Origin of the sequence: Sporomusa sp. (genome assembly GCF_035561155.1) — a bacterium.
GTDB lineage: Bacteria > Bacillota > Negativicutes > Sporomusales > Sporomusaceae > Sporomusa.
On sequence record NZ_DATMYD010000166.1, the window covers coordinates 1 to 49,774 of the forward strand.

Genomic DNA, 49,774 nt, shown 5'->3' on the forward strand with positions numbered 1-49,774 from the left:
TTTACGGAACCGTTAAGAGTTAGAATGTAGGTCTTAAGCGAGCAATAGACCCTCTTTCTTGCTTAAATAAAGACATTGTGATGATTTATCTCTCTCGAATGGACTGGAACAGTCCAAATCACTCTTTTTTTAAGCAGACTCTTAGGATAAACATCAATATTACCTACAGTCAGGCGCAACGTACCAATAAGCGTTGATTCCTGTGTGGCATATAATATAATACTAAACTCATCCATTTCGTCATAAATCTGTTGACTTACATGATGTGCTGAACTTATCGATTTACCCATCTCTTCTACATATACACCATAACGAAGGCGATAAACCATGTCTTTTTCCCATTGATTTCTGGCAATTGATATTTGGATTGAATCTTGTCTATTCATTTCTTATCCTCCTCATTTTTGAAATATGTGCTCTTTTCAATTTATTCAGACATGAACATCACCCCCGTTCAGTCCTTTTCTCACAAAGAGCGCCAGGTTCCTACAAACTATTCCAAAATAAGTCAAATAATGGTTTATTTTTATAAATCATCACTACATAAAAAAAGAGTCCTTTACGGACTCTTAAAAAGAAAACATTTAATTATTTATTAACCTGCTGCCGGGGCTGGTTTGGGTATATTCTCCAGTGTTTTAAACCGTACAAAAAAGGTTGTCCCTTCGGAATTGGATTTTACATCAATTTTCGCATTGTGTCTGCTGGCAATACTGTAGCAAATTGCCAAACCTAATCCTGTTCCGTTTTCTTTGGTCGTCAAAAAAGGTTTGCCCAAATTTTCTAAAATTTCTTCCGATATGCCTTTCCCTTCATCATATACTGCAAGTACTATCTCGGCACCCTCGCAATAGGAGCTAATTTTAATCCTTTTCCCAGGTTCAATTGCCCTCGAGACCATTGCGGACAAGGTTGAGTATTAACTGCCTAATCTCTTTTTCATCAAATGTAGCGAGAACAGCTGCTTCTAAGAAATTCATACCAATCACCTTCTAGTGATTTAAATGCAGATCAACGACTACCTATTAAGTATAATCTTTATACATATTTTTCCTTAATTTAAGAATTAACAGCGGCGCTGAGCTATAAGCCAGCGCCGCTGTTATCATTTTACGCTATATCTGATATTCGGGTAGGCTCCTGTTTTTTTGTTCCTTGACGAAGCCTACGAATTCTCTTGGTAATCTTCACGACTACAACATAGAGGACTGGAATCATGAATATCCCCATTGTTGTCGCCATAACCATACCGCCTACTACTGCTGTACCCATGGCATTCCTAGCACCGGCGCCAGCACCGGTGGCAATAACCAATGGTACACAACCAATAATGAAGGCTAGCGAGGTCATGATAATAGCTCTGAGCCGCAGCTTGGCAGCCTCAACAGCTGCATGAACCGGGTCCATACCTCGCTCTACCCTGACCTTGGCAAATTCTACGATCAGAATGGCATTCTTGGCTGCCAAACCAATGAGCATAACCAAACCGATTTGCATATACACACTATTTTCTAGATTACGGGCATATTGGAACAGAAAAGCGCCAAACACACCGGTAGGCACGCACAGTAGTACGGCAAAAGGTATACTCCAGCTCTCGTACAACGCCGCCAAACACAAAAATACAAACAGCAAGGCAAGACCAAACACCATTGGTGCTTTACCACCTGAGATTTTTTCCTCCCGGCTTTGATCAATCCACTCATAGCCAAAACCAGTAGGAAGTGTTTGCGCAGCTACCTCTTCTAAAGCAGCCAAAGCCTGGCCTGAGCTATAGCCCGGGGCTGGACTGCCATTTATTTGAATAGCCCGGGCCCCGTTAAAGCGTTTTATTGTTGGCGGCCCATTAACTGGTTCAGGCTTAACCAGTGTATTGAGCGGCACCATAGTTCCGCTCGAACTACGCAAGAAAAAGAAACGGGTCGCATCAACATCATTACGGAACTGCGGTTCTGCCTGCATAACGACCTTATAGGTACGACCGAACTGGTTAAAGTCATTGACCTGCATTCCACCGAGAAAAGTCTGCAAAGCATTAAACACATCATTAACGGGAATTCCTAATTTCTCAGCTTTCTCCCGGTCCACGTCAAAGCGGTACCCTGGGGTATCGCTCCTGAAGGTAGTATAAATCATACCAATCTCAGGACGCTTACGAGCAGCGCTGATAAATTGCTTAGATACGCCATCCATCTCTTCGATCGACTTGCCACCCTTATCTTGCAGCATCATCGTAAAGCCGCCGACCATACCAAGTCCAGGCAAAGAAGGCGGATTAAGCGAAATTACTGTGGCCTCAGGTAGATGACTACTGTTTCTCATAACGTTCATGATTTGTGCACCCACCTGCAGCGCAGGAGTTTCCCGTTCTGACCACGGCGTTAACCCAGTAAATACGACTGCCGCGTTAGGTTTGTTGCCGCCCCCGCCCAACAGGTCAAAGCCAGTTACGACAAAGGTATTTGCTACACCAGGCTGGCTTCGAATCTCGTCTGCCAATTTATTAGCCACAGCACGGGTACGATTCATGCTGGCGGCTTCAGGCAGATTAATTGCAGTGATATAGTAGCCCTGATCTTCAGCAGGCACAAAGGATGATGGTACAACCCGGTACAAAGCACCGGCCAGAATAATGACAACAGCTAAAAGTGCCACAGCTAAGGGGGCTTTCCTAATGAGTTTACCAACCCTGCCGCCATAGCCTTCCACTGTTTTTTCAAACCAGATATTGAACTTATCAAAGAATCTGCCAAGCCAGCCGCCATGAGCATCAGGATCATACGGCTTAAGCAGTAAACGGCAGAGCGCCGGAGTGAGCGACAGAGCCACAATGGCTGAAAGGCCAACCGACACAGCGACAGTCAAAGCAAATTGCTTATACAGAACCCCCATTGTTCCGCCAAAAAAGGCTACAGGCAGGAACACGGAAGCCAAAACAAAGGCAATGGCAATAACTGGGCCTGATACCTCGCTCATAGCTTTTTTGGTAGCGTCCAGTGGACTGAGACGCCCATATCGCATATGGTGCTCTACTGCCTCAATTACAACAATAGCATCGTCAACTACAAGGCCAATGGCCAATACCATGGCAAAGAGCGTTAGGGTATTGATTGAAAAACCCAGGATTAAAAACGCCCCGAATGTCCCGATAAGCGATACCGGAATCGCCAACATGGGGATAAGGGTCGCGCGCCAGCTCTGTAAGAAGATAAATACAACCAACGTAACCAACGCTAAGGCCTCAGCAAAGGTTTTAGCCACCTCGCTCATAGACTCTCGCACAAATTGGGTATTATCAACAATGGTTCGATACTCTAAATCAGGAGGAAAGCGTTTAGCAGCATCCGCAATTACTTTTTGGGCTGCTGTAATTGTCTCCAATGCATTGGCATCACTACTTAGCTGAATGGCAAAACCAACTGCCTGATGACCATTCATATCTGTACTAAATGAGTAATCCCGACTGCCAAGCTCAACCTTGGCCACATCTTTCACGCGGACAAATGAGCCATCAGATTGAGCACGAATAATGATTTTTTCAAATTCAGCCGGCTCCGCCAAGCGACCTTTTACTCTGGCGGAATACTGAAATTCCTGTTCACTTGTCGAAGGCTGTTGGCCGATTGTTCCGGCCGGAGCTTGAATGTTTTGCTTACTAATAGCGCTAGAAATATCGGTGGACGTAATGCCTAGCTGCGCCATTTTATCAGGCTGCAACCAGATTCGCATACCGTAGTCGGAACCAAATTCCCGAATGCTGCCGATTCCTTTAACGCGCTTTAACTCCTCAACAAGATAAATACTACCATAATTTTTCAGAAAAGCGTTGTCATAGGTTCCCTTAGGCGACCATAATGCAAAAATCAGAGCCATATCTTGGGCTGACTTAAGGGTAGTCACGCCTGACTGTTGTACTTCCTGGGGTAATGACGGGTTAGCCTGGGCCACCCTGTTTTGAGATTGCACAGATGCCAGGTCAGCATCTTTACCTAACTCAAACTGAATATTTAATGAATATGCACCCGAATCGGAGCTAGTGGACTGCATGGATACCATGTTTTCCACACCGTTGATCTGCTGTTCAATAACTTGGGCGATAGACTGCTCAACAACATCGGCATTGGCCCCGCGGTAATTAGTGCTTACACTAATTTGTGGCGGTGTAATCTGTGGATATTGAGCAATCGGCAGGTTGAAAGCTGCGATTAAGCCGCCCACTGTGATTAGGATCGATAGTACGATTGCAAAAATAGGCCTATCAATAAAAAACTTAGCCACCGGAACACCTCCTATTGCTTAGCTTGGGTTTGTAAATCATTAAGTCCGATCATTACTACTTTTAAGGACGTTCCTGGCTGAAGCTTAAGTGAGCCCTCAACGACAATGCGGTCATTGGCGCTAAGACCTTCTTCTACCATCCACAGGCTGCCAATTCTAGCTCCCAATTTTACCGGCCTTGTTTCAGCTTTATCACCCTCTGCCACAACTGTAACAAAGGTTTTATCCAATAGCTGCTGTACAGCTCTCTGCGGAATTAAGAGTGCACCCTTACGCATCTCGCCTTGGGCAACTACCCGGGCAAACATGCCGGGGACAAGCAGCTTTTGGGGATTATTAAAAGTAGCCTTCAGAGTAAGCGTGCCAGTATTTTGAGCCAGTCCCCTGTCAACTTGTTCTACGCGACCTGTCAGCGGATACTCAGAGCCATCGCTTAAAGTAATTTTGAGATTGTCTCCCCAGTCAGCAGGTGTTGAGCCAAGTTTGCTGAACTTTAAGTACTCGGTTTCGCTCATGTTAAATTGTACAAACACAGGATCAACCGAAGATATTGTAGCTAATACTGTCGAGCCGGCCTGAACAAAGCCGCCAATACTCAACTCATTTACGTCAATACGACCGCTAAACGGCGCTACAATCAGTGTATCGGCCAGATCATTCTCAGCTTGCTGCACCCTGGCCCGGTTTACGTCGACCGCTGCAGCATTTTGCTGTTCTACTGCCAGTTGTGTATCGACATTCTGTTGGGCAATAGCCTGTTGGCTGGCAAGCTGCTTATATCGGATACTGTCCAAGCGCGAGTTGCTTAACACAGCTTCTGACTGCGCCAGCTGCGCCTTGGCGGTCAAGAGCGCCGCCTCATACTGGCGCCGGTCAATTTGAAATAAGGGCTGCCCCTCAGTGACAGCAGCACCGCCTGTCACCATTTTGGCAACAATATTACCAGCTACTTTTGCCCGGATCTGAACCTCATTTTTTGCTTGGACCTGCCCAACAAAGTCATGGGTAACCGGGGTATCTTTCTGAATGACCTGCATTGCTTTAACCTCTACCGTTTGCGGCCCCTGCTGCATGGCCGGCTTACTTCCGCAGCCGGCGGCCAATACCGCAAGAGCTGCAGCGATTACAACAAAATAACTTATTCTCCTCATTTGATTACTCCTTTTAAATAAATTTCCAGAGATTGAGCCACATAAAATTCGGCCAAATCCTCTCGATCAGGCAACAAATCTTGACAAAGATGCTTAGATATAAACGATAAATTTAATATCCTGATCAGCGAAATTGCCGCAAAATCGGGGTCAATATCTGACCGGAATTCGCCATTTGATATGGCTTCTCTGATACAGTCGCGCAAAAATAGCTGCAACTGGGAAGCCGCCTTTTTGACAATAGTATCAAAGCATTTTGTTGGTTTGATAACTTCGCTATAGAGCAGACGATCGATATGAGGATTGGTTTTATGTACGAAAACCAGGGTGTCGGCAAGGCGTCTAATTTTCATTATTGGAGAAATCTCTTCCTTGCTAATGATTGCAAGAGCATCTCCCAAAACCGCCAGTTGGCTTTCCAATACAAAAGCATATAGCTTCTCTTTGCCACCAAAATAGTAAGAAATAAGCGCAACGTTTACACCGGCAGCTTCGGCAAGCTCTTTTACCGAAACAGCGTCAATTCCTTTTGTAGCGAATAAAGGAATTGACGCTTCGATTATCTTATTAACCGTTGGTTTTTCTGTGGCTACTTCGATCTTCAATCTATCCCCCCCTGTAATCAGCTAGCCATAAGTTAAATCTACATTTTAAACGCTCATTTAATTATATTGCATCCTGCCTTTATTTGTCTACCCACAAAAATCCAAAAAAACCGCCTATAGCTATTTCAGCTATAGAGCGGTTGTACTCGGATTTATGACACCACATTATATACTTGCTGAACTACTGCCTCTGGCGTAATGCTGCTCATGCAATCATTTGTCCCAGATTGGCATTTCGTTTTGTGACAAAAAGAGCAGTCACGCTTGTTAACCACTATGGCATTTTGTTTGCCAGGGGGCGCATACGTCTCAGGATTTGTTGGGCCAAATATGGCAACTGTTGGCGTTTCCAAGGCAGCTGCCATGTAGAGTGGTCCGGTGTCACCTGCCACCACGACAGCAGCCTTGGCAATAATGCCCGCCATCTCCAAAAGAGTCGTTTTTCCTATGGAATTGATTACTGGTACACCCGCTTTTTCTTCTATTTCGCGCCCCAGCGGCACTTCGGCTTTTCCGCCGCACAGGATGATTGTAAAGTCTTTAGCCAAAAGCTCTGCCGTTCTCGCAAAGAGCTCAGGCGGCCAATTTTTCGTTGGCCATGTTGTTCCCGGCACTAAGATTGCTATCTGTTCTTTAGGGGTGATGCCTGCACTTGTTACATAGTTAGCAGCAAATTGCTCAGCTTCCGCCGGTATAACAAGCGTCATTTTCTGATAACCAGGAGTAATACCAAGAGCCTTTAGCACGCCAAGATATCTTTCTGTAATATGCTGTCCAAGCGGTGTAGCCGTCTCGGTCATAAACAGCGGATTTAACTCTCTGGCATCACTCATGCCGATACGCCTGTCGGTTTTCACTTCTCTTACTATCATCCCTGTAAGGAAAAGTCCATGAATATCGAGTGCTGCATAAAACGTTCTTGACCCTAAGATAGCCTGTAAGCTGCGCCACAAGGCAAAGGCTTGCTTAAACTCATAAGAGCGCAGGTGTTTTTCGAAGCGTTCACGGGACCAGACTATAATTTCATCGACAAAAGGGTTATATTTTATGAGATCAGCACAAACTTCTCCGACAAGCCAGGTAACCTTGCAATCAGGCCAGGCGGCCTTAAGAGCCCCGGCCACAGGCGAACAATGAATGACATCGCCGATAGAGCTGAGCCTTATAATTAGTATTTCTTTATTCAGAAAACCACCCGCCTTTGGCTATTAGGAATGTAAAGATTTATTGCAGCTTGAGCTTAGCAAGAGCTTCGGCTAACGCGTTATTAATTGGTTTATCCTCTTGTTGCTCTTTTAGATAACGCGACACATCTTTCTTTGAAATTTTTGTTTCGCCCTCTTTCTTTTTACGCTCAGTAAAGGAAGCAAGTTTTTCCCTATACCCGCAGCCACAAACAAAGGCGCGTGCATCGCCCTCACCGCGCATCTCAAGCTTCTTGTGACAATTGGGGCATCTGGCATTAGTTACCTGAGCAACGTTTTTCCGGTAGCCGCATTCCCGGTCTTGACAAACAAGCGACTTCCCTTTCTTACCGTTAACCTCAAGCAGATACTTACCGCATTCAGGGCAGCGGGTACGAGTAACATTATCGTGTTTAAACTGTTCCTGACTGTTTTTTATTTCTCTAATAATTACTTGAGTATACTCTTTTATTTCGGCAATAAATGCCTGTTTTTTTAGCTGTCCTTTGGCAATGGCACTAAGCTTTTGTTCCCATTCTGCCGTTAATGCTGGTGATTTCAGATCAGAAGGCGCTAGCTCTAACAGTTGCTTACCTTTAGAGGTGATAAAGATATCTTTACCCTTTTTTTCAATAACAAAACTACTAAAGAGCTTTTCAATAATATCAGCCCTGGTAGCTACTGTACCCAAACCGCCTGTTTGACCGATGATTTGTTTCAGCGCCTGACTCTCGCCTGACATATATTTTGCCGGGTTTTCCATTGCTGATAATAGACTTGCTTCATTAAAGGGAGCAGGCGGTTTGGTCTCACCTTTAGTCAACGCTACAGCCGTAATCAGTAAAACGTCGCCTTTATTCAAGATGGGCAGCGTCTGTGTAGCGGCGATGTCGTCACCCGATTCTTCGTCATCGAGATTATTGTTATATAGCTCTTTCCAGCCAAGGGCACGCACTGTTTTGCCTTTTGCGCCAAAGACCTCATTACCAATTTGGGCTTTTACTGTCGTCTCTTCATATTCGAAAGGAGGGTAGAGCACCGCCAAGAATCGCCTAACGACTAAATCGTAAATCTTTTTTTCCTTGTCAGTCAACGAATTAAGAACAACCGGCTGTTCAGTAGGAATTATGGCATGGTGATCAGACACTTTGCCGTTGTCAACAAAATGGCTGCCCGCCTTTATCGGAGCTTTTAATATTTTAAGAATTTGCTTAGAGTAAAGGCCTGTATCACAAGCTTTCACCCTATCTTTCAGTGTCTCAACAATATCTGTGGAAATGTACCGCGAATCGGTGCGCGGATATGTCAGTGCTTTATGAGTTTCATACAGTTTTTGCATAATTGACAGTGTTTCTTTAGCCGAAAATCCAAAAATTTTATTGGCATCGCGCTGCAATTCCGTTAGATCATACAAGGCTGGGGAAAAAGATTTCTTGCTCACCTTATGGACATCAATCACTTCAGCCTTTTTCCCTGTTATCGCTGCAATGATTTTGTCACAGACCTCTTTTTCAAACGTCTTACTCTCTTTGGTTTTACTCTCCTGCCAGGTCAACCTCAAGCGCTCGGCAGTTGCCGTAATACCATAATAGGTACGAGGCTGAAAGTTTTTTATCTCAGCCTCCCTGGAGGCAATAATGGCCAATGTTGGGGTTTGAACACGCCCACAGGATAGCTGGGCATTATACTTGGTGGTTAATGCCCTGGTAGCGTTAATGCCAACAAGCCAGTCAGATTCAGAACGGGCCACAGCAGACGCGTACAGGTTCTCGTACTCTCTTCCAGGTTTTAGACTGCTGAAACCGTCCCTGATGGCTTTGTCAGTCACTGAGGAAATCCAGAGACGTTTAACCGGTTTATTGATATGGGCCTTCTCTAGTATCCATCTGGCTACAAGTTCGCCTTCGCGCCCGGCGTCAGTAGCAATAACGACCTCGCTGACATCCTTTCGGCTCAGTTGTTCTTTAACAGCACTAAACTGTTTGCCTGTTTGCTTAATAACAACAAGCTTGAGCTCTTTTGGCAGCATCGGCAAGTCTTCGAGTCGCCATGCTTTATATTTTTCGTCATAGGCTTCAGGGTCGGCCAGTGTTACCAGGTGTCCCAGAGCCCAGGTAACGATGTATTTTTGCCCTTCGAGATAACCATTGCCTTTGATATTGCAATTGAGTACCCTGGCTAAGTCCCGCCCGACAGACGGTTTTTCGGCTAGTACTAAAATTTTACTCATAATGAACCTCACTAAAAAATAATATAGCTACTATTATACCCGCTATCTGGTAGTTTTTAAAGATAAAGAAAACACGGCTTGTACCGAGCCTCTGGCGAAAGCGGAAACCGATGTTGCCCTTATCAAGGCGGAAAGTTATGCTTTCTAACAGGATAATAGAAAAACTGCCAGGGGAGATCTCCCTCTGGCAGTTTTGTATAACTTACCGGCTCATGGCCTGCTCTAAATCAGCGATAATATCAGCCGGATCCTCAATGCCTACCGACAGGCGAATAAGGCTGGGGGTAATACCCATACGCAGTTTCCGCTCTGCTGGCACCGAGCCGTGTGACATGACATCAGGCAGGTTCACCATCGACTCGACGCCGCCGAGACTATCGGCTAACATACAAAATTTGAGCTTGCCCAAAATACTGCGCGCCAAGTCGCCGTCACCAACGTCAAATGAAACGACATTACCTGTACCCCGGGCCTGACTTTTGTGCAATTCATAGCCTGGATGGTCTTCAAATCCGAGATAATATACTTTTTGAACCTCAGGCCGGGTACGCAACCACGCGGCTAACACACCGGCATTATGTGACTGCCTGTCCATTCGCAATCCCAAGGTCTTTAAACCACGGAGCAGCAGCCATGAATCAAATGGCCCCAGTACACCGCCGGTAGAGTTTTGCACAAAGTGAAGTTCTTCTGCCAATTTACTGTCTTTTACCACCACAACACCTGCCAGTACATCACTATGCCCACCAATAAACTTCGTGGCGCTATGCACAACGATATCGACCCCAAGGTCAAGCGGACGTTGCAGGTAAGGTGACATAAAGGTATTGTCAGCAATAGTCAGTAGGCCGCGTTCCTGGGCCAAAGCAGCTACTCCTCTCATATCTGTCACCATCAGGGTAGGATTGGAGGGTGTCTCTATAACCAAGGCTTTAGTAGACGGAGTGATAGCTGCCGCAATTTCAGCAATACTGCCAAAGTCAACATAAGTGACAGTAAGCCCAAATCGACTAAAAATCTTATCAAGTACCCGTGAAGTACCGCCATACAAGTTCCTGCTGGCTATAATATGATCACCGGTTTTGAATAAATTAAAAACCGCCGTAGTTGCCGCCATACCTGAACCAAAAGCAAAACCGCGGCAGCCGCCTTCCAAGAGAGCCATTTGTTTTTCCAACGCGTGCCTGGTAGGATTATTTCCCCGGGAATATTGATAGCCGCCTTCCTGACCGACAGTATGCTGCCTGAAGGTTGAAGCCTGGTATATAGGTGTACTGGCCGCCCCGGTAGTACTGTCTCCTTCATCCCCGTGAATAAGTAATGTATCAATATGCATACTACTGTCCTCCCTATTCTCTAATGCTTTATTCCTAAATATGCTTTTTGCACCAGAGGGTCATCAATCAAGTCCTTGCCAGACCCTGACAGGATGACTTGGCCTGTTTCAAGGACAAAAGCGTCATCAGCCATCTCAAGTGCCTCAAACGCGTTTTGCTCTGCCAGCAGTATCGTGGTTCCCTGGGCACGAATACCACGGATGACCTCGAACATATTGGCTACCATAAGCGGCGCCAATCCAAGCGACGGTTCATCTAAGAGCAACAACCGGGGCCGGGACATCAGTCCTCTGGCAATAGCCACCATCTGCTGTTCACCGCCGCTTAATGTGCCGGCATACTGTTTGAGCCGCTCCTTCATAATAGGGAAGAGTTGGTACATCTTCTCCAGATCAGCCTGTATGCCGTCTTTGTCCTTTCTGAGAAAAGCTCCCATCAAAAGATTCTCTTTGACAGTAAGATTGGCATATAGACGGCGTCTCTCCGGCACAAGGCACACACCCTGCCCCACAACCTCATACGCTTTACTGGATAAGGGACGGCCTTCGTAGACTAATTTGCCGCTGGCTGGCTCAAGTAGTCCTGCCAAGGTCATCATCAGCGTAGATTTACCGGCACCGTTTGCGCCGATAACAGCTACAATCCGGCCAGCAGCTACAGAAAGGCTTACATCACGGAGAGCATGGATTTGACCATATTTCACATTAAGAGCGCTAACTTCTAACACGTTTATACCCCTCCCCAAGATAAGCCCTAAGCACATCGGGATTACTTTGAATGTCCTGTGCTGTTCCCTCTGCCAGTTTCAAGCCAAAATTGAGGACAAAGATGGTATCACAGAGTTCCATAACCACATCCATATGGTGTTCGATAAGTAGAATTGTCAGGTTATATCGCTGATGAATGCGGCGGATTAGTTTGGCTAAATCGAGCGACTCCTCAGGGTTCATGCCTGCTGCCGGTTCGTCTAACAATAACAGCTTAGGCTTCAAAGCCAGCGCCCGCGCAATCTCCAGTTTACGCTGCAGCCCGTAAGGCAGGCTGTCAGCCCTAACGTTTGCCTTATCAGCAAGACCTACCTCTGTCAGATATTCTAATGCCTGATCACGAATTTCCTGCTCGCGTTTTAAAATACTGGGCAGCCTTAGCAAAGCTGCAGCAAATGAATAATCCACATGCTTATCAACGGCGATACAAACATTGTCTAGCACAGATAGGTTACGAAACAGGCGAATGTTTTGAAAAGTACGCGCAACCCCCTGAGCCACAATGCCATCTGGGCCCATACCGACAAGCTCCTGCCCCTCAAATAGGATACTGCCGCTGGTAGGCGCATACACGCCGGTAATCAGATTGAACATGGTTGTTTTACCGGCACCATTAGGCCCGATAAGTCCCATGATTTGTCCTTGTTTAGTGGCAAAGCTAACATCCCGGCAGGCCATTATCCCGCCAAATGCCTTAGTTACTCCCTTTAACTCCAAAAGATTCATTAGGACACCTCTTTTCTAAACAAGCGGCGAAGACTGTTCAGCGAGATCTCTTTATAACCAAACAGGCCCTGTGGTCTAAACACCATAATCGCTACCAACAGGAAGCCATAGGCTACGAGCCGCCACATGCTTGCCACCCTGAGCGCTTCCGGGATAGCGACAAACAGTACTGCCGCTACGACAGGTCCGGTAATGCTGCCCATACCGCCGGCAACAACACTTGCTGTCAATTGGGTCGATAAATAAGAGGTAAACATGCCTGGCTGAATGAAGGACACGTAATGAGCAAACAACCCCCCGGCCAAACCTGAGGTCATAGCGCTAAATATCAGTGAGCGCATCCGTACCTGGAACAGATTTATCCCCATCATTTCGGCAGCAACAAAGTCTTCCCTCACAGCAATAGCAGCCCGTCCATACCGTGAGTAGACAAAATTCCGCGCTACCCAGATAACAAGAATAGTAGCAACCACAACAACTGTTAACGTTGTCTCATTAGCAATGCCTGGCAGTCCACGCGCCCCTTGGGTAATCTCAAGGTTTTCCAGAAGCACTCTTATGGCTTCGCCAAATCCCAGAGTGGCAATAGCAAAGTAATCACTGCGCAGCTTAGCCCGCAGCGTAGGATAACCAATGATAGTGCCAACCACTGCAGCCATGGCCGTACCGGCCACCAGCGCCAGATAATAGTTCACATCATAAAAATAAGTCAGGATGCTTGCCGTGTACGCGCCAACAGCAAAAAAAGCGGCATGACCCAATGAAAACAAGCCGGTAAAGCCAGTAAAAATAGCCAGACCAACGGTAGCTATGACATAAATTAAACTAAAAGTTATGACTCCACTAATATATTCTGCCATAGTCTGTTATACCTTTTCCTCAAGAAATTTTCCAAAAAGGCCAGTCGGTAGCACCAATAGCAGAATGACCAGCAGCGAAAAACTGAAGACATCGCGAACAACAGACGACACATACGCCGATACAAAGGTTTCCAAGACCCCAAGGAGCAGTCCGCCGACTACCGCCCCGGGCAAGCTGCCCAACCCGCCGATAACAGCGGCGATATAGGCTTTATTGGTAATCCAGCCCATAGTGGGATAGACCATATATTTCATACCCAAAAACATGCCTGAAATACCCGCCAGCGCTCCAGCCAAAAGAAATACCCAGCCAATGGTTCTATTAATATTGACACCATTTAACTGGCTAACCTGCATGTCATACGACGCTGCCCTGATAGCAATGCCTGTTCTGCTATTTTGTAAAAAGTAGTGCAAAGCATATATAGCCGCAAAAGAAAATACGATGGCAAATACGTCCAGCATCCCGATAGATACCCCGCCAAAACTGATATTCTGCTGCGTAAGGACTTCGGGAAATGCATAGAATCTTGAACCAATAGTCGCATAAACAAAGTTTTCCAAAAAGATAGAGGTCCCCATAGCACTTATCATGAAATAAAGCGAAGGCGCGTTACGCTTGCGTAGCGTACTATAGGCTAACCGTTCATTCAATAAACATAAAAATGCCGCGCCGGCAATTGAACCAAGAATAGCCACATATACCGGCACACCCATTTGCATTAAGAGATAATAGCCGATATAGGCCCCAAGCATAATGATCGAACCATACGCAAAGTTGCTGAAGTTTAGAATGCTGAATACCAGGGAGTAGCCAACTGCCATGAGTGCATATATACCGCCGATAGCGAGGCCTGTAACCAGTGTTTGAATTAACATTATGCGCCATCTCCTTAAGTATTTAAGGACGGCGGAGGATGTGAAATCCCGCGCCGTCCTACACGCAAAGTTACTGGGTGACAAATTTGGACTTAAAGATGAATTTGCCGTCCTTTACTTCCTGAATGATTGCCGGTTTATTTAACGGATCATGAGTATTCGGATCAATTGTCAGCTTACCGCTAAGCACTGGGAGGTCTTTTGTTTTCTCCAATTGTTCAGCTATTTTTGCCGGATCAGTGCTATTGGTTTTGTTCATTGCATCAATCAAGGCATATAAAGCATCAATCGCCATGACAGGATTTGGCATAATCGGGTCAGACTTATATTTTGCCTGGTACTCTTTAATAAAGTTTTGGATATCGGGGTCGTCCATGCTGGCCAGGTTCACGAAGTAGGAACCTTCTACCGCCGAGCCGCCCAAGGTAATTAAGTCAGGACTGCCCCAACCATCACCACCAACAAACTTAGTTTTAATACCAAGGTCAGCAGCCTGTTTCATAACTAGCGCCGCCTCTTTCTGCATAGTAGGAATAAAGATGACTTCAGGGTTTGTTCCTTTGATTTTACCTAGAATAGCACGATAATCAAGTTCTCCTGAACGGAAAGCCTCGTTTGCAACAATTTTGCCGCCTTGCTTCTCAAATTCAGCAGTAAAATATTTACCTAGCCATGCCGAATAATCAGAGCCTACATCATAAACGATCGCTGCTGTCTTAGCTTTCAGTTCTTTGGCAGCGAACTGGGCTGCCACTGTTCCCTGGAAGGGGTCAATAAAACAAGTACGGAAAGCATATTTGCGGACTTTATTTGTCTTGTCGTCAACGGTCACTTTAGGGTTGGTTGCAGAGGTAGCAATGAAAGGAACTTTAGCTGGTTCGACAACCGAGCTCATGGCAATAGCTACACCGCTTTGTCCGGGTCCGATAATTCCCACTACTTTATCGCTGATTAATCTTTTGGTTACATTTACGCCTTCGGTGGCATCTGCCCGGGTATCATAAGCCACCAATTGCAGTTTTTTGCCTAATACGCCGCCTTTGGCATTAATTTTTTCAATTTCCATCTCCAAGGCGTTTTTCTCAGCTTGTCCCCACGTAGAGTTATCGCCGGTTAAAGCTACGGCATTACCGATCTTGATAACATTGGCGTCACCTGATGATCCACAACCAGCTACAACTGTTGCAAAAATCGCCAATATAACTAGGGCTAACCATCTCATTCTCATATAAATTCCTCCTCCTTTTACTAATGCCACTATTTACCGATCTATAGTGATTTTGTCCTCCTTTCTCCGAATTTGTTCTTTAATAAAGCCTATTTAGAAAATAAATCTAAATAGGCTCATTTTTGACAGATTTACAGTATTACACTTTATTTTTTAAATTTTACATAAATTTCTCATCATTGTCAACTATTAGTAGACTTTTGAGCAAAAAGTCTCTGATTTTTTTAGATTTCTAATCTTTTTACTGGTGTACCTCCCTCAATATGTTTCTCCATGATCTCCTCTACATCATCTGGTGATACGGATCCGTACCAGACATTATCGGGATAGACCACCACAACAGGCCCCTTTTCACAAATACCAAAACATCCGGTATTGGTTACAAATACTTCGCCGCCTAATTCCCTTTCTTCGATTTCCTCCATAAACTTCATAACAATCTCTACCCCGTTTTTCGTATGGCAGTGACCTTTTTGCTGGCCATTAGGCCGGGAACTGGTACATACAAAGATATGAGCTTTTGGTTTATTCATGATGATCCCCCTTTTAATAAAAAAATAAGGCGCTTTCCTTTTTTCAATGGAAAGCGACCTCTGCGTCACAATTTAAATATGTTATTATTTCAATTATAGGTAAAGTTATCCTCACTGTCAAGAGGATGCTTTTTCTTCCCTGTCCCGCTGCCCCTTAAATAAACTGACAAGCCACTCTTCGGCACTGACAAACAGCTTGGTTCTAGCCAGTGAAAATACCGTCAAAGCCAGCCAGATAAAGCTAAAGGCCACAAGATGCACGCCTGTAAACGGCTCATGATATAATAATACGCCTAATGCCAATGCAATCGTGGGCGACATATATTGGATAAAACCCAGGAGGCTGAGCGGAAGGCGATTAGCACCGCTGGCAAACAAAAGCAGCGGGGTAGCCGTGACTGCGCCAGCCCCCATTAAGAGACCCGCAGTAAGTAATGAAGTAAGGCTAAAAGCGCCCACCCCATTTCCTGCTAAATAAAGCAAATATAGTAGAGCGACAGGTGCTACAATCAGCGTCTCCAGTGTGGTGGCCGTTATAGCACCGATACCCAGTATTTTTTTGCACATGCCATAGAATGCAAAAGAGATAGCCAGCGATATCGACACCCAGGGAATTGTTCCAAAGCTTACTGCTAAAAAAGCAACACCGATAGCAGCAAGCGCAAACGAGACACTCTGCCACACTGACAATCTTTCCTTTAGAACAACAATGCCTAAGAGGACGCAAACCAGCGGATTGATATAGTAGCCGAGACTTGTTTCAACAACCCGGTTTTCATTGACTGCCCATATATATATCAACCAGTTGCCGCTGATAAGTAATGAGGCGATTAGCAGGCCTAAGCGTTTTTTAGGATTACGAGCTATATCCAGCGTTTCAGTTGTAAATTGCCGCCAACTTCTCGTTGCCAGCAAAATGACAAACATAAATAAACACGACCATATAATGCGATGCGCCAGTATCTCATAGGCCGGAACATGAGCCAACTGCTTCCAGTAAACCGGCAATACGCCCCATAGCAAGTAGGCCCCAATTGCCGACAATACACCTACGACCTGTTCATTGCGTTGATTTAGCTTTTCTTTCAATTACTCCCCCGCCTTTTGATCCGTCAAGTCCATAAGCTTCCGGGCACCAACAGAGTACTCAAAAAGCCTTATATGACTACCTACTCTGATCATTGCTAACTACCGGTCTTCGCCGCCAAAATACAAACGGGTCATGCTCGATATCCTGAACCCGTTTTCCCATAATGCTAAATGCCCATTGGATGGATGGTCCTAACGTAAAAGCAACAATTATTGTTCCTATTCCAATAGGCCCGCCAAGATAATAACCAATGGCAGCAACACTTGACTCTAGTATTGTTCTTACCTTCCATACCGGCCAGTCTGTTTTTTGAATAGCCCCAACCATTAAACTATCACGCGGGCCAGTGCCAAACGCAGCCGACAGATAAAAATAACTGGCCCAGCCAATTAACCACACACCGGCAAGCAACATCGCCAGTTGAGCCAGCCATTGTTGCGGCACAGGAAGCCAACCGCTAGCCATGATGATATCAATGAACAAACCGATAAAGTACATGTTCGCAACACTACCCCAGCCCGGTTTGACTCCCAAAAACCAGCTAAAAAGTATAACAAGGATTCCGGTCATCTGGGAAACTTCGCCCATGGTAACCGGAAGATAGTTAGTCAACCCCAGATGGAGAACATCCCAAGGTGCTGTTCCCAGATTGCTTTTCACTGTCAGGACAATGCCCAACGCAAATAAAAACAAACCCCATAATAAAAAGATGATTCTTTTTATCAGCTCAGCCACCTCCTCTGATCTTTAGCCAAATATCTATATCCGTTAATCATATCACAAATTCAAAATACTTCACAAGCGTAATATCCCGTATATTAGAGTAATTATTTTCTGCCATTAGATTCTAAAAAAAACACAATAACTTCTATAAAAAAACAATAACACATGAAAGAAATTTCAGATTATGATTAAGATAGTATTGTAAACATTTTGTAAACAGGAGGCCGATTATGAAACCATTTATGGATGAAAACTTTTTGTTGACCAATAAAACGGCAGAAACTCTTTATCATAATTACGCCAAAGACATGCCGATTTTTGACTATCACTGCCATTTAAGCCCTAAAGAAATTGCTGAAAACAAAAAATATAAAAACATTACCGAGGTCTGGCTGGGGGGCGATCATTACAAATGGCGGGCCCTGCGTGCTAATGGTGTGGACGAGCGTTACATAACAGGTGATGCCCCTGATAAGGACAAGTTTATGAAATGGTCTGAAACTATGCCTCAGTGCCTTGGCAATCCTCTATTTCACTGGACACATCTTGAGCTAAAGGCCTATTTTGGCATTGATACGGTGCTCTGCCCGGCAACCGCTGAAGAAATCTGGGAAAAGTGCAATACCCTGCTGCAGCAAGATGAGTTCAGGGCTCGCGGTCTGATAGAGCGGTCTAATGTTAAGGTTATTTGTACGACTGATGACCCGGTAGATTCGTTGGAACACCATATTGCTCTGGCTAAAGATGCATCGTTTACGGTAAAAGTCCTGCCTACCTTCCGCCCTGATAAAAGCTTCAATATTGAAAAAGCCGGTTTTGCTGAATGGATTGTCAAATTAGGTCAGGTGACTGGCATCGAAATCAAAAATCTAGAGGCACTAAAAACGGCGCTAGAGCAGCGTGTGGAATTCTTCCACCAAGTGGGATGCCGGGTCTCGGACCATGCGTTAGATCCCATACTATTTGCAGCCGGAACTGAAGAACAGGCTGATGAAATCTTAAAAAAAGCGCTCAATGGTCAAGGTCTTTCTGTCAATGAGATCGCTTTATACAAAACCACTATTCTGCTGTTCCTGGGCAGACACTATGCCCGTCTGAACTGGACCATGCAGCTACATATGGGTACAATCAGAAACAACAACTCCCGCATGCTAAAACTCCTAGGTCCTGATACCGGGTTTGATGCGATTGGCGACTTTACCATAGCTGAAGCGTTAGCCAAATTCCTTGACGCGCTGGAAAGCACAGCTGAGCTGCCGAAAACTATTCTCTATTGCTTAAATCCCCGCGATAACGACGTATTAGCCACGATTACCGGCTGTTTCCAAGGCGGCGGTATCCCCGGCAAGATGCAATTTGGTTCAGGCTGGTGGTTTAACGACCAGAAAGACGGCATGATCCGGCAAATGGTAACCTTGGCTAACATAGGGCTCTTAAGCCGGTTTGTTGGCATGTTGACTGATTCGCGCAGCTTCCTCTCTTATACCCGGCACGAATACTTCCGCAGGATTCTTTGCAACCTTATCGGCGAATGGGTTGAAGCAGGCGAATTCCCTAATGACACTGAACTACTTGGCTCCATCGTACAAAATATCTGCTTTAATAACGCCAAAAACTACTTTGGTATTGAAATATAAATCTGCCAATCCCCTCCTTTGAATAAAAAAAGGACTGAACTCACCCCCTTGAGTTCAGTCCTTTTTGCTATTAACAGTTACAGTTGAACACTTATTTCAAAGTTCCGTTATCTATTCATTCCCTTATTAATTGCGGCGACATTTAGATCATACAGCTCAGGCTTTTTCTTACCAACAACTTCATCCATGGCTTTTGTAACACTATCCATGTTAACGAGCGATAGTGACGGCAGCAAAGCCCCCAGGCATACCATGTTAGCCAGACTGGAGTTGCCAATTTCATTTGCCAGCTCTGTAGCTTCAATAGCAATAATATTGATATCGTCCCGTTTTTGGGTTAAAGCCACAATAGAGCTGTTTACCACCAGGGTTCCGCCTGGTTTAATCCGCCCCAGGAATCGGTCATAAGACGGCTGATTCAACACAATCCCGGCATCGGCCTGGCTGATTACCGGTGAGTTAATTTCTTCATCAGAGACAAGAACAGAGCAGTTGGCTGTTCCGCCGCGCATTTCCGGGCCATATGACGGAATCCAGCAGACTTCACGTCCGCCTAACATGCCCGAATACGCCAAAACCTTGCCGATAAACATGACTCCCTGGCCACCAAAGCCAGCTAAGAGCACTTTATCCATCATAGCGCTTTAACCTCCTCCGGTACTTTTAGCTCACCCATTTCATAGATAGGCAGCATATTTTCCTGGAGCCATGTAAGGCTGTCAACCGGTGACAAGCCCCAGTTGGTCGGACAAGTAGATAGTATGCTGACAAACGCAAAACCTAATCCCAGCTGCTGTACCTGGAAAGCACGCTTAAGCGCTTTCTTGGCTTGAATAATGTTTTTGGGAGAGTCTACCGAAACGGCGGCTACATACACTGCGCCATTCAAAGTAGCAATCGTCTTAGGAAGGTCAATGGGCGCACCGACCAAGCTCGCATCACGGCCATAAGGACTTGTTGTCGTTACCTGACCGGCTAGAGTAGTAGGCGCCATTTGTCCGCCTGTCATGCCGAAAACAGCGTTGTTGACCATGATCGAGGTAATCTTCTCACCTCTGGCTGCCACATGAATGGCATGGGCAGTGCCAATGGCAGCAATGTCACCATCACCCTGATAAGTAAACACAAGCTTATCAGGCAGTGCTCGTTTAATGCCTGTGCCTACTGCCTGCGCCCGCCCGTGGGCAGCGCCGACAAAATCACAACTAAAAAAATCAAGCGAAAATCCGGCACAGCCTACCGGCGCTACGCCAATGGTTTTTTCAATAATATCAAGTTCTTCCATGACTTCGCCGATTAGACGGTGAATGATGCCATGGGTACAGCCTGGGCAATAATGAAACGGCAAATCAGTCAAACCTTTAGTTTTACCAAATATCTTCTCCATAGCTACACCTCCCGATCCACGGGGATATTAAATTCCTGGATAAGGGCAGACAGTATTTCATCCTCATGCGGCAGCATACCGCCTAAACGCCGGTGCAGGCTGACAGGGACGCTGCACTCAAGCGCCAGTTTGACATCTTCAATCATTTGCCCGGTATTTAGCTCGACGGTAAGTACGCCTTTAACATTCTTTTTATAAGGTACAAATGCTTTTTCCGGGAACGGCCAAAGAGTAATTGGCCGGATAAGTCCTAGCTTGATGCCTTTTTTACGCGCGTTTAACACTACTGTTTTGGCGATTCTGGCGCAAGTACCGTACGCAGCAATCAGATAGTCAGCATCCTCGGTATAGAATTCTTCCCAGCGCTGCTCTTGTTCTTTGATAGCTTGATACTTTGCTTCCCAATATAGATTATTTGTCTCCCCAATTTCATTGGTCAGAGAGTAGCTGGCAATCTTGCGCTTGGCCCGGCCCAAGCAGCCGTCAGTCACCCAGTCTTTATCCGGCAGTTCGGCGTCTGGCCGGTTTTTAATCTCAATAGGTTCCATCATTTGACCCAAAAATCCATCAGCCAGGATTAGTACAGGATTTCTGTACTTGTCAGCAAGGTCAAATGCTTCCATTGTATAATCATACATTTCCTGGCCTTTGGACGGGGCCAGCACAATCAGGCGATAGTCGCCATGGCCGCCGCCCTTGGTACATTGGAAGTAGTCGGACTGGCTGGGTCCAAGACCGCCAAGTCCGGGGCCTGTCCTGTTAATGTTTACTACAACGACAGGCAACTCGGCTGCCGCAAGATAAGACAAGCCCTCCTGCTTTAGACTATAACCGGGGCTGGAGGAAGCGGTCATAACTCGGGCACCGGTACAAGCCGCGCCGTAGCACATGTTAATTGAGGCAATCTCATCCTCGCCTTGCAGCAGGGTTCCCCCGGCTTTGGGCAAATGCTTAGACAAATATTCTACAACCTCGGTTGAGGGTGTAATCGGGTAGCCAAAAAACAGCTTACAGCCGGCATGTATGGCCGCTTCGGCAATGGCCTCATTCCCTTTAATTAATTTTTTATCCACTGAATTCGCTCCTTTCCTTAGGACTCTTTGTACACCTCTAGCGCAATGTCAGGACACACCAAGCCGCAAAGGGCACAGCCCACACAGTTTTCTTCCGCAGCAACAATAATAGTGTAGTATCCCTTGGAATTGGCTTTATCACCTATCGCCAGCACCTTTCGGGGACAAACTGCCATGCATAGACCACAGCTTTTGCACTTCTCGCTAAATACCTGTACTTTAGCCAATGTATTCACCCCCCGCACCCCTGTTGTTCTTCTCAAAAAATCATACGTTCTGCCGATGTTACAGAACGTTAATAAATCACCACGATAATTATCTCTAGAGTAAATTCGACGCGAGAAAATATTGTCCTGCAAAACTTAGTCGAAAAAGTATCCTGTAATCAGGACAAAAAAAGAGCCTCCGCATGCGCTGAAGGCTCACAGCAATATTAGCCAATCACCCTGCTGGCGGTGGCCAGTAGTTGCTCATGGAGCTCTTTATCCTGTTCAACGATTGTTTTAATTTTGGCTTGAGTAGCAGTCACGAAGATTTCATCTTTAATGCTACCTAAATTAATTTTCACATTATACAGTGCACCGTGGAGTCCGGCGTGAGCCATGAGCCCAGCCACAGCAGCGTCACTGGCAGCGTTGGCATTGCCTATTATCAGTACCCGCCCCGAGATTGCCAAAACCTTTAAGCAGCATTCGGCCACATCGAGCGGCAAGTTTGCAGCATGCTGCATAGCTTTTTGGATGGCTTCACTTCTCGCAGCTTTTTCCTCATCTGTTGCTTTTGGCAGTTTGTAGGCTGCCATTACTTTGTTAAATGCCTCAGTATCCGCATCGACGCAACGGGCAAGCAGGCTTGTTAGCTTGTCCGCTTCATCGAGCATGGCCTCTATCTCGCTTTGAACTTCGGCATATTTACTATTGCCTGTTGTCAACCGGCACACCATGGCACTCAACGCCCCACCAAGCGAACCGGCCAAAGCCGCAATACTGCCGCCGCCTGGCGCGGGTGAGTTTGAACCCAGTTCTTCAAGAAAATCGGTAATCTTCATTTGAATCAACATTTTATCTGCCCCTTCTCTATCTGAGGTTTTCCTCCAATACCTGCTTACGGTCAAAGCCTTCCAGTCGCAGGTAAAACTCGGCAGTGTCAACAAGCGCCTGTAGGGGAACCATGCCGACAATTTCACTGCCGATTACATTAACACCATAACGGGCAGCTTCGGATTTAACGGTCTCAAATACCCGGTGCAACGGTGTTCCATTATAGTCTACCATATTAATGGTAACTTGTGCCATATTCCGGTCCTCAATCATCACACCCATCGCACGACAATATTTGTAGCCGCCCTTGACCTCACGAATGCTATTAGCAATCTTCTTGGCGATATTCACATCACTTGTGCTAAGGTTAATGTTATAGGCGATTAGGAATTGACGCGCGCCAACTACAGTCGCACCAGCAGTGGGGTGCATCTGAGCTAAACCATAGTCAGGCTGCCTTTCCGGACTGCTGATGGCTGTCTTCAGTCCTTCATATTCACCTTTGCGAACATCCGGCAATTTAACTCTAGCCGGCGTTTTAGCGGCTGCTTCGTATAAGTAAACCGGAATATTAAGTTTTCCTGCAATCTCTTGGCCTAGTTCATTGGCAAGCTGCACACACTCTTCCATAGTAACCTCGCTTACCGGAATGAACGGAATAACGTCAGTAGCGCCAACCCGCGGATGTTCACCCTGATGCTGTTCCATATCAATTAATTCAGACGCTTTGGCACAGGCGTTGAAAGCTGCAAGTTTGGCAGCCTGCGGTTCGCCGACAAAAGTAACTACAGTGCGGTTGTGGCTGGCATCCGAGTTAACATTAAGCAGGGTAACGCCTGCGACCTTCTTTACTTCCTCAGTAATGGCGGCAATAACCTCAGGGCGGCGGCCCTCACTAAAATTAGGTACACATTCAACAAGTTTACTCATTTCAATTTCTCCCTTAGTACTCTATTATTTTATAAGTTGGTTGACATTTATTTCTGATTAGGTTATTTTGCAAATTGGTTGATGAACCATACAATATTTGGGATGCCGACAATATCGACAAGCACGGCCCCGCATAACGGCACGATGATGAATGCTTTAGGCGAAACTATTCCATACCGCCGGCATACGGCATCCATATTGGCCACAGCATTGGCTGCAACCCCTAAATTATGACCAATCATGCCTGCGCACATAACAGCAGCATCATAGTTACGCCCTAAAAGCCTAAACAGCGGGAAGATACAAAAAGCAATAACAAAAACTGTCTGGATAACAAGGATGATAATGAGCGGTAACGCTAAGTTGTACAATTCCCATATCCTAAGTGACATCATGGCCATGGTCAGGAATAATCCCAGGCTGATATCGCCGATTAAGTCAATCGATTTTTGGCTCAGTTTTATCATTGGCCTTACATCATTAATATTACGGAATAGGATAGCCATAAACATACCGCCAACGTAGCTTGGCAGATCAAAACCAGTGATTGCTTTAATTTTTGCAGCAACTAATCCCCCGATTGTCATCATAACAAGTATGAGGGCAAACATGCCCATTACTTTGCCACTGGTTATAGAATCTTCGCTTTTTTCCGCATCAAGAGAGGCTTGCAGTGCGGTTAGTTCCTTATCTTCATCAGTAACAATGGCCACCTTGTTGCGGTCAATCAACCATTTTGCCAAAGGACCGCCGATAAAACCGGAAACTATTATACCATAGGTGGCCGAGGCAATTCCTACAACGGTGGCTCCCTGTACACCAAGTTTTTCAGCCATCGGTCCGAAGGCTGCCGCATTGCCCGGACCGCCCTCGAGCGATACCGCACCGGCCATAACCCCTAGCACTGGGTGAATTCCTGTCGCCATGGCTGCAGCGACACCAATTACATTTTGCAGGATGGCAATCAGCCAGCAAGCCACTGCCAGATAGATTACAAACAATTTGCCGCCCCGCATTAACATTCCCAGACTGGCACCAAGACCAATGGATGTGAAAAAGACAAGCTGCGCCGGTGTCTGGAGCATGTTATCAACCTTAAAAGTTACGATGTTAGCCTCTTTGAGTCCCCATGCCAGCATGGAAAAAGCCACCCCGCCAATAACGGCCGCCGGAATACAGTATTTTTCCAGCACAGGGAAGACCCGTCGCGCCCAATTGCCTAAGATCAAAAGTACTGCGGCTGTTGTTACCGTCGCCAGAAAGTCGAACTTGAGTGAAAGAATATTGTTTACTGTTTCAAAACTCATGGCAAAACCTCCTTATAATTATTTCAAATAATTATAATTGCAATATTTATGCCAACCCCAAAAGGGCAGTATTTTGACTATTCTGGCGCTATCCTTTTGTCGATATTACTGCATTTTTTGCATTACTGCATAATTTGCAGTAATTTGTAAAAACGCCTGCAGCATAAACTGCAAGCGCTTTGTGTCAGTTACTCCCCTTCTTCATATTCTTTTATCTTATACCAAAGTTTTCGTTCGCTGATTTTTAATCTCCTGGCAGCCTCCTGTTTGTCACCGTTCAAATACTTTAACGTCTTCGTAATCACCTTTTTTTCAATATCTTTCAAGTTCTCGCCGATATAAATCGGGATGAGCATTCCCTGCCCATTACAAGTACTACGCCGGGCGCGAACTACTTCTTCCGGTAAATCAGCTACTGTTAATTGCGGGCCTTCGGCAAAAACAATGGCCCGCTCAACAATATTTTCAAGTTCCCGTACATTGCCCCTGCATTCATAATCACATAGACAGTTTAGAGCCTCAGTATCTATCCCGGTTATATTTCGCCCCATCTTCTGGTTATATTTATCAATAAAGTGTTGCGCCAATACGGGCATATCCTCAACGCGTGCGCGTAATGAAGGTATGTTAATAATAATGACATTCAGGCGAAAAAACAGATCTTCCCGAAAGCGCCCGGCAGCCACTTCCTTGCGCAAATCGCGGTTGGTGGCACAAATGATCCTGACATCAATTTTTTTCCGCACACCTGATCCAACAGGGGTAATTTCCTTTTCTTGCACTACACGCAGCAGTTTGGATTGCAACCGCAGGTCCATCTCGCCGATTTCATCTAAAAATAGAGTACCCTTATGAGCCAGCTCAAGTATCCCTTTTTTGCGGTGTACCGCACCGGTAAAGGCTCCTTTTTCATACCCAAACAGTTCGCTTTCTAACAGTTCACCCGGTATTGCCGCACAATTAATGACCTCAAAAGGCTCGTTTTTGCGGCACCCGCCATAATGAATGGCCTTAGCCACAAGTTCTTTGCCTGTACCACTTTCACCGGTAATAAGCACAGTAGAGTCGATGTTCTTGATTTTATCAATTTGTTGAAATACACTCCGCATTGCTGCCGAAACGCCAATCATGCCTGTCACTTCATAAACTTTGGTTAATTTGTCGTTAAGGTAGTGTACTTTGGATTTTAAACAGATGTATTCCGTGACTTTAAGAAGCAGCATTCGCAGTTCATCAATGTTAATGGGTTTTGTTATGTAATAAAAGGCTCCGGCCCTCATAGCGTCAACCGATGATTGTATACTGCCATATGCCGTCATGATGATTACCGCCATACGGTCATTTAACTGTTTGATCTTTTTGAGAACCTCGATCCCATCACTCGGTCCTAATCTTAAATCAAGTAATACCAACTCTATTTCACCATTCGCAATAAGCTCAATGGCATCTGCTTCGGTATTAGCGGTATACACTTCATAATCGTCTTCTAAGGCAAACTGAAGTGAAGTACAAATAGCTGGTTCATCTTCGATAATGAGTAGTTTATACATGTAGGTTCTCCTCTGAGCTAAACTTCAAGATTACTTTAGTTCCAATTCCTTCATGGCTATCAATTATGATGTCCACCCCATTTTGACTTGCTAGCTGATAGCTGACAAACAGACCTAATCCTGTTCCGCCTGTCTTAGTGGTGAAAAATGGTTCGAAAATGAATTTCAGGTTATCCCTAGCAACCCCTCTGCCATTGTCTGAAATAATCATACACGGCTGACCGTCTTTTAGCTCAGTAACAATAACAAGAGTGGGCTTGTCAATACCCTCTAGTGCTTCGAGGGCATTAAGCAAAATATTGATCATCACCTGTTTCATTTGGTGGATGTCGACAACTACAACTAGTTCTTCTCGAACAATGATCTGTAAATCGATTCCCTTCTTTGCGATGTTGTCGGCAAAAAGCACCATACTATTATCAAGCAGTCGTTTGAGCGGGACACATTCTCGTTCCACTTTTCTTGGATTGGCATAATTGAGCAAGTCATTGACAATCCCGTTAAGGCGTTCAATCTCCTGAGGAACAAACTGGCTTATTTTCTCCCGGAACAAAGGTTTATCGTACTTTGCCGGCAGCAACTCGACAAAAGTCTTAATTGAAGTCAGTGGTGTACGAATCTCATGAGCTATACAGGCAACAAGCTTGCCTAATGCCTCAAGTTTGTCTTTACGTTGCAGTTCCTCATTAATCTTTTCAATTTCTTTGGTTCTCTTTTTGACTTCCCGCTGCAGGTAAAGGTTAACCAGAATGAAACCTACGGCTAAAACAACAAGAAAAACTACAAGTCCTAAAGCAATATCAAAATTGCGTTTATAGTACTGGATTGGATAATCTATTGGTTCCCCAAACCATTTGGCGTATATTTTGTCATAGGTGCCATTCTTTTTAATCTCTTTTAAGCCTTTATTAAAAACAGTAAGGATAGCGTCGCCACTCTTTACTGCCACGCAATAGCCTTCCGAATCTATAGCACCGCCCACAATTTTTATATATTCATTTTTTTTAGTCCGCTGAAGGATATATTGACCTGTCAGACTGTTGCCAAAGGCAGCGTCCACTTTCCCACTGAGCAAGAGGGCTATAGCCTCTTCCTGATTTGTGGTAAGAACCAACTCTACAGGCTGATTTTTGAGCCGGTGATACCCTATCGCATCTTTCTGTACGGCAACTTTGCGGCCTGCCAGATCATTGATCGAAGCAATGGCCTGCATGTCTTTTAATACAAATATGGCCAACGAATTTATCATGTACGCTTCCGAGAAGTCATATAACTTTTCCCGTTCGGTGTTATATTTCATCCCCCCCACAGCGTGAACCTCGCCACGATCGAGTGCTTTAAGCGCCTCAGCCCATGGCATAGGCCGGAATTGAATCTCGTAACCGGTGCTTAAAGCAACTGCCTTTAATATATCAACATTAAACCCCCGGTAAACTTTTTCGTCATCAATAACATCAACAAATTCATATGGGGGAAAATTCTCGTCGCCAGCTACTACCAAAACCCGGTTTTCTAAATGATCTTCTGCAGCCACGGGTTGAACTCCCCAAAACAAGAAGCAGCCCAGCATTAAGGCTATTAACCATAATCTGTAAATCATAGTCCCTCCTGCCAATAAAGAAAGATACCGACTGTATTTTCGACACCCATGTCGTCAAATCCTGTCCTTTCCAGCTTCGCTAGCCAGGCTGATTTCATTGATGCAAAAAGAAGATGCACCTCTGTCACCGCATGACTAGATAGTGCATCTTCTTTTGTTAATTAGTTTGCCGCTCGCTAAGCATTGCCATAATTTTTTCCGGGGTAACGGGCAATATTGTAAGATTAGCATCAAGAGCATGGTTGATTGCATTTACCGTGGCTGCAGTGATCGGAATCGTCGCAATTTCACCTACACTTTTGGCCCCATATGGACCATAATCTTCGCCCTCTTCAACTAAGATGACTCTGACAGGCGGCATATCCGGTGCATTAACAAGATGATACTTGCTAAAACTGCTGCCGCGTGCAACACCAGACTTATTGTCGTAAGCAAGATCTTCAGTGATTGCCATCCCTAATCCCATTTGAACACCACCCTGGATCTGTCCTTCAACAAAACCCCGGTTAATCGCCTGACCGATATCATGCACTGCCACAACATCCAACACTTTGACAAAACCCGTGTATGTGTCTACAGCCACTTCTACGAAATTTACAGCATATGAGCCGGGATTGGCCGGCGATTGATAGGTGATGGTACGAATAAGTTCGACCTGATTTTTTTGTTGAATCGTGGCCGCCATTTGACCATAGCTCATTTTTTTGCCAGGCTCACGGTTATCCCAAACAAGACCATCTTCGAGTAATACTTCCTCCACACTGCACTGAAGAACCTTAGCCGCTTCTCTTATAAACATGCTGCGCAGCTCCTCGGCAGCTTGCATAGCGTTTGCGCCACAAACGTGAATTACCCGGCTAGCCTGACAGCCTATATCATACGGGCTGACATCGGTATCAGCCTCAGGAGCCTCAATCAGGTCGAGCGGAATATCCAGAACCTCAGCTACAATCTGCTTCATGGCAGTTACCGTGCCATTACCTAGATCATGCAATCCGCCGTTGAGCATAATACTGCCGTCTTCCAGCATTCTAATCGTCATTGTACCAAATTCCTGGTACGCGCCGTAGTAACCGTTTACATGGGTGGCACAGGCCATTCCAACCCCTGTTTGCCATCGCCCCGTACGCTTGGGCTGATTCCATTTTGCACTCCAGCCAAAAGCCTCTGCACCTTTAAGCACGCAATCAATAATCCTGGCATTTCCCAGGTTAGGCCCGCCGGTCGGGTCAGCATCGTAGGGATGGACTAAGTTTTTTAGACGAAATTCGACTGGATCAATTTTTAAACGTCTCGCTGCGTTATCTAGATTGATTTCTGCAATTGTTTGGACTTGCGGCGACCCGTAGCCCCGCGCTGCGCCTGCTATGGCAGTATTGGTATGAACAGCTATGGCGCGATAATGCTGATCGGGAATGCGGTATAGCCTGAACAACTTTTTGGCCATAGCATAGCAAATGACGCGGCCATTTGAGGCATAAGCCCCTGTATCTACAATATGTTTCATATCCCGTGCCATGATCTTGCCCTCTGGGCTTACTACCGTTTTTACATAACCAATAGTCTTTGTTCTGGTCCGGGTTGCAACAATACTTGCTGAGCGGTCAAATTCTATTTTTACCGGCCTGTTTAACTCTTTGGCAAAATAGGCGCAGTACGTTTCAAGTATTATCTCTTGTTTGCCGCCAAAAGACCCGCCGATGGGAGTTTTTATAATCCTAACCTTATGATACGGCAGTCCTAATACCTTGGCCACAATGAGGCGCACAGAATATACAATCTGACATGGACTGTATACTGTCAATCTTCCCCTATGATCCGGTACAGCGATACATACATGGTTTTCCATCGCCGCATGGTGAATCTTGGGCGTCTCCACCCGGTCTTCAACGACTAACCCTTCACCTTTTGCCAAAACTGCTTCGGCATCGCCGCAGCTAGCTTCCATTGTAAAAAACGGATTGCCACTGTCATGAATAGCCACGTGTCCGCTGAGCGCCGCTTCCGGATCAATCACCACCGGCAGAATATCATACTCTGCCTTGATCAGGCCGGCCGCGGTCTTAGCGGCTTCCTTACTCTCTGCTACCACCGCCGCTACGGTATCACCAATATAGCGTACTACCTCAGGAAAAAGCTCTTGATCTTCGATAGCATTCTGCCCGGCAAACCACATTTGAGAGTTAAATTTTGTTTTTGTCGCATTGTCACGCGTATATATTTTTACAACGCCAGGCACAACCATGGCCTCAGAAATGTCAATGTTTTTAATTCGACCGTGCGGAACTTCGCTAAATACCAGTTGGGCGTAAAGCATCCCATCCAAAACCATATCTCCGGTATACTTGATGCGCCCGCTTGCTTTAGCCGCTCCATCCTCGATGGGAATTGACCTGCCGACATATTTAAAATCACGCGCAGGTTTAGCGTCCATCTCGTTCCCTCCTGACAATATAAGAATTTAATTATTTTCGCAAGCATCAAACAACAGTCCGGTCAAGTCATAGGCCAAGCCTTTTACCGCTGCTTTTTTATAGGGATGTGAAGCCCGGCCTGTTATGGCCTCATCCACAGTCTCAGCTAACAGCAGCGCCAAATCAGAGGCGAAGCATTTATCAACTATTCGCTGATTAAAAAATTCCTGAACTTTGGCCGGGCATACCGGCCCTTTACCTAGTGCTCCGAGAGCTGCCTTACCAACAATAATCATCCTTTTCTTACTATCATAGCTAACTATGGCAGCCAAACTGATCTTCGCAATAGTCACCTGCGACCGGCTGCCTATTTTCACAAAACCACTGTTCGCTAAAACTGGAGTTGTAATAACAATTTCCGTTATTAATTCCTTATCTTGAAGCCCGTTCAAGGCTTCTTCCAGTGTTAAAATCCGGGTGCCTTTCGATCCGGCTGTACATATGCTGGCATTAAAGGCGGCAAGTACAGGCAGGCTGTCACCGGCAGGTGAGGCGCTTGCAATATTGCCACCAATGGTCGCCCGGTTTCGTATTTGCACCGAACCCACCTGCCTTGCCGCCTGCGCCAAGGCAGTAACTTTAGCCTTAATAACAGGGCTGGCCGCGATGGCGCTAAAGGTTGTTCCGCCGCCAATCCTAACCTCTGAACCAGTATCTTTGATATATTTTAAATCCGCAACCTGCGAAAGGTCTATTACCAGCTCGGCATCTTTCCCGACGCCTTTATTGATAAAGTCGGTGCCCCCGCTGATAAATACCGTTTTAGCGCTGGTGTGCATTAATTTCCGTAAAACATCATCCAACCTCGAGAAACCTGTAATCTCATAGCCGATCATTTGACTTGGCCTCCATTCAACGCGTCGGCAGCAGTTCTTACTGCTTTAAGAATATTTACATATCCTGTACAGCGGCAGAGATTACCGGCAAGAGCCTCTTTAATCTCGGTTTCTGATGGATTGGAATTCTTTAAGAGTAATGCCTTAGCGCTCATAACCATACCTGGTGTACAATAACCGCACTGGACCGCCCCCACCTCAACAAATGCCTGTTGCACAGTATCCAGTTCTCCGTTTTGAGCGAGTCCTTCAATTGTCAAGATCTCTGTATTCCTGGCCTGATATGCAAGCACCATGCAGGAATTAACAGCCTCCCCATCCATGATGACGGTACAGGCACCACATTCGCCTTCACCACACCCTTCTTTGGCACCGGTCAGTTTCAGCCTAAGCCGGAGCAAGTCAACCAGCCTCTCCTGAGGATCTACATCCAATAAAACATGTCGCTTCCCATTTACAGTAAGGTCGATTAGCATTTGATCACCTTCTTATTTTAACGCTGTTATTGTTTCGCCAAATAGTTCAATTTTGCTAAAAACGGCCCGACAATCAAATGTCTCTCGCTGATTGCCGGGCCATTTTCGCGCCGTCTAGGTTTAAACGCTAACGCCGCTTCCAGCAGGATTATCCTTAGCTTCTTCCTCATCGCGGAGATGAGCCGGAACATCAATCTTTTCGGCTGTCTCCGGATAATAAGTTACGTCATATTTTTTATGGTTAAATAGTATGGCGAAAATCGAGTAGCCTTGGGCGATGGCATAAAACAGGATCGGTATACCAGCCACAGTAGCAATCATTTTTGTTGCATCAATACCTGAAATTTTGCCACCTGATCCAACGGTCAGGGTAATGAGCGCCATGCCCCCCATAAGCACACCCCAAACAATTTTCATGTAAGAGGGAGGTTCTGGGTCATCCTTGGTGTTACCAGTAGTGTTCATAGCAGCTACGGTAGTCGTCATCGAGTCAGCCATGGTGCTGAACGAAGTAATGATGGTGCCTAACATGACCCAGCTAAGCACAGTCGAAAGGGGTAAGTTTTGCAAATAGGCAAAGAGTGAGGCTTCAAGACCGCCCTGCGGCGAAGAAATAATTGTCCAGAGGCCTTTTGTCTGCCACTCAAAGAACACCGCTGAGCCTCCGAAAATCCAGAACCATACCATACCGAAAATTGAAGTCGCAACAAGATTACATAGGATAAATTCGCGGATAGTCCGGCCATATGCCACCCGAGCAAAGAACATGCCGCTCATCGGAGCATAAGCCAGCCAGATTGCCCAGTAATAAACAGTCCACCATCTTGGCCAGTCAGACTGGTCAACAGGGCTAAGGAACAGAGATTTTGTGAAAAAGTTTTGCAGGTAGTCTCCCAGTGAAGCTGTTCCCAACTTCAAAATGAACGCAGTCGGCCCAAAGATAAGCACAAACAGCAGCAAGCAAATAAAGATATTCGTATTGATTTTCGCCATAATGCTAATGCCGCGTTTGATGCCGCTAATACTCAGAGCGACGGCGGCAATTGTCGCTATTATAATAACAATAGCCCAAATATGCGGCCCGGTATTAATGCCAGCCAGGATGTGAAGGCCACTGCCGATTTGCATGGCAAGAACGCCCATAACGGCGGCCACACCGCCAACGATGGCAAACAGGCAAAGGTTGTCTAGCACAGTACCGACAAAACCAAAGGAACGTTTTTTGAAAATAGGATACAGAGTTGCGCCTTGGGTATAGGGGAGTTTGAGGTTATAATGAACCAAGCCAACGGCAAGACCAGCCAATGTGTACATGGCGTACGGTGTCAGAGTCCAGTGAAGCGTGGCAGTCGACAAGGAGAATATCGCCGCCTTTTCGCTGTAAGGCTCAATACCGAGAACTTTAGGCGGCGTACAAAAGTGATAAAGCGGCTCGGCAATACCCCAGAATAAAATGCCGATCGCAATGCCGCACTTCAATGTCAGCACAAACCAGCTCCAGGTTGTATATTCCGGTTTGGCATCCGGTCCGCCTAATCTCACATCGCCATAGCGAGAGAACATTAGATAAAAGCAGAACAGAACGGCGCACATGCCAAACAGGTCAAACAGCCAGCCAAGGTTTTGAATCGCGCTTTCTACTAAAGCGTTTTCCGCATTGTAAAATTGCTGTGGAATAGTAATCGCGGCAATAACACAAGCTGCGATAATTGCCGTCATCGGACCGAAGATTTCCCATCGAATTTTCTTTTTCCCAGAAATCACCAATTTTACCTCCTCATTTGATCTAGAAACATCATAGCCCACGTTTACTCGTGCTTTAGCTGTGTATATCCCCCCCTTCCACCTTGTCAATCCTATTGTCCGGCAGTGTTTAACTAATAACCTCGTCTAAAAGGACGCCGGATTTTAGTATTTCATAAGCTTTGACAATGTCGACCGTAAGATTGCGGTCTTGTGCCAAAAAAGGAATGACCTCGCGGATCTTTTTGTGTACAACACGACCGGCGGCACCAAGCTTAAACTGCTCTTCTGCCCGCAAATCGCAGGCCTGTGCAGCATGGAGGGCCTCAATTCCGAGTATATAATAGAGGTTATCAACAATCTTCCGGGTCTTTTGCACTACGTAAGGCGTATTGCTGCAATGGTCTTCAATATCGCCCGCAACAGCATAAAAGTCCATACTTACCGGATTTGCCAGGTGCCTTATTTCGGCGTCCAGTGCAGTAAATGGTTTTTGAATTGTGCCAAAAGCAATGACATGCTCCGGGTCAGGCGTCAAAAACCGCGGCAGCCCGGTAAAGTGACCTGTGCTTAATTTGATGGTACGGAAGCAGGCTGCCCGGGAAAGATGGCTGAGTGCTATACCAAGCATCTCAAAGGCAACCGCCCAGTTTACGACCTCAAAATTACCGCAGGACATGATCGCGTTTTGGTTCATTAGAACACAAGGATTATCATCAGAGGAATTCATCTGGATGTCCATAAGTTCTTCAATATAATGCAGTGAGTCGCGTACAGCGCCATGGATATGGCAGGCGCAGCGGAAACATAGCGGATCTTGCAGTGCATTGGCGATGTCTGGTATCCAAAGGTAGCTATCCTTGAGGAGCTTCCTGACATTTGCCGCGCTTTCATTCTGCCCTCTAAAGCGGCGTACCCGGTTGATTTCTTCATTAAGCGGACTAACATTGCCCTTAAAGGCTTCCAGGCTAAAACTGTAAATTATATCAGCAAGCTTAATCAGTTTCTTAAGTTCATATAAAACCAGTGCACCCTGACCAGCCGCCAACGCGTTGGAACTGACAAGCGCCAACCCATCTTTCGGTCCCAGAATAAGCGGTTCAAGGCCGGCTTTAGCCAAAGCTTCCTTGGCTGCCATTTTTTTGCCGTGATAGTAGGCGTCGCCCTCGCCAATCATCGTCAAAGCAATATGCGACAGGCAAGCAATGTCAGCCTCCCCGATTGAGCCACGTTCCGGCACAACCGGCGTAATATCATTGTTGAGAAGGTCGCGGTACATGTAGGCAATCCCGGGGCTCATTCCTGTATAGCCCAGCAGTAGCGTGTTAAGCCTTATTACCATCATGGCACGCACTTCTGCCAGTGATGCCTCAGGGCCAACTGCTACGCAATGCGACCTAACCATATTGACGTTGAACTGATTATAGTGTTCTGTCTCAACTTTTGTATCCTTATTGGCACCAACCCCGGTATTAAACCCATAGACGGGAACATTGCTATTAACAAGTTTGTAGACAAACTCCCTGGATTCTTCTACTTTTTCTTGCGCCGCCGGAGTAATGACCACTCGCTTGCCATGAATGGCTACCTGCGCCACTTCTTCAATCGTAAGGCTATTGCCTGTAAGTATAACGGAATCATTGTTCAAAATACCCCGCTCCTTCCCATAACTGTTGTCCTTTTGTGCTGCAAAATTCTTAGTCGCATCTACCTGTATATTTAATATTCGCAATAATCATGCCAAACAGCTTATAATTGAGAATTGATCGTTTTCTGACAAATCCTTTGGTATTTTTCATTAAACCAAAGGTATTCTTTTATTCATACCGCATAATAAGTATCAACCGCATCGAAGTTTTGCGCAACATTTTATTGCATTTTTTCTTTACACCTGATCAATTATTGGGTAAAATATTGTTAACATTTGGCAGATGGTGGGTTGAAAAAAACATGGATTCTATCGATAAATCGCTATATTTAGAGACTATTACAAACTTCATTCAAGATGCGGTATATGTAATTAATAAGCAAGGCGAGGAATTGTTTTATAATAACAAGATTGAACGTTTTGAGCCTTCTCAGCGCAACTATATGCTTGAGGAACTTCGTAGTGTATTTCTTACCGGCAAACCCTCATTTGATAAATATAATAAGTATCGCACCGTAGATCACCGTGAAGTACACATGCTTTCTACCATAGTTCCGATTGAATGCGAAGGCGAGATTGTAGCAGTTTGTTCAATTAACAAAAACATTACCGAAATGACCAATTTGCTTAACAAAGTATACAAGCTGCAAGAGCAACTGCAAAACTACTGTCATGGCAGCAATAAATTCCAGAATGGCACCAGTTATAACTTTGAATGTCTAATTGGCCCTCAGATTACAACGGTGATTGACAAAGCAAAAAAAGCTGCGCTTAGCTTTGCCCCCATATTATTAACCGGCGAAACTGGTACAGGAAAAGAGATTTTTGCCCAAAGCATCCACAACTACGGGCCTACTTCTTCCCATCCGTTTGTTGCCTTGAATTGTGCAGCGATACCTGAAACCTTGCTGGAAAGTATGATTTTTGGCACAACCAAGGGAGCTTTTACCGGAGCTGAAAACACACCGGGGTTATTGGAACAGGCCGGAAAAGGCACATTGTTCTTAGATGAAATAAATAGCATGAGTCTAGTGCTGCAAGCAAAAATGCTGCGGATTCTCGAGGAGAAAAAGTTCCGCCGCCTTGGCGGCAGCAATGAAGCTCCTGTTAACTGCCGGATAATCAGTTCTACCAACGTCGATTGCCACAAGCTGCTGGCAGAAAACAAGATGCGCGAAGACTTCTACTATCGCGTGGCTGTTGTCAATCTAAATATTCCACCGCTGCGGGAAAGGCAAGAAGATATTTTGCTGCTTGCCGAATACTTTATCAGTAGATTTAACAAAGTGTATGGCAAACAAATAACTAAGCTTTCGGCTGATCTCGAAAGCATATTTCTTAATCATAAATGGCCGGGCAATGTTCGTGAGTTATGCCATGTGTTGGAAAATGCCATTAGTTTTTCCGAAAATGAAGCAATCCTGACTTCAAGCTACCTGCCCGATTATTTTCATAAACAATATTTACTCACCAAACGCCCTACATCGTTAGACAACCTAAAACCCCAATCGTTGCCCCAAACACTTGATGAGGTGGAACGCAAGCTGATCATAGATGCCCTCACAATAAATAACGGCAACATTACGAAAGCAGCCTCGTCACTTGGGATACATCGTCAAAACCTTCAGGTTCGTATAAAAAAATTAAATATTACCAAAAACGTCCATTTTGCTGCCGAATAATAAAGAGAGAACTCCAGCTATAGTGCGACCCATAATAAAAAGGACTGATACTCGTCTGCGAGATCAGTCCTTTTTGTTAAAAAATAATTAACCAATAACCTTGCCGGCAACTGCTACAAGCTCATTATGAAGACGCTCATCCTCTTTTATAATGAGTGCCATTTTAGCTTGAATATCATTTTGATAACCTTGTTCTTTTATACTGCTCAGATTAATTTTTACATTATACAATGCACCGTGCAAACCAGCATGAGCCATGAGCCCTGCTACAGCGGCATCACTTGCGGCGTTAGTGTTGCCGATGGCTAATACCCGCACCGCCATTGATAGTACCTTTAAGCAGCATGCGGCAACATCCAGCGGCAGATTGGTGGCATATACCATTGCTTGCTGAATGGCTTCACTGCGTGCCAATTTCTCATCCTCTGTTGCTTTGGGGAGTTTATATGCTGCCATTACTTTGTTAAAAGCCTCGGTATCGGCATCAACACATCTGGCAAGCATGCTTGATAATTGATCAACTTCGACAAGAATTGCTGCTACCTCACTCTGTACTTCGGCATATTTGCTGCTACCTACTGTCAGACGGCAGACCATTGCCGTTAAGGCTCCGCCAAGCGCGCCGGCCAAAGCCGAGATACTGCCGCCGCCCGGAGCAGGTGAGTTTGATCCCAATTCTTCCAGAAAGTCGGTAATCTTCATTTGAATCAACATGTTATCCGGCCCCTTTATCCAAGGTTTTCTTCTAATACTTGCTTACGGTCAAAACCCTCCAGGCGCAGGTAGAAATCTGCAGTATCAATCAGCGCCTGCAGCGGTACCATACCGACAATCTCACTGCCGATGACGTTTACGCCATAACGCGCTGCTTCCGATTTAACAGTCTCAAATACCCGGTGCAGCGGCGTGCCGGTATAGTCGACCATATTGATAGTTACTTGTGCCATATTCCGCTCTTCAATCATAACCCCCATAGCGCGGCAGAATTTATAACCGCCCTTGGCTTCACGTATGCTGCCGGCAATTTTTTTAGCTATATTGACATCACTGGTGCTCAGGTTTATGTTATAGGCTATTAGAAATTGCCTTGCGCCAACTACTGTCGCACCTGCAGCCGGATGCATGCGGGCAGGACCATAATCGGGTTGACGTTCAGGGGTGGTGATTGCTGTTTTTAGCCCTTCATACTCACCCTTACGGACATCAGGCAGTTTAACCCGCGCCGGTGTTTTGGCTGCTGCTTCATATAAATACACAGGGATGTTAAGCTTTTCACCAATCTCCCGGCCTAGTTCATTCGCAAGCTGAACACATTCCTCCATAGTGATCTCACTTACAGGTATGAACGGAATAACATCAGTTGCACCAATTCGGGGATGCTCTCCCTGATGCTGCTCCATGTCAATCAGTTCGGCGGCTTTAGCACAGGCGCGAAAAGCAGCCAGCTTAGCAGCCTGGGGATCGCCGACAAAAGTTACTACAGTACGATTATGACTGGCATCTGAATTGACATTAAGCAGTGTAACGCCTTCAACATTTTTCACTTCATTAACAATAGCCGCGATAACCTCAGGCCGCCGGCCTTCACTAAAATTAGGTACACATTCTACTAGTTTTGCCACAATTATAACTTCCTCTCTAACTGATGTTGATAGCTTTACTCCAAATAAGCTGTCCTTGTTTTATAACTTTGTCTACAATGTTCATACCGGCATGATACACCAAAAACAAATGTGATGGATACTCCAAGATTACAATATCGGCTTGCTTACCTATCTCCAGACTGCCAACCCTATCTGCCCGGTTTACTGCTGCCGCACCGTTAATGGTCAGTGCCGTTACAATCTCGGCCGGCTTCATCCCTAACTGAATAGCTGCAAGAGCCGCCACCAGCGGGATAGAATGACTAAAGCAACTACCGGGATTGTAGTCTGTCGCCAGCGCCACAGCAGCACCGCTGTCAATCATTGCCCGGGCGCGTGCATATGGCTCGCGCAAGCAAAATGCGGTCATTGGCAGCAGCGTAGCCACAGTATGCTTACTTCCTAAAGCTGCAATACCAGCGTCTGATGCCTGCAGCAGATGGTCAGCAGAACAAGCATCCAGCTCGGCAGCCAGCTCTGCCCCACCCAAAGGAACAATCTCATCAGCATGCAGCTTTGTTTTTAATCCCAGACTTTTTGCAGCTTCCAGGAGCCGCCGAGACTCTGACAGCGAGAATACCCCCTGCTCACAGAATACATCACAGAACTCGGCAATCCCTTGCTCAGCCACGGCAGGCAATACTTCTTTAATAATATACTCAACATATTCATCTGTACGTCCTTTATATTCAGGCGGCACCGCATGCGCTCCCATAAAGGTTGGTACTATTTCTACAGGCTGTTCCCGGTTGAGTTCGGACATCACGGCCAGTTGGCGCAATTCAGTTTCCTTATCCAGGCCATAGCCGCTCTTGCCCTCCACAGTGGTTACACCCATAGCCATCATGCCAGCCAGCCGCCGCCCGGCCAGTTCCTTCAATTCCTCTAAGCTAGCCGCCCGGGTTGCCTGAACAGTGTTCAAGATGCCGCCGCCACGCTCTAAGATTTCCAGGTAGGGAGTTCCTCCCAAACGCCAGAAAAACTCCTCTGCCCGATAACCGCCAAAAACCATGTGCGTGTGAGAATCAACAAACCCTGGCATAACACACTGACCGGCAGCGTCAATTACCTCCCACTGGCTCTCGTCGAGCGCAGGCAGTTCTGCCGTAGGTCCCACCCAGATAATCTTGCCATCCTCAGCAAGCAGCGCGCCGTCCGGAATAATCCCGATGTCACCCATAGCCGCCCCCTGCTTTGGGGACGTTCCGGCACAAGTAACTAGCTCTGCTGCATGTTTAATCAGCAATTTTTTACCTGCCATCTTCTTGCCCCTTCCTAGAGAATTCTATTGCTATCTATCTGCAAACACTTTTGCAACAATACTGTCAATCAGGCTTTCGGCCGGAATATAAGGGAGTGTTGCATGGCCTTTACCTGCATACTGCTGGTTAAATTCTACAATGGTTTCAATAGAATGTTCGTTTCTGGCCCATGCCCGGCGGGCCACACCGCCAATAACATCCCACAGCATAGCTTGGCGCAAAATCTCATCAACCCGGTCGCTGCCGTCCAGTACCATGCCAAAACCGCCATTGATAGATTTACCAATTCCTACACCGCCGCCGTTATGCAAAGCAACAAGGCTCATGCCCCTTGCCGCATTGCCGGCAAAGCACTGTACGGCCATGTCGGCCATAATATTGCTGCCATCCTTGATGTTGGCAGTCTCACGAAATGGTGAGTCTGTGCCGCTGACGTCATGATGGTCGCGTCCCAGCATAACCGTCCCGATCTCCTTATTGCGAACCATGTCATTAAATTTCAGAGCAATCTTGAGACGGCCTTCGGCATCCTGATATAATATCCGGGCTTGAGTCCCTACTACCAGTTTGTTTTGTTCAGCATCACGAATCCAAATATAGTTATCACGGTCTTGGCCGCGCCTGTTTGGGTCAATGCACTCCATAGCAGCCCTATCAGTCTTACGCAGATCCTCCGGATCACCGCTCAAGCAAACCCAGCGGAAAGGTCCATAACCGTAATCAAACAGTTCCGGGCCCATGATATCTTCGACATATGACGGGAAAATAAAGCCATCTCGCTCATCGTAGCCATTCTTGGCAACCTCTTTAACACCAGCATCATACACAGCTTTTAAGAAGGCGTTGCCGTAATCAAAGAAATAGGTTCCCCGTTCTGCCAGTATCTTAATAAGCTCAAAATGACGCTTCAAGCTCTTATCAACCAATTCACGGAACTGCTTCCGGTCTGCTGCCAGGAGATTGGTCCGTTCTTCAAAACTCAATCCTTGCGGGCAATAGCCGCCATCATAGGCTACATGGCAGGAGGTCTGGTCAGAAAGCAGCGGAATGTGCTTATTATTTTTGACTGCATGCTCCAATAAATCCACAACATTGCCATGGTAGGCAATAGAGATAGGCTCTTTTTTTATTTGGTACTCTTCTGCCAGTTTAAATACTTCGTCTAAATCTGAAGAGATTTTACTGACCCACCCTTGATCATAGCGGGTTTTAATACGTGAATAGTCTACCTCGGCAACAATACCCACACCGCCCGCAATCTCAATGGCCTTAGGCTGGGCACCGCTCATACCTCCTAAGCCTGAAGAAACAAACAGATGTCCGCGCAAGTCTCCGTCCGCCGGTACGCCCAAACGTTTGCGACCTGCGGTAAGAAGGGTATTAAATGTGCCGTGCACAATTCCTTGCGGTCCAATATACATCCAGCCGCCTGCAGTCATCTGGCCATAATTAGCCACGCCCATTTGTTCGGCAATCTCCCAGTCATCCTGGTTATCAAACATACCAATCATTAGCGCATTAGTTATGATTACGCGGGGTGCCTCAGGCTTTGAAGGAAATAATCCCAATGGGTGACCAGACTCTACAACCAAGGTCTGATGCTCAGTCATAACTTCGAGATATTTTTTGATAAGCTGGTATTGCAGCCAGTTTTGACATACGCTGCCTGTTTCACCATAGGTAACAAGCTCATAAGGATAGAGAGCAACCGCCGGGTCTAAGTTATTCTCAATCATGACTTGAAAAGCTTTGCCCTCTACACAGTTGCCTTTATATTCATTGATTGGCTTACCATAAATTTTTTCCTTGGGCATATAACGATAAGCATAAATTCTTCCGAGTGTACGCAATTCCTCCATAAATTCAGGAGCCAATACACTATGCAACTCTTCCGGCACATAGCGCAGTGCATTTTTCAAGGCTACTTTTGTCTGTTCCTGAGTCAAGCGGAACCCTCTATTAGGTGCACGGCGAATTCCCGCTTCAAATACCGGCATTTCTGGCAACACATTATCCAGCTTGATTTGCATGGCATTACTAATTCCACGGTTACTAATAGACATAATTACCCCTCCAAACATGGTTATAAGTATCTCTACTTTTAAAAATAATATAGCACACTTGCGTCAACTAAACGTCAAAACAATCTACATCCTAACTATATAGTTACAAAGAAGATCAAAACCCTCTCGCACCGGCTTTGATCTTCCCAAGTATTCTTTATACTTTATTAACCTCCGAATACACCTTGTCCAGGATTATTTGCTCAAACTTATTCCCTATTTTATAAAAAACGTTCTTACCTTGTTGGTAGTATTCCTCAATTGGTAACGATAAATAGTCTTCGAAAACTGCTTTTACCCGGGTATCTTGCTGCATCCGAATGCCAATCTCCAACTTTGACCTTGCTGTAAGCCCAGCTTGATAAATGTCATGATATCTTTGTAGGAAACCATCTGCTTTTTCCAGATATCTGCGCCCTTTGTGAAGAGAGTTGTCTCTAACGGCCAATAAGGCGAGGATACAATGTAAAGTACAGTAACTTCTAAGACACCAATAGCCTTGATACTCACCAAACTGTTCTTCAAGGGTTAGTGCATCTTCCAAATACTCAAAAGCCTTTCCGTACTCCCCCAGGTCATAGGCCGTATGTCCTGCATTGACCAGAAAGATGGTAACACCGGCACTAATATTGCTTCGCCCAGCCACTCTTATTGCTTGTTCATAATAATAGAGCGCCTCAGCCAAATCAGCCTCCATTCGCCTTAAATCGCCGATATAGTTATAGCTGGCGGCAATATGTAAGTTGAACTCGCCCGGTCTTTCTTCCAGGCGCTTGTAGTGAGAAATTGATTGACGGTAACACTGCTCTGCCAAGCTTTTTTCCTGGCGCAAAGCGTAAGAAATGCCAAGGAACCTTTGTATCGCAGCCCTTTTTTCTTCTAAATTGGCCTCCTTTGCCGTTTGCAACAGCTTATTAGCAAAGAGTTCAATAAGTCTAGGCTTGCGAATTTGAATCGCACAATACACGACTTGTTGATAACCTTTAATTAAATAGTCAGTGAAACCTTTTTTTGACGAAAGGCGCAGCATCTGGTGGATTGCTTTTAAGCCGCTCAGATGGTCCCCTCGCCATATATGATAACGTCCCAGCATCTCAAGATATGCTGCCCTAAACCGGCTTAAGCTCTCCTGGGACACTTGCTCCTCTGCCACAGCAGCAAGTAACTCTTTGATCTTATCCAAATAGCCCATTATCTGTAGTTTGTTTTCAAAAATAAAACCATTACGACTATACGTTTCACTAAATTCAGGAAACAATTCATATTGTGGACAGCAGTATCTTTCTGCAATTTTAATCGTATATTCAAGTACCTTTACTTTTTCATCTATCTGAGAGTAGTGATACAGGATTTCAGAGCACACATCCAGGCCTGATGAATCTTTATCCATCAGGTCTTCCAAATAGATTCCTGCCCGCTTATGGATCATCCTTTTCCTTGAGGATGACAGCTCAGCATATACGTAGCTTCTGATCCGAATATGGCTATATTTATACACCGGCCCTCTTAGCCCCAGGCTTGAGCCGTCAATTTCCTGGATTAATCGTTTGAGCTGCAGTTCCTCGATTGCTTCCACTATTTCAAACTCGTTCATCTCGCATACAGCCAGCAACTCGTTATAGCGGACGTTATTGAAAAAAGCTGAAATGACATCAAGCACCTTTCTGGCATTGTCCGAAAGAGTGGTAACCCGCTCATGTAAAACGCTTCGCAGGCGTGGTGACAGGCGGTTCACGTTTTGTCCCATCTTAATCAGCTTAAAGCTTTCAACTAAGAACAAGGCGTTGCCGTCAGTATACTCGTACAGTTTTTGCTGAAGCCCGGCTGTTATTTTATCTGCCGGGAGCATCAACTCCGAAAACTTGGCTACTTCCTCCCGGCTAAAGTTTTCGATTATAAGGTGCTCTACCAAGCCGTCCCGGCTAAAATCCCCGGTAAACAGCTCGACCTGTTCCTGATATTCGCTCCTGCAAGTCGCAATACACAAAATGTGCTGCTGCGGTGTCCGCAGCAGTTGGCGCAACACTGACCGGCCTTGGCTATCCAGCCATTGAACATCATCGATAATCAATAACACTTTTCGACTGGCGGCAACCTTGCCCAAAATGCCACACATAACCTCTTCAATCATACCTGAGTGAATATTATACTCATTGGGTGTGTGGCTCTGACAGGCAATCGCATTATTACTGAGAACTGCCGGAAAAACATAGGAAATAACCTGATACCATATAGCAGGCAACACTACACCCCGCTGTGTTAGCAGATCCATTGCCTGACAAAAGATTTGGTTCCAGGCTTTATATGGATAATCTTGCTCAGCCTGATAACACTGGGTTCTTAAAACAGTTACACAGTCGGCAGCTATAGTTTCTTGCAGTCGCTGTACAATTGCTGTTTTCCCGACTCCTTGTTCCCCACTTAAAATAGCAAGTACACACCGGGAGCGGTCTGCACAGAAATCAGCCACAATACTTTGCAGCCATTGAAACTCGCGTCCACGCCCAAAAAAACTGTCTGCAGCCTGTTCAGCAGGCACCGCAAGATGGTTAACCATTTTGGACCTAATACGTTCATAAGCTTCTTTTGTCTTGTCTTGCGGACTAATTCCCAATTCACTGCTAAGTTTTCCTTTTAGACAATCATAAACATCAATTGACTTATTAAAAGCACCTGCTCGCTCATAAACCTTCATCAGGGTTCTGTAAGCACTCTCATTATACTCATCCAGAGCAATGAGCTGCTTAAGATAGCGTTCAGCCGCACTATAATCTTTATTGTTTAGCTGGCTTACAATGACTTTGGTAAGCCGGGCAATCATGTCCTCTTTGCAACTCTCCCGCCGCCGGCTCACCCAAGATTCAAAGGGCTCGGCGTCCTTACAAGAAAATCCCTCCAAGAAATCCCCTCTATATAATACCAGCGACTCTTCTTGTGAGACTTCATTAAATTCCTGAATATCTGTGCTAATACTGACTGCATCGGTATTTAGTAAAACATTCGCCCGTGAGGGTGTTAATATTAACTCTTCTGCTGTCATCTTCTTCAGCAGATATAATGTATTGCGTAAATTTTTCCTAGCTGCAGTATCGTCCATATCTTGCCACAACAGTGCCGCCAATTCTTCCCTTGAAGAATTTTTTTTAACTAATAAATAATATAACAATGCTTCTATCTTAGAAAAAGGAAAAAACAGCCGTTTTCCATTCCAGTAAATCTCAGGACTCCCCAATAAAACCGCAGATAACTCGTTCATCTTATCAATCCTCGTACCATGCACTTTATATTATGTGCGCTTTTGACAGACTTTTCGACAAGTACTGGTGCAAATCCTGTTATTTTGTATTTACGGATAGCCAAATTATTCAAATATTGATACAATCAAACTGTATTTGTGTTTATTGGGAGGAGAAAACTATGCCCTACATAGTCGAGCTAACAAAACAAAATGAGCAAACCACAAGTAACTGGTCTGGCGGTACAACAACGCAAATTGCCATTTATCCGAAAGATGCAATTTACAGTGAAAAGAACTTTATATGGCGGCTTAGCTCTGCACGCGTGGAGTTGGAAGAATCCAATTTTACTTCATTACCAGGGATATGGCGGTTAATTATGGTGCTTGAGGGAGAAATGAGGCTTGAGCATACAGGTCATCACAGCATATATCTCAAACCATTTGAACAAGACAGTTTTAGCGGTGACTGGGAAACTAAAAGTATTGGCAAAGTGCGTGATTTCAATCTGATGATGGCAGAGGGTTGTTCCGGGGAATTGATGGCTATCGAACTTAAAGAAAAAACTAGTAGCAAACTGACCATACATAATCCAAACCCTGACCGGTATTCCAAAATGACTTCAGCTTTCTATTGTGTGGTTGGTAAGTTAAGTATTACTATTGATGATACTGACGTATACGAGCTAACCCAAGGAGATTTGCTGCTGCTAAGCCCTAGCAAACCCACAGAGAACCTCTCGATTACTATCGCTAATACTGGAAATAGTCAAGCCTATATAATTAAAGCAGACATACAGTATTGTTAAATTAGGAAAGCACTATTTGCCCTAAACGGGCAAATAGTGCTTTCTCTTACAGTTTCAACTGTTTTATTCTTTGGCAGCAGCTGCTTCTGCTAAAGCCTCATTATACATTTTTGCTAAGCGCTTGTAAGAGTCGCGTCTTTCGGCCGCGTCTTTAGCTGTTTTGTCAAACAATTCGTCGGCCTGTTCAGGGAACAGCTTTTTGAGCGAGGAATAACGCACTTCGCCCATGAGGAATTCCTTGAAGTCGGCTGTAGGTTCTTTAGAATCAAGGCTGAACGGATTCTTGCCAAGCTCTTTGAGTGCCGGATTGTAGCGATACATGGACCAGTAACCGGCTTCGACAGCGCGTTTGCACTCAAGCTGGCTGTTACCCATACCTACTTTCAAGCCATGGTTGATACATGGAGAGTAAGCGATGATGAGGGATGGTCCTGGATATGCTTCCGCTTCAGCAATTGCTTTAAGAGTTTGATTCTTATCAGATCCCATGCAGATTTGAGCTACATAAACGTAACCATAGCTCATGGCCATCATGCCGAGGTCTTTTTTCTTTGTCCGCTTACCACTGGCCGCAAACTGTGCAATAGCAGCAGTTGGCGTAGATTTTGAGGACTGACCGCCGGTATTGGAATAAACCTCGGTGTCAAATACAAACACGTTGACATCTTCACCAGAAGCCAGGACATGGTCCAGACCGCCGTATCCGATATCGTACGCCCAGCCATCACCACCAAAAATCCACTGGGAACGTTTAACAAAGAAGTCTTGGTAACCATAAATTTCGTCAAGGAGTGCGTTGGAGCCTTTAGCGTTCTTCAGAGCTGCGCTGAGTTTGTCAGCTCTTTCACGGGAACCGGCACCAATATCTTTCTTGGCCAGCCATTCCTCAAGCGCTGCTTTTACATCACCGGTAGCAATAGCCAGTGCCTCGGTTACCTTGGCTGCCAGCCGCTCGCGGATTTGTTTCACGCCGACTTGCATTCCGAAGCCAAACTCGGCATTATCTTCAAACAGGGAGTTAGCCCAAGCAGGACCATGGCCACATTTATCAGTGCAGTACGGAGTTGCTGGCGCAGAAGCACCCCAGATGGAAGAGCAACCGGTTGCATTGGCAATCATCATGCGATCACCGAACAGTTGGGTTACAAGCTTAGCATAGGCGGTTTCCAGGCAGCCTGCGCAAGCACCGGAGAACTCAAGGTACGGAGTTTCGAATTGGCTACCCTTTACGGTTTCTTTATTTACCGGGTTAGGCTTCTTGGAAAGCGTCATGGCATAATCCCAAAGATCTGTTTGCGCCATTTGGCTTCCGATCGGCTCCATAGTTATAGCTTTTTCTTTGGCCGGACACACTTGAACGCAGTTGCCGCAACCGGTGCAGTCTAACGGCGATACAGCGATGCGGAATTGGAGATCAGCGGCACCGGTAGCTTTCTTGGTAGTAAAGCCAGCAGGAGCGTTTTTGACTTCCTCTTCATTTGCAAGCACCGGCCTGATGCAAGCGTGCGGGCAAACAAAAGAACACTGGTTACACTGGATGCACTTTTCAACATCCCAGGCAGGAACATCTACGGCAATACCACGTTTTTCATAGGCGGCAGTTCCCATTGGGAAAGTTCCGTCTGTAATACCCATTTCCTTAAGAACACTAACAGGCAGTTTGTCACCTTCGGTGCGGTTCATAGGGATAACAACCTTCTTAATGAACTCAGGCACTTCTTTGGTAGCAACTTCTGCGTCTTTTGCATTCTTCCAGGATTCGGGAACATTTATTTTTACCATGGCGTTTACGCCTTTGTCGATAGCGGCAAAGTTCATATTGACAATTTTTTCGCCCTTCAGGCCATACTCATCGACAACTGAATTTTTAAGGTGTTTTATAGCCTCTTCAACAGGAATTATGTCAGCTAATTTGAAGAACGCCGATTGCATAATCATGTTGATACGGCCACCGAGACCGATTTCTCTGGCTATTTGCACCGCGTTAATGGTGTAGAATTTGATATTGTTGTTAGCGATAAACCGCTTTACGCTTGCAGGCAGATTTTCTTCCAGTTCCTTCTCATCCCAGATGCAGTTGAGCAAGAAAGCACCATTTGCTTTTAAGCCATCCAGAACATCATATTTTGAGACATAGGATTGGTTATGACAGGCAATAAAATCAGCTTTATTAATGAGATAAGGGGACTTAATAGGCTTTTTGCCGAAGCGCAGGTGGGAAACAGTTATGCCGCCTGACTTCTTGGAGTCATAAGCGAAATAACCTTGCGCATACAAGTCAGTTTTGTCACCGATGATTTTGATAGCCATTTTGTTGGCGCCGACGGTACCGTCAGAACCCAGACCCCAGAATTTACATGCCCGAGTTCCTGCCGGTGTGGCATCGATATCTGTGCCCAGAGGCAGGGAAGTATTGGTGACATCATCGACAATGCCAATAGTAAAGCCATCTTTTGGCTCATCGGCTTTAAGGTTTTCATAAACGGCAGCAATGTGGGACGGAACAACATCTTTTGAACCCAGACCGTAGCGGCCACCAACAATAACTGGCTGCCAATCTTTGCGATAAAATGCATTTTTAACATCAAGGTACAACGGTTCGCCGGCGCAACCAGGTTCTTTAGTACGGTCAAGAACAGCGATTTTTGTAACAGTTTTAGGAATGTATTTCATGAAATGCGCAATGGAAAAAGGACGATAGAGGTGAACGGTAAGTAAACCTACTTTTTCACCATTGGCATTCAAATAATCAATGGTCTCTTCAATAGTTTCGCAAACAGAACCCATGGCAACAATCAAACGATCAGCATCCGGCGCACCATAGTAGTCAAACAGGTGATATTCCCTGCCGGTAACTTCTTTGACTTTTGCCATATAGTTTTCAACAATTTCCGGTAATGCCTCGTAATATTCGTTGGAAACTTCGCGTCCCTGGAAGTAGATATCCGGGTTTTGGGCGGTACCCCTGGTGACCGGATGGTTAGGATTGAGAGCGCGTTTCCGGAAATCTGCCAAAGCGTCTTGATTAACAAGTTTAGCTAAGTCATCATAATCCCAGGTTTCGATCTTTTGAATCTCATGAGAATTCCGGAATCCATCGAAGAAGTTCAGGAATGGAATACGGCTCTCGATAGCCGCAAGATGGGCAACGGCAGCCAAGTCCATTACCTGCTGCACACTGCTCTCGGCAAGTAATGCAAAACCGGTCTGGCGGGTTGCCATAACATCCTGATGATCACCAAAAATATTGAGTGCTGAAGCCGCTACTGCACGGGCGCTTACGTGTAATACTCCGGGCAAAAGTTCCCCTGCGATCTTGTACATATTAGGAATCATCAGCAATAGACCTTGGGATGCTGTAAAAGTAGTTGTCAATGCTCCAGCTTGCAGTGAGCCATGTACTGCACCAGCTGCACCGGCTTCAGATTGCATTTCTACAACCCGAACTGTTTGTCCAAAAATATTTTTGCGACCTTCTGATGCCCAAGTGTCAACGTTCTCTGCCATATTGGATGACGGTGTGATTGGATAAATTGCTGCAACTTCCGTAAACGCGTAGGCTACGTGAGCTGCGGCGGCATTGCCATCCATAGTTTTCATTTTTGCCATAGGGGGATCCCTTCCTTCTTAAATAATATTAGAATCAGCGTTTTTCCGACTGTTGACAGTCCGATAAACACTAAAGAACTCCCATCGTACGAAAAAGAAACAAGCATCAACTTTTATATTAAAGGCGTTAGTTTAAATTTTAGTATTTTTTATACATTCTTTTAATAGCGCTCTTAATC

Annotated in this window: 39 protein-coding genes; 3 read left to right on the forward strand and 36 right to left on the reverse strand. The window is 45.6% G+C overall.

Annotated features, from left to right (window positions below; translation table 11 throughout):
- Positions 1-62: 62 nt before the first annotated feature.
- The 16 genes from VN447_RS22820 to VN447_RS22895 all read right to left on the reverse strand — a co-directional run bounded on the left by VN447_RS22820 (position 63) and on the right by VN447_RS22895 (position 17,603).
- Complete coding sequence (locus tag VN447_RS22820; RefSeq protein ID WP_325528681.1) at positions 63-386, reverse strand: GNAT family N-acyltransferase; 324 nt, start codon at positions 384-386, stop codon at positions 63-65.
- 209 nt (positions 387-595) lie between these two features.
- Complete coding sequence (locus tag VN447_RS22825; RefSeq protein WP_325528759.1) at positions 596-901, reverse strand: HAMP domain-containing sensor histidine kinase; 306 nt, start codon at positions 899-901, stop codon at positions 596-598.
- 209 nt (positions 902-1,110) lie between these two features.
- Entirely contained in the window at positions 1,111-4,278 is a 3,168-nt protein-coding gene (locus VN447_RS22830; RefSeq protein WP_325528683.1) for a multidrug efflux RND transporter permease subunit, read from the reverse strand.
- A gap of 11 nt (positions 4,279-4,289) precedes the next feature.
- On the reverse strand, positions 4,290-5,429 hold the full coding sequence (locus tag VN447_RS22835) for an efflux RND transporter periplasmic adaptor subunit (protein WP_325528685.1): 1,140 nt from the start codon (positions 5,427-5,429) through the stop codon (positions 4,290-4,292).
- Positions 5,426-6,034 (reverse strand): TetR family transcriptional regulator, encoded by a 609-nt coding sequence (locus tag VN447_RS22840; protein WP_325528687.1) that lies wholly within the window; start codon positions 6,032-6,034, stop codon positions 5,426-5,428. The genes VN447_RS22835 and VN447_RS22840 overlap by 4 nt, the downstream gene beginning before the upstream one ends.
- Positions 6,035-6,186: 152 nt before the next feature.
- Positions 6,187-7,158, reverse strand: coding sequence for a glycosyltransferase family 9 protein (locus VN447_RS22845; protein WP_325528689.1), 972 nt, complete (start codon positions 7,156-7,158; stop codon positions 6,187-6,189).
- Positions 7,159-7,258: 100 nt separating this feature from the next.
- Positions 7,259-9,448: a DNA topoisomerase III gene (locus VN447_RS22850; protein WP_325528691.1), complete on the reverse strand. Its 2,190-nt coding sequence runs from the start codon at positions 9,446-9,448 to the stop codon at positions 7,259-7,261.
- Between the two features lie 202 nt (positions 9,449-9,650).
- Complete coding sequence (locus VN447_RS22855; RefSeq protein ID WP_325528693.1) at positions 9,651-10,784, reverse strand: PLP-dependent aspartate aminotransferase family protein; 1,134 nt, start codon at positions 10,782-10,784, stop codon at positions 9,651-9,653.
- Between the two features lie 20 nt (positions 10,785-10,804).
- Positions 10,805-11,548: an ABC transporter ATP-binding protein gene (locus VN447_RS22860; protein ID WP_325528697.1), complete on the reverse strand. Its 744-nt coding sequence runs from the start codon at positions 11,546-11,548 to the stop codon at positions 10,805-10,807.
- Positions 11,499-12,278 carry an ABC transporter ATP-binding protein gene (locus VN447_RS22865; protein ID WP_325528699.1) on the reverse strand — a complete coding sequence of 260 codons (780 nt, stop codon included), beginning with the start codon at positions 12,276-12,278 and terminating at the stop codon, positions 11,499-11,501. Before VN447_RS22865 ends, VN447_RS22860 begins: the two co-directional genes overlap by 50 nt.
- Positions 12,278-13,138 carry a branched-chain amino acid ABC transporter permease gene (locus VN447_RS22870; RefSeq protein WP_325528701.1) on the reverse strand — a complete coding sequence of 287 codons (861 nt, stop codon included), beginning with the start codon at positions 13,136-13,138 and terminating at the stop codon, positions 12,278-12,280. Before VN447_RS22870 ends, VN447_RS22865 begins: the two co-directional genes overlap by 1 nt.
- A gap of 6 nt (positions 13,139-13,144) precedes the next feature.
- Positions 13,145-14,017, reverse strand: coding sequence for a branched-chain amino acid ABC transporter permease (locus tag VN447_RS22875; protein WP_325528703.1), 873 nt, complete (start codon positions 14,015-14,017; stop codon positions 13,145-13,147).
- A 70-nt stretch (positions 14,018-14,087) separates the two neighbouring features.
- A complete protein-coding gene (locus VN447_RS22880; RefSeq protein WP_325528705.1) occupies positions 14,088-15,245 on the reverse strand; it encodes an ABC transporter substrate-binding protein in 1,158 nt (385 codons plus the stop codon).
- A gap of 224 nt (positions 15,246-15,469) precedes the next feature.
- On the reverse strand, positions 15,470-15,778 hold the full coding sequence (locus VN447_RS22885) for a 2Fe-2S ferredoxin (protein WP_325528707.1): 309 nt from the start codon (positions 15,776-15,778) through the stop codon (positions 15,470-15,472).
- A 117-nt stretch (positions 15,779-15,895) separates the two neighbouring features.
- Complete coding sequence (gene rarD, locus VN447_RS22890) at positions 15,896-16,867, reverse strand: EamA family transporter RarD (protein ID WP_325528709.1); 972 nt, start codon at positions 16,865-16,867, stop codon at positions 15,896-15,898.
- Positions 16,868-16,943: 76 nt separating this feature from the next.
- The gene (locus VN447_RS22895) at positions 16,944-17,603 is read right to left on the reverse strand and encodes a membrane protein (protein ID WP_325528711.1); all 660 of its coding nucleotides are present in this window, start codon (positions 17,601-17,603) and stop codon (positions 16,944-16,946) included.
- Between the two features lie 218 nt (positions 17,604-17,821).
- Here VN447_RS22895 and uxaC point away from each other — a divergent pair, with 218 nt between their 5' ends.
- The gene (gene uxaC / locus VN447_RS22900; protein ID WP_325528713.1) at positions 17,822-19,228 is read left to right on the forward strand and encodes a glucuronate isomerase; all 1,407 of its coding nucleotides are present in this window, start codon (positions 17,822-17,824) and stop codon (positions 19,226-19,228) included.
- Positions 19,229-19,335: 107 nt separating this feature from the next.
- On the opposite strand, the gene VN447_RS22905 is transcribed toward uxaC, so the two are convergent.
- The 14 genes from VN447_RS22905 to VN447_RS22970 form a co-directional block, all read right to left on the reverse strand.
- On the reverse strand, positions 19,336-19,866 hold the full coding sequence (locus VN447_RS22905; protein WP_325528715.1) for a 2-oxoacid:acceptor oxidoreductase family protein: 531 nt from the start codon (positions 19,864-19,866) through the stop codon (positions 19,336-19,338).
- Positions 19,863-20,615, reverse strand: a complete 753-nt coding sequence (locus VN447_RS22910) for a thiamine pyrophosphate-dependent enzyme (protein WP_325528717.1) — start codon at positions 20,613-20,615, stop codon at positions 19,863-19,865. Before VN447_RS22910 ends, VN447_RS22905 begins: the two co-directional genes overlap by 4 nt.
- Before the next feature lie 2 nt (positions 20,616-20,617).
- Complete coding sequence (vorB, locus tag VN447_RS22915; protein ID WP_325528719.1) at positions 20,618-21,688, reverse strand: 3-methyl-2-oxobutanoate dehydrogenase subunit VorB; 1,071 nt, start codon at positions 21,686-21,688, stop codon at positions 20,618-20,620.
- A 17-nt stretch (positions 21,689-21,705) separates the two neighbouring features.
- Entirely contained in the window at positions 21,706-21,915 is a 210-nt protein-coding gene (locus tag VN447_RS22920; protein WP_325528721.1) for a 4Fe-4S dicluster domain-containing protein, read from the reverse strand.
- Between the two features lie 206 nt (positions 21,916-22,121).
- Positions 22,122-22,748, reverse strand: a complete 627-nt coding sequence (locus VN447_RS22925; RefSeq protein ID WP_325528723.1) for a cyclodeaminase/cyclohydrolase family protein — start codon at positions 22,746-22,748, stop codon at positions 22,122-22,124.
- A 16-nt stretch (positions 22,749-22,764) separates the two neighbouring features.
- The gene (ftcD, locus tag VN447_RS22930) at positions 22,765-23,658 is read right to left on the reverse strand and encodes a glutamate formimidoyltransferase (protein ID WP_325528725.1); all 894 of its coding nucleotides are present in this window, start codon (positions 23,656-23,658) and stop codon (positions 22,765-22,767) included.
- Positions 23,659-23,720: 62 nt separating this feature from the next.
- Positions 23,721-24,965, reverse strand: a complete 1,245-nt coding sequence (gene gltS, locus VN447_RS22935) for a sodium/glutamate symporter (protein WP_325528727.1) — start codon at positions 24,963-24,965, stop codon at positions 23,721-23,723.
- Positions 24,966-25,153: 188 nt separating this feature from the next.
- Positions 25,154-26,515 (reverse strand): sigma-54 dependent transcriptional regulator, encoded by a 1,362-nt coding sequence (locus VN447_RS22940; protein ID WP_325528729.1) that lies wholly within the window; start codon positions 26,513-26,515, stop codon positions 25,154-25,156.
- Entirely contained in the window at positions 26,508-28,115 is a 1,608-nt protein-coding gene (locus tag VN447_RS22945; protein ID WP_325528731.1) for a transporter substrate-binding domain-containing protein, read from the reverse strand. Before VN447_RS22945 ends, VN447_RS22940 begins: the two co-directional genes overlap by 8 nt.
- 157 nt (positions 28,116-28,272) lie before the next feature.
- Positions 28,273-30,549, reverse strand: coding sequence for a xanthine dehydrogenase family protein molybdopterin-binding subunit (locus tag VN447_RS22950; RefSeq protein ID WP_325528733.1), 2,277 nt, complete (start codon positions 30,547-30,549; stop codon positions 28,273-28,275).
- Positions 30,550-30,576: 27 nt separating this feature from the next.
- Positions 30,577-31,425 carry an FAD binding domain-containing protein gene (locus VN447_RS22955; protein WP_325528735.1) on the reverse strand — a complete coding sequence of 283 codons (849 nt, stop codon included), beginning with the start codon at positions 31,423-31,425 and terminating at the stop codon, positions 30,577-30,579.
- On the reverse strand, positions 31,422-31,901 hold the full coding sequence (locus VN447_RS22960; RefSeq protein WP_325528737.1) for a (2Fe-2S)-binding protein: 480 nt from the start codon (positions 31,899-31,901) through the stop codon (positions 31,422-31,424). Before VN447_RS22960 ends, VN447_RS22955 begins: the two co-directional genes overlap by 4 nt.
- A 120-nt stretch (positions 31,902-32,021) precedes the next feature.
- Positions 32,022-33,665, reverse strand: a complete 1,644-nt coding sequence (locus tag VN447_RS22965; protein WP_325528739.1) for a BCCT family transporter — start codon at positions 33,663-33,665, stop codon at positions 32,022-32,024.
- Between the two features lie 109 nt (positions 33,666-33,774).
- Positions 33,775-35,292: an aromatic amino acid ammonia-lyase gene (locus VN447_RS22970; RefSeq protein WP_325528741.1), complete on the reverse strand. Its 1,518-nt coding sequence runs from the start codon at positions 35,290-35,292 to the stop codon at positions 33,775-33,777.
- Between the two features lie 302 nt (positions 35,293-35,594).
- On the opposite strand from VN447_RS22970, the gene VN447_RS22975 reads away from it, so the two are divergent.
- Positions 35,595-36,974: a sigma-54 interaction domain-containing protein gene (locus tag VN447_RS22975; protein WP_325528743.1), complete on the forward strand. Its 1,380-nt coding sequence runs from the start codon at positions 35,595-35,597 to the stop codon at positions 36,972-36,974.
- An 87-nt stretch (positions 36,975-37,061) separates the two neighbouring features.
- Here the strand turns inward: VN447_RS22975 and VN447_RS22980 are convergent, their stop codons facing one another.
- From VN447_RS22980 to VN447_RS23000, 5 genes are all read right to left on the reverse strand, one after another.
- Positions 37,062-37,688, reverse strand: a complete 627-nt coding sequence (locus VN447_RS22980; RefSeq protein WP_325528745.1) for a cyclodeaminase/cyclohydrolase family protein — start codon at positions 37,686-37,688, stop codon at positions 37,062-37,064.
- Between the two features lie 14 nt (positions 37,689-37,702).
- On the reverse strand, positions 37,703-38,596 hold the full coding sequence (gene ftcD, locus VN447_RS22985) for a glutamate formimidoyltransferase (RefSeq protein ID WP_325528747.1): 894 nt from the start codon (positions 38,594-38,596) through the stop codon (positions 37,703-37,705).
- Between the two features lie 16 nt (positions 38,597-38,612).
- Positions 38,613-39,878, reverse strand: a complete 1,266-nt coding sequence (gene hutI / locus VN447_RS22990; RefSeq protein ID WP_325528749.1) for an imidazolonepropionase — start codon at positions 39,876-39,878, stop codon at positions 38,613-38,615.
- 30 nt (positions 39,879-39,908) lie between these two features.
- Positions 39,909-41,942, reverse strand: coding sequence for a urocanate hydratase (locus VN447_RS22995; protein WP_325528751.1), 2,034 nt, complete (start codon positions 41,940-41,942; stop codon positions 39,909-39,911).
- Between the two features lie 157 nt (positions 41,943-42,099).
- A complete protein-coding gene (locus VN447_RS23000; RefSeq protein WP_325528753.1) occupies positions 42,100-45,198 on the reverse strand; it encodes an AAA family ATPase in 3,099 nt (1,032 codons plus the stop codon).
- Between the two features lie 161 nt (positions 45,199-45,359).
- Between VN447_RS23000 and VN447_RS23005 the strand changes: the two genes are divergently transcribed.
- Entirely contained in the window at positions 45,360-45,986 is a 627-nt protein-coding gene (locus VN447_RS23005; RefSeq protein ID WP_325528755.1) for a HutD family protein, read from the forward strand.
- Between the two features lie 63 nt (positions 45,987-46,049).
- Here the strand turns inward: VN447_RS23005 and nifJ are convergent, their stop codons facing one another.
- Entirely contained in the window at positions 46,050-49,595 is a 3,546-nt protein-coding gene (gene nifJ, locus VN447_RS23010; RefSeq protein ID WP_325528757.1) for a pyruvate:ferredoxin (flavodoxin) oxidoreductase, read from the reverse strand.
- Between the last annotated feature and the right edge of the window lie 179 nt (positions 49,596-49,774).

What these genes read in the sequence shown, in the direction of transcription:
- VN447_RS22885 (WP_325528707.1), bottom strand. Translation starts at nt 15,778, where the DNA reads ATGAATAAACCAAAAGCTCATATCTTTGTATGTACCAGTTCCCGGCCT.
- VN447_RS22855 (WP_325528693.1), bottom strand. Translation starts at nt 10,784, where the DNA reads ATGCATATTGATACATTACTTATTCACGGGGATGAAGGAGACAGTACT.
- VN447_RS22995 (WP_325528751.1), bottom strand. Translation starts at nt 41,942, where the DNA reads ATGTCTATTAGTAACCGTGGAATTAGTAATGCCATGCAAATCAAGCTG.
- VN447_RS23000 (WP_325528753.1), bottom strand. Translation starts at nt 45,198, where the DNA reads ATGAACGAGTTATCTGCGGTTTTATTGGGGAGTCCTGAGATTTACTGG.
- nifJ (WP_325528757.1), bottom strand. Translation starts at nt 49,595, where the DNA reads ATGGCAAAAATGAAAACTATGGATGGCAATGCCGCCGCAGCTCACGTA.
- VN447_RS22945 (WP_325528731.1), bottom strand. Translation starts at nt 28,115, where the DNA reads ATGATTTACAGATTATGGTTAATAGCCTTAATGCTGGGCTGCTTCTTG.
- VN447_RS22980 (WP_325528745.1), bottom strand. Translation starts at nt 37,688, where the DNA reads ATGTTGATTCAAATGAAGATTACCGACTTTCTGGAAGAATTGGGATCA.
- ftcD (WP_325528725.1), bottom strand. Translation starts at nt 23,658, where the DNA reads ATGAGTAAACTTGTTGAATGTGTACCTAATTTTAGTGAGGGCCGCCGC.
- VN447_RS23005 (WP_325528755.1), top strand. Translation starts at nt 45,360, where the DNA reads ATGCCCTACATAGTCGAGCTAACAAAACAAAATGAGCAAACCACAAGT.
- VN447_RS22820 (WP_325528681.1), bottom strand. Translation starts at nt 386, where the DNA reads ATGAATAGACAAGATTCAATCCAAATATCAATTGCCAGAAATCAATGG.
- hutI (WP_325528749.1), bottom strand. Translation starts at nt 39,878, where the DNA reads ATGGCAGGTAAAAAATTGCTGATTAAACATGCAGCAGAGCTAGTTACT.
- VN447_RS22905 (WP_325528715.1), bottom strand. Translation starts at nt 19,866, where the DNA reads ATGATGGATAAAGTGCTCTTAGCTGGCTTTGGTGGCCAGGGAGTCATG.
- VN447_RS22880 (WP_325528705.1), bottom strand. Translation starts at nt 15,245, where the DNA reads ATGAGAATGAGATGGTTAGCCCTAGTTATATTGGCGATTTTTGCAACA.
- uxaC (WP_325528713.1), top strand. Translation starts at nt 17,822, where the DNA reads ATGAAACCATTTATGGATGAAAACTTTTTGTTGACCAATAAAACGGCA.
- VN447_RS22925 (WP_325528723.1), bottom strand. Translation starts at nt 22,748, where the DNA reads ATGTTGATTCAAATGAAGATTACCGATTTTCTTGAAGAACTGGGTTCA.
- VN447_RS22960 (WP_325528737.1), bottom strand. Translation starts at nt 31,901, where the DNA reads ATGCTAATCGACCTTACTGTAAATGGGAAGCGACATGTTTTATTGGAT.
- VN447_RS22850 (WP_325528691.1), bottom strand. Translation starts at nt 9,448, where the DNA reads ATGAGTAAAATTTTAGTACTAGCCGAAAAACCGTCTGTCGGGCGGGAC.
- VN447_RS22865 (WP_325528699.1), bottom strand. Translation starts at nt 12,278, where the DNA reads ATGAATCTTTTGGAGTTAAAGGGAGTAACTAAGGCATTTGGCGGGATA.
- VN447_RS22910 (WP_325528717.1), bottom strand. Translation starts at nt 20,615, where the DNA reads ATGGAGAAGATATTTGGTAAAACTAAAGGTTTGACTGATTTGCCGTTT.
- VN447_RS22825 (WP_325528759.1), bottom strand. Translation starts at nt 901, where the DNA reads ATGGTCTCGAGGGCAATTGAACCTGGGAAAAGGATTAAAATTAGCTCC.
- VN447_RS22950 (WP_325528733.1), bottom strand. Translation starts at nt 30,549, where the DNA reads ATGGACGCTAAACCTGCGCGTGATTTTAAATATGTCGGCAGGTCAATT.
- VN447_RS22835 (WP_325528685.1), bottom strand. Translation starts at nt 5,429, where the DNA reads ATGAGGAGAATAAGTTATTTTGTTGTAATCGCTGCAGCTCTTGCGGTA.
- VN447_RS22955 (WP_325528735.1), bottom strand. Translation starts at nt 31,425, where the DNA reads ATGATCGGCTATGAGATTACAGGTTTCTCGAGGTTGGATGATGTTTTA.
- gltS (WP_325528727.1), bottom strand. Translation starts at nt 24,965, where the DNA reads ATGAGTTTTGAAACAGTAAACAATATTCTTTCACTCAAGTTCGACTTT.
- VN447_RS22940 (WP_325528729.1), bottom strand. Translation starts at nt 26,515, where the DNA reads ATGTATAAACTACTCATTATCGAAGATGAACCAGCTATTTGTACTTCA.
- VN447_RS22875 (WP_325528703.1), bottom strand. Translation starts at nt 14,017, where the DNA reads ATGTTAATTCAAACACTGGTTACAGGCCTCGCTATCGGCGGTATATAT.
- VN447_RS22975 (WP_325528743.1), top strand. Translation starts at nt 35,595, where the DNA reads ATGGATTCTATCGATAAATCGCTATATTTAGAGACTATTACAAACTTC.
- VN447_RS22860 (WP_325528697.1), bottom strand. Translation starts at nt 11,548, where the DNA reads ATGTGCTTAGGGCTTATCTTGGGGAGGGGTATAAACGTGTTAGAAGTT.
- VN447_RS22870 (WP_325528701.1), bottom strand. Translation starts at nt 13,138, where the DNA reads ATGGCAGAATATATTAGTGGAGTCATAACTTTTAGTTTAATTTATGTC.